This is a genomic window from Kitasatospora sp. NPDC059973 (assembly GCF_042737525.1).
Taxonomy (GTDB): domain Bacteria; phylum Actinomycetota; class Actinomycetes; order Streptomycetales; family Streptomycetaceae; genus Kitasatospora.
On the sequence record NZ_JBHWUI010000019.1, the window covers coordinates 1 to 56,131 of the forward strand.

51 protein-coding genes, 2 pseudogenes and 1 riboswitch (1 of these 54 cut by a window edge) are annotated in these 56,131 nt (G+C 73.8%); of the genes and pseudogenes, 35 read left to right on the forward strand and 18 right to left on the reverse strand.

Annotated features, from left to right (window positions below; translation table 11 throughout):
* Window positions 1–178 precede the first annotated feature (178 nt).
* Window positions 179–535 (forward strand): glyoxalase, encoded by a 357-nt coding sequence (locus ACFWA9_RS08050; protein WP_380384439.1) that lies wholly within the window; start codon window positions 179–181, stop codon window positions 533–535.
* A 286-nt stretch (window positions 536–821) separates the two neighbouring features.
* Entirely contained in the window at window positions 822–1,622 is an 801-nt protein-coding gene (locus ACFWA9_RS08055; protein WP_380384441.1) for an SGNH/GDSL hydrolase family protein, read from the forward strand.
* 157 nt (window positions 1,623–1,779) lie between these two features.
* On the opposite strand, the gene ACFWA9_RS08060 is transcribed toward ACFWA9_RS08055, so the two are convergent.
* The 3 genes from ACFWA9_RS08060 to ACFWA9_RS08070 form a co-directional block, all read right to left on the reverse strand.
* Entirely contained in the window at window positions 1,780–2,658 is an 879-nt protein-coding gene (locus ACFWA9_RS08060) for a nitroreductase/quinone reductase family protein (RefSeq protein ID WP_352291132.1), read from the reverse strand.
* 321 nt (window positions 2,659–2,979) lie between these two features.
* Window positions 2,980–4,128, reverse strand: a complete 1,149-nt coding sequence (locus ACFWA9_RS08065; protein ID WP_380384443.1) for a polysaccharide deacetylase family protein — start codon at window positions 4,126–4,128, stop codon at window positions 2,980–2,982.
* Window positions 4,129–4,341: 213 nt separating this feature from the next.
* Entirely contained in the window at window positions 4,342–6,171 is a 1,830-nt protein-coding gene (locus tag ACFWA9_RS08070; protein ID WP_380384445.1) for an AMP-dependent synthetase/ligase, read from the reverse strand.
* Window positions 6,172–6,767: 596 nt separating this feature from the next.
* Here ACFWA9_RS08070 and ACFWA9_RS08075 point away from each other — a divergent pair.
* From ACFWA9_RS08075 to ACFWA9_RS08100, 6 genes are all read left to right on the forward strand, one after another.
* The gene (locus tag ACFWA9_RS08075) at window positions 6,768–9,692 is read left to right on the forward strand and encodes a nitrate- and nitrite sensing domain-containing protein (RefSeq protein WP_380384448.1); all 2,925 of its coding nucleotides are present in this window, start codon (window positions 6,768–6,770) and stop codon (window positions 9,690–9,692) included.
* Window positions 9,689–10,108, forward strand: a complete 420-nt coding sequence (locus tag ACFWA9_RS08080) for a roadblock/LC7 domain-containing protein (protein WP_329490565.1) — start codon at window positions 9,689–9,691, stop codon at window positions 10,106–10,108. The genes ACFWA9_RS08075 and ACFWA9_RS08080 overlap by 4 nt, the downstream gene beginning before the upstream one ends.
* Before the next feature lie 8 nt (window positions 10,109–10,116).
* Window positions 10,117–10,584 (forward strand): DUF742 domain-containing protein, encoded by a 468-nt coding sequence (locus ACFWA9_RS08085; protein ID WP_380384452.1) that lies wholly within the window; start codon window positions 10,117–10,119, stop codon window positions 10,582–10,584.
* A 70-nt stretch (window positions 10,585–10,654) separates the two neighbouring features.
* Complete coding sequence (locus ACFWA9_RS08090) at window positions 10,655–11,203, forward strand: ATP/GTP-binding protein (RefSeq protein WP_352291158.1); 549 nt, start codon at window positions 10,655–10,657, stop codon at window positions 11,201–11,203.
* Window positions 11,204–11,861: 658 nt separating this feature from the next.
* Complete coding sequence (locus ACFWA9_RS08095) at window positions 11,862–11,990, forward strand: hypothetical protein (RefSeq protein ID WP_329490566.1); 129 nt, start codon at window positions 11,862–11,864, stop codon at window positions 11,988–11,990.
* Between the two features lie 82 nt (window positions 11,991–12,072).
* Window positions 12,073–12,894, forward strand: coding sequence for a winged helix-turn-helix domain-containing protein (locus ACFWA9_RS08100; RefSeq protein WP_380384455.1), 822 nt, complete (start codon window positions 12,073–12,075; stop codon window positions 12,892–12,894).
* A gap of 76 nt (window positions 12,895–12,970) precedes the next feature.
* Here ACFWA9_RS08100 and ACFWA9_RS08105 read toward each other — a convergent pair whose 3' ends face one another.
* Window positions 12,971–13,753 (reverse strand): IclR family transcriptional regulator, encoded by a 783-nt coding sequence (locus ACFWA9_RS08105; RefSeq protein ID WP_352291138.1) that lies wholly within the window; start codon window positions 13,751–13,753, stop codon window positions 12,971–12,973.
* A 555-nt stretch (window positions 13,754–14,308) separates the two neighbouring features.
* Here ACFWA9_RS08105 and ACFWA9_RS08110 point away from each other — a divergent pair.
* From ACFWA9_RS08110 to ACFWA9_RS08135, 6 genes are all read left to right on the forward strand, one after another.
* Window positions 14,309–15,391: an ABC transporter substrate-binding protein gene (locus ACFWA9_RS08110; RefSeq protein ID WP_380384459.1), complete on the forward strand. Its 1,083-nt coding sequence runs from the start codon at window positions 14,309–14,311 to the stop codon at window positions 15,389–15,391.
* 167 nt (window positions 15,392–15,558) lie between these two features.
* Entirely contained in the window at window positions 15,559–16,587 is a 1,029-nt protein-coding gene (locus ACFWA9_RS08115; RefSeq protein ID WP_380384554.1) for an ABC transporter substrate-binding protein, read from the forward strand.
* A 116-nt stretch (window positions 16,588–16,703) separates the two neighbouring features.
* On the forward strand, window positions 16,704–17,510 hold the full coding sequence (locus tag ACFWA9_RS08120) for an ABC transporter permease (RefSeq protein WP_329492337.1): 807 nt from the start codon (window positions 16,704–16,706) through the stop codon (window positions 17,508–17,510).
* A complete protein-coding gene (locus ACFWA9_RS08125; RefSeq protein WP_380384462.1) occupies window positions 17,507–18,286 on the forward strand; it encodes an ABC transporter ATP-binding protein in 780 nt (259 codons plus the stop codon). The genes ACFWA9_RS08120 and ACFWA9_RS08125 overlap by 4 nt, the downstream gene beginning before the upstream one ends.
* A 56-nt stretch (window positions 18,287–18,342) precedes the next feature.
* Complete coding sequence (locus tag ACFWA9_RS08130) at window positions 18,343–19,248, forward strand: ABC transporter substrate-binding protein (protein ID WP_352291142.1); 906 nt, start codon at window positions 18,343–18,345, stop codon at window positions 19,246–19,248.
* 4 nt (window positions 19,249–19,252) lie between these two features.
* Window positions 19,253–20,329, forward strand: coding sequence for an LLM class flavin-dependent oxidoreductase (locus tag ACFWA9_RS08135; RefSeq protein WP_329490573.1), 1,077 nt, complete (start codon window positions 19,253–19,255; stop codon window positions 20,327–20,329).
* A gap of 249 nt (window positions 20,330–20,578) precedes the next feature.
* On the opposite strand, the gene ACFWA9_RS08140 is transcribed toward ACFWA9_RS08135, so the two are convergent.
* Window positions 20,579–21,568 carry an aldo/keto reductase gene (locus ACFWA9_RS08140; protein ID WP_329490574.1) on the reverse strand — a complete coding sequence of 330 codons (990 nt, stop codon included), beginning with the start codon at window positions 21,566–21,568 and terminating at the stop codon, window positions 20,579–20,581.
* A 418-nt stretch (window positions 21,569–21,986) separates the two neighbouring features.
* On the opposite strand from ACFWA9_RS08140, the gene ACFWA9_RS08145 reads away from it, so the two are divergent.
* The 5 genes and pseudogenes from ACFWA9_RS08145 to ACFWA9_RS08165 all read left to right on the forward strand — a co-directional run bounded on the left by ACFWA9_RS08145 (window position 21,987) and on the right by ACFWA9_RS08165 (window position 25,508).
* A complete protein-coding gene (locus tag ACFWA9_RS08145; protein WP_380384466.1) occupies window positions 21,987–23,006 on the forward strand; it encodes an LLM class flavin-dependent oxidoreductase in 1,020 nt (339 codons plus the stop codon).
* Window positions 23,007–23,132: 126 nt separating this feature from the next.
* Window positions 23,133–23,360: pseudogene (locus ACFWA9_RS08150) on the forward strand (TetR family transcriptional regulator C-terminal domain-containing protein); the annotation flags it as partial.
* A 113-nt stretch (window positions 23,361–23,473) separates the two neighbouring features.
* Window positions 23,474–24,124, forward strand: coding sequence for a DUF4865 family protein (locus ACFWA9_RS08155; RefSeq protein ID WP_380384468.1), 651 nt, complete (start codon window positions 23,474–23,476; stop codon window positions 24,122–24,124).
* An 11-nt stretch (window positions 24,125–24,135) separates the two neighbouring features.
* Window positions 24,136–24,552 carry a carboxymuconolactone decarboxylase family protein gene (locus ACFWA9_RS08160; RefSeq protein ID WP_380384471.1) on the forward strand — a complete coding sequence of 139 codons (417 nt, stop codon included), beginning with the start codon at window positions 24,136–24,138 and terminating at the stop codon, window positions 24,550–24,552.
* The gene (locus tag ACFWA9_RS08165; protein WP_380384473.1) at window positions 24,549–25,508 is read left to right on the forward strand and encodes a phosphotriesterase; all 960 of its coding nucleotides are present in this window, start codon (window positions 24,549–24,551) and stop codon (window positions 25,506–25,508) included. The genes ACFWA9_RS08160 and ACFWA9_RS08165 overlap by 4 nt, the downstream gene beginning before the upstream one ends.
* A 708-nt stretch (window positions 25,509–26,216) precedes the next feature.
* Here ACFWA9_RS08165 and ACFWA9_RS08170 read toward each other — a convergent pair.
* The 3 genes from ACFWA9_RS08170 to ACFWA9_RS08180 all read right to left on the reverse strand — a co-directional run bounded on the left by ACFWA9_RS08170 (window position 26,217) and on the right by ACFWA9_RS08180 (window position 28,685).
* Window positions 26,217–26,609 (reverse strand): hypothetical protein, encoded by a 393-nt coding sequence (locus ACFWA9_RS08170; protein WP_380384476.1) that lies wholly within the window; start codon window positions 26,607–26,609, stop codon window positions 26,217–26,219.
* A 41-nt stretch (window positions 26,610–26,650) separates the two neighbouring features.
* Window positions 26,651–27,760, reverse strand: a complete 1,110-nt coding sequence (locus tag ACFWA9_RS08175; RefSeq protein ID WP_380384479.1) for an FHA domain-containing protein — start codon at window positions 27,758–27,760, stop codon at window positions 26,651–26,653.
* Between the two features lie 160 nt (window positions 27,761–27,920).
* Entirely contained in the window at window positions 27,921–28,685 is a 765-nt protein-coding gene (locus tag ACFWA9_RS08180) for an SDR family NAD(P)-dependent oxidoreductase (protein ID WP_380384482.1), read from the reverse strand.
* A 407-nt stretch (window positions 28,686–29,092) separates the two neighbouring features.
* Here ACFWA9_RS08180 and ACFWA9_RS08185 point away from each other — a divergent pair, with 407 nt between their 5' ends.
* Both ACFWA9_RS08185 and ACFWA9_RS08190 read left to right on the forward strand, forming a co-directional pair.
* Entirely contained in the window at window positions 29,093–29,713 is a 621-nt protein-coding gene (locus ACFWA9_RS08185; protein WP_329490582.1) for a TetR family transcriptional regulator, read from the forward strand.
* 264 nt (window positions 29,714–29,977) lie between these two features.
* On the forward strand, window positions 29,978–31,120 hold the full coding sequence (locus tag ACFWA9_RS08190) for an alpha/beta hydrolase-fold protein (protein ID WP_352291151.1): 1,143 nt from the start codon (window positions 29,978–29,980) through the stop codon (window positions 31,118–31,120).
* Between the two features lie 69 nt (window positions 31,121–31,189).
* Here the strand turns inward: ACFWA9_RS08190 and ACFWA9_RS08195 are convergent, their stop codons facing one another.
* Window positions 31,190–31,519 (reverse strand): hypothetical protein, encoded by a 330-nt coding sequence (locus tag ACFWA9_RS08195; protein WP_329490584.1) that lies wholly within the window; start codon window positions 31,517–31,519, stop codon window positions 31,190–31,192.
* Between the two features lie 445 nt (window positions 31,520–31,964).
* Window positions 31,965–32,088, forward strand: a riboswitch (cyclic di-AMP (ydaO/yuaA leader).
* Between the two features lie 4 nt (window positions 32,089–32,092).
* Between ACFWA9_RS08195 and ACFWA9_RS08200 the strand changes: the two genes are divergently transcribed.
* Window positions 32,093–33,364, forward strand: coding sequence for a hypothetical protein (locus tag ACFWA9_RS08200; protein ID WP_380384487.1), 1,272 nt, complete (start codon window positions 32,093–32,095; stop codon window positions 33,362–33,364).
* A 121-nt stretch (window positions 33,365–33,485) separates the two neighbouring features.
* On the opposite strand, the gene ACFWA9_RS08205 is transcribed toward ACFWA9_RS08200, so the two are convergent.
* Window positions 33,486–34,064 carry a hypothetical protein gene (locus ACFWA9_RS08205; RefSeq protein WP_380384490.1) on the reverse strand — a complete coding sequence of 193 codons (579 nt, stop codon included), beginning with the start codon at window positions 34,062–34,064 and terminating at the stop codon, window positions 33,486–33,488.
* A 185-nt stretch (window positions 34,065–34,249) separates the two neighbouring features.
* On the reverse strand, window positions 34,250–35,047 hold the full coding sequence (locus tag ACFWA9_RS08210) for an IclR family transcriptional regulator (protein ID WP_380384493.1): 798 nt from the start codon (window positions 35,045–35,047) through the stop codon (window positions 34,250–34,252).
* 202 nt (window positions 35,048–35,249) lie between these two features.
* Here ACFWA9_RS08210 and aceB point away from each other — a divergent pair, with 202 nt between their 5' ends.
* Together aceB and ACFWA9_RS08220 are read left to right on the forward strand one after the other, a co-directional pair.
* Complete coding sequence (gene aceB, locus ACFWA9_RS08215; protein ID WP_352295105.1) at window positions 35,250–36,902, forward strand: malate synthase A; 1,653 nt, start codon at window positions 35,250–35,252, stop codon at window positions 36,900–36,902.
* Between the two features lie 145 nt (window positions 36,903–37,047).
* On the forward strand, window positions 37,048–37,434 hold the full coding sequence (locus tag ACFWA9_RS08220; RefSeq protein WP_380384496.1) for a gamma-glutamylcyclotransferase: 387 nt from the start codon (window positions 37,048–37,050) through the stop codon (window positions 37,432–37,434).
* 227 nt (window positions 37,435–37,661) lie between these two features.
* On the opposite strand, the gene ACFWA9_RS08225 is transcribed toward ACFWA9_RS08220, so the two are convergent.
* From ACFWA9_RS08225 to ACFWA9_RS08255, 7 genes are all read right to left on the reverse strand, one after another.
* Window positions 37,662–39,047: an 8-oxoguanine deaminase gene (locus ACFWA9_RS08225; protein WP_329490591.1), complete on the reverse strand. Its 1,386-nt coding sequence runs from the start codon at window positions 39,045–39,047 to the stop codon at window positions 37,662–37,664.
* Between the two features lie 69 nt (window positions 39,048–39,116).
* Window positions 39,117–40,580 (reverse strand): nucleobase:cation symporter-2 family protein, encoded by a 1,464-nt coding sequence (locus ACFWA9_RS08230; RefSeq protein ID WP_380384500.1) that lies wholly within the window; start codon window positions 40,578–40,580, stop codon window positions 39,117–39,119.
* 265 nt (window positions 40,581–40,845) lie between these two features.
* A complete protein-coding gene (gene pucL / locus ACFWA9_RS08235) occupies window positions 40,846–41,760 on the reverse strand; it encodes a factor-independent urate hydroxylase (RefSeq protein ID WP_329490592.1) in 915 nt (304 codons plus the stop codon).
* 26 nt (window positions 41,761–41,786) lie between these two features.
* A complete protein-coding gene (uraH, locus tag ACFWA9_RS08240; protein WP_329490593.1) occupies window positions 41,787–42,122 on the reverse strand; it encodes a hydroxyisourate hydrolase in 336 nt (111 codons plus the stop codon).
* A 76-nt stretch (window positions 42,123–42,198) separates the two neighbouring features.
* A complete protein-coding gene (gene uraD, locus ACFWA9_RS08245) occupies window positions 42,199–42,702 on the reverse strand; it encodes a 2-oxo-4-hydroxy-4-carboxy-5-ureidoimidazoline decarboxylase (protein ID WP_352295111.1) in 504 nt (167 codons plus the stop codon).
* A 225-nt stretch (window positions 42,703–42,927) separates the two neighbouring features.
* Window positions 42,928–43,308 carry a helix-turn-helix domain-containing protein gene (locus ACFWA9_RS08250; protein WP_380384505.1) on the reverse strand — a complete coding sequence of 127 codons (381 nt, stop codon included), beginning with the start codon at window positions 43,306–43,308 and terminating at the stop codon, window positions 42,928–42,930.
* Window positions 43,305–43,550, reverse strand: a complete 246-nt coding sequence (locus ACFWA9_RS08255; RefSeq protein WP_380384557.1) for a thiamine-binding protein — start codon at window positions 43,548–43,550, stop codon at window positions 43,305–43,307. The genes ACFWA9_RS08250 and ACFWA9_RS08255 overlap by 4 nt, the downstream gene beginning before the upstream one ends.
* A 237-nt stretch (window positions 43,551–43,787) precedes the next feature.
* Between ACFWA9_RS08255 and ACFWA9_RS08260 the strand changes: the two genes are divergently transcribed.
* From ACFWA9_RS08260 to ACFWA9_RS08310, 11 genes and pseudogenes are all read left to right on the forward strand, one after another.
* On the forward strand, window positions 43,788–44,630 hold the full coding sequence (locus ACFWA9_RS08260) for a TIM barrel protein (RefSeq protein WP_329490597.1): 843 nt from the start codon (window positions 43,788–43,790) through the stop codon (window positions 44,628–44,630).
* A gap of 58 nt (window positions 44,631–44,688) precedes the next feature.
* Entirely contained in the window at window positions 44,689–45,576 is an 888-nt protein-coding gene (locus ACFWA9_RS08265; protein WP_329490598.1) for a 2-hydroxy-3-oxopropionate reductase, read from the forward strand.
* A gap of 349 nt (window positions 45,577–45,925) precedes the next feature.
* Window positions 45,926–47,068: a glycerate kinase gene (locus tag ACFWA9_RS08270; protein ID WP_380384509.1), complete on the forward strand. Its 1,143-nt coding sequence runs from the start codon at window positions 45,926–45,928 to the stop codon at window positions 47,066–47,068.
* A gap of 114 nt (window positions 47,069–47,182) precedes the next feature.
* On the forward strand, window positions 47,183–48,562 hold the full coding sequence (gene allB / locus ACFWA9_RS08275; protein ID WP_352295114.1) for an allantoinase AllB: 1,380 nt from the start codon (window positions 47,183–47,185) through the stop codon (window positions 48,560–48,562).
* Window positions 48,559–49,611: pseudogene (gene alc, locus ACFWA9_RS08280) on the forward strand (allantoicase); the annotation flags it as partial. The gene allB and the pseudogene alc, both read left to right, overlap by 4 nt.
* A 267-nt stretch (window positions 49,612–49,878) precedes the next feature.
* A complete protein-coding gene (locus tag ACFWA9_RS08285) occupies window positions 49,879–51,339 on the forward strand; it encodes a catalase (protein WP_352295118.1) in 1,461 nt (486 codons plus the stop codon).
* A gap of 265 nt (window positions 51,340–51,604) precedes the next feature.
* Window positions 51,605–52,384 (forward strand): IclR family transcriptional regulator C-terminal domain-containing protein, encoded by a 780-nt coding sequence (locus ACFWA9_RS08290; protein WP_329490603.1) that lies wholly within the window; start codon window positions 51,605–51,607, stop codon window positions 52,382–52,384.
* Between the two features lie 204 nt (window positions 52,385–52,588).
* Window positions 52,589–53,503 carry a metal-dependent hydrolase gene (locus ACFWA9_RS08295; protein WP_380384513.1) on the forward strand — a complete coding sequence of 305 codons (915 nt, stop codon included), beginning with the start codon at window positions 52,589–52,591 and terminating at the stop codon, window positions 53,501–53,503.
* Window positions 53,504–53,522: 19 nt separating this feature from the next.
* Window positions 53,523–54,611 (forward strand): PDR/VanB family oxidoreductase, encoded by a 1,089-nt coding sequence (locus tag ACFWA9_RS08300; RefSeq protein WP_380384516.1) that lies wholly within the window; start codon window positions 53,523–53,525, stop codon window positions 54,609–54,611.
* A 14-nt stretch (window positions 54,612–54,625) separates the two neighbouring features.
* Window positions 54,626–55,510, forward strand: a complete 885-nt coding sequence (locus ACFWA9_RS08305; protein WP_380384519.1) for a M24 family metallopeptidase — start codon at window positions 54,626–54,628, stop codon at window positions 55,508–55,510.
* Window positions 55,507–56,131: the start of an SDR family oxidoreductase gene (locus ACFWA9_RS08310; protein WP_380384522.1), read on the forward strand. Its footprint extends 1,097 nt past the window's final position; 625 of the gene's 1,722 nt are visible here — the first part of the coding sequence; its start codon is at window positions 55,507–55,509; its stop codon lies off the right edge, out of view. Before ACFWA9_RS08305 ends, ACFWA9_RS08310 begins: the two co-directional genes overlap by 4 nt.

Consider the following 56,131-nt stretch of genomic DNA (forward strand, 5'->3'; position numbering starts at 1 on the left):
CGTCGCCAGCTTCTGTTGTTAAAATCAGTCCGGGCCCCGGCGCGGGCCCGCGCCCCGGCCCCGGTGCCGGAGCCGCCCCCGCCGACGTCCCCGCCCCCGACGTCCCCGCCCCCGACGCCCCCCCGCCCCGCCTCTCCCACCCCCGGCCGTCGTGCGAGCGGGGGGTGACCGAGTGACGGTGCCGCACCCGGCAGGGCTCTTCCACCACGTCGAGCTCTGGGTGGACGACCTCGCCGCCGCCGAGGCGCAGTGGTCCCCGGTGCTGCTCTCCCTCGGCTGCGAGCCGTTCCAGCAGTGGCCCCGGGGCCGCAGCTGGCGTCTGGGCGCCGCCTACCTGGTGATCGAGCAGTCGACCGCGCTGCTCCCCGGCGGTCATCAGCGCCTGCGCGCCGGGCTCAACCACCTCGCCGTGCACGGCTCGCGCGCGGCGGTGGCCGCCGCCCTCGCGGCCGGGTGGACGGTCCGGGTGGACACCGGCGAGGCGGTGCACCTGATCAACGGTCAGGGCTTCGAGCTGGAGATCGTCTGCGCCTAGCGGCGGGCCTCGGTGTCCGCTCCCGCGCGGCGTCCGGCGGCCGTCCGCCCCGGATTCCCGGCGTCGGCACCGGGGGGTGAGTGCGCGACGGCCTCGTGACCGTCCCTCGATCGGGGCACCCCGACACCGGCGCCGCCGGGGCCTGACCAGCGCACTTGCCGTATCCCGCCGCCGAGTTCACTCCACCGTCGTCAGACTGCCCGTCATTTGCCTTGGCATGACCACTTACCGAGCACCCTACTGCCTGGTATCACAGATGTGACTCACGTCACCCCCTGGAGGTGTCATGCTACGCCCCACCCGTGCCATGTCCATGGCCGCCCTCGCGGCTCTCCTCACGATGACCACCCTCTTCACCGCCTCGTCCGCCCACGCGGCCGGCGTGAACTACGCCGCCCTCGGCGACTCCTACGCCTCCGGCCTCGGCTCCGGCAGTTACACGAGCGAGAGCGGCAGCTGCAAGCGCAGCACCAACGCCTACGCCTACCTCTGGAAGAACGCGCACGCGCCGTCGTCCTTCTCCTTCGTCGCCTGTTCCGGTGCCAGAACCGGTGACGTCCTCAACAACCAGCTCTCGGTCCTGAACTCCGGCACGACGCTCGTCAGCATCAGCGTCGGCGGCAACGACGCGGGCTTCGCCAGCACCATGCAGACCTGCGTGCTGGACTCGGAGAGCGCCTGCCTCAACGCCGTCGCCGCCGCGAAGACCTACGCCAACAACACCCTGCCCGGCCAGCTCGACCAGGTCTACGCGGCCATCCACGCCAAGGCGCCCAACGCCCGCGTGGTGGTGCTGGGCTACCCGCACCTCTACAAGGTCGGCGGCAGCTGCATCTTCGGCATCGGCGACACCAAGCGCGCCGCCATCAACAGCGCGGCGGACGTCCTCGACGGTGTCATCGCCAAGCGGGCGGCCGACGCCGGCTTCGCGTTCGGTGACGTCCGGAGCGCCTTCACCGGGCACGAGATCTGCGCTTCCGGCACCACCTGGCTGAACAGCACGACCCTGCCCATCGAGGAGAGCTACCACCCGAAGGCCGCCGGGCAGTCGGGCGGCTACCTCCCGGTGTTCTCCGCGCAGGTCTAGCCGGCGCGGCACCCGGGTGCCGGCCGGTCCCGCCCACCTCCGGGGCGGGACCGGCCGGCGCCTCGCTCAGCGCACCGGCTCAGCGCACCGGCTCAGCGCACCGGCTCAACCCACCGGCTCAACCCACCGGCTCAACCCACCGGCTCACCGCCCCGGCTCAGCGCCCCGGTGGGAAAGGGATGCCGGCGAGCACCGGCAGCAGCTCCCGCTCCTCGTGGTCCAGGTGCGCCTCCAGCTCGGCCGACATCCGGGCCAGCTCCGCCCGGAACCGCTCGGGTTCGGCCACCCCGATCCCGGCGAGCAGCTTCACCAGCCCGTCCTTGATCCGGCCGACCGAACGGTGCTCCTCGCCCAGCCGGGCGAGCGTCTCCCGCAGGTGCGGGTGGCTCCGCGCCAGCGCGGGGAAGATCGCGGCGTCCTCCCCGGTGTGGTGGTGGGTCAGCCCCGCGCAGAGCGCCAGGCAGTGCTGCCGGATCTGCAGCCCGAGGCCCGGCGGCCGGCCGTCACCGGCGGGCCCGGCCGCGAAGTGGGCCTCCGTCTCGGCCCGGACGTGCCGCAGCTGGGCACGCAGCCAGGTGTGCACCTCCAGCAGTTTTCCCGCCAGGTCGGCCACCTCGCGCGGCTCGGCCCCGGACCGTTCCAGTGCCACCACCGGCAGCACCCGTGCGGTGTGCGCCTGGTAGTCGCCGTACCCGGGGGCCGCCCGGACCACCGCCTCGAAGAGTCGGTCCCGCCGGGCGCCCTCGGCCGGCACCGCGACGGCCTCGAACGCCTCGGCGCCGAGCTCCACCCGGACCACGGGGTGGGCGAGCAGATTGCGGTACCACTGGGGGTGGTCCGGCGCCCCGGCCGCCGAGGCGACGACCAGCAGCAGACCGTCCGCGCGGACGTACCCGAGCGGCACGGTGTGGTCCTGTCCGGTCCGTGCGCCGGTGGTGGTGAGCAGCAGCAGGTCGCCGCCCTCGAAGGGGCCGCCGACCTCGCCGCCGTTGGTTCGGAATTCCTCGATGATCGCTTGGTTGAATGACATGGGCATACGCCTGTGGAGTCTCCGGTGCATGGGGAGTGGAGGCCACGGCGCCGCATCGCACGAGCGCAACGGACCGAAGCGGGCGTGCGGGCAGCGCCGCAGCCGCTCGGGTCAGATCAGGGAAGCGGAGTGAGAACTCATCGCGCATCGTCCCTCGGTCGAGGTGCCCGCCCGGTCGCCGGCCGGCCCAGTTCTCTTTGGCCGACACCGCGCTGCACGCCCCCCATTACAGTCACCCGCCCACCCCGTGTCAACGAGCTCGATCAGGATCGAGGGCGGTGCGCGCCGCCGCTCTTCCCTCGGGGGAGCGGCGACGCGGGTCGGGGGCTACCGCAGGTAGGAGGCCAGGCCGGCCGGCTTCAGGCCGGCGGTGTCGGCGGCGGCGAGGGCGCGCTGGAGGTCCCCGGCGAGGGTGTCGGTCCAGTGCATCAGGACGACGTCGCCGGGGGACAGGGTGCCCTCGTGCCAGATGTTGGAGGCACCCCAGCTGAAGTCGGCGTCGGCGGTCAGCAGGTGCTGGATGCCGCAGTTGGCGGCGGCCTGCAGGGTGTCGGCGTTCCAGGCGAAGAACGGCGGGCGGAAGACGGTCGGGGCGGTGCCGAAGGTGCGGACCTGGGCGTCGCGGGCGTCGCAGATCTCGACCTGCTGCTCGGCCGGGCTGAGCGTGGTCAGATCCGGGTGGGAGACGCTGTGGTCCTGGATGGAGGAGCCGGGCACGGCGGTGACGCGGCGGAAGAAGTCGGGGTCGGTGGCGGCCGGCATGGGCAGCGGGAACGCGGTGATCGGCAGCTGGTGGTCGGCGATGAACCGCTCCGCCTCGGGGGTGCGCTGCCAGCCGTCGTCCACGGTGAAGAAGACGACCCGGTCGCTGGTCGGCACCGAGCCGGCGGCGGTGGCCGGAGCGGGGGCCGGACCGTCCACCCGGACGTCGTCGACGGCGAACGGACCCTGCTGGTACCAGCCGTGGACGTACAGCCGGACGGTGCGCGCGTCGGGACCGGTGGTGAACCGGGTGGTCAGCTTCTGCCAGCCGCCGTTGGTGGTCGCCGTCCAGGCGGGGGCGACATCGCGCCCGGTGCCGGTGACGCCGAGGTGGACGAAGGCGCCGCGGACCCAGGCCGAGGCGGTGTACGTGGTGCCGGGCCGGACGGAGACGGTCTGCGCGCACTCGCCATTGGAGTCGTCGTTCGCCGGGGTGACGGCGAGGGCGGAGCCGCCGGAGTGCGGGGCGGTGGTGGTGGCGGACGCCTCGGCGGGGCCGCCGGTGCAGCGCCAGCCGGGGACGCTGCCCCAGTCGGCGAGCGAGGAGGCGGGGATCTCGAAGCCCGGGTTGGTGGCCAGGTTGACGGCGGGCGCCGCGGCCCCGACCGGTCCGGCGGAATCGGCCGAGGTAGAGGTCGAGGCCGACGCCGGGGCCGCGAGACCGCAGACGGCGAGCAGCGTGCAGGCGGCGAGCGCCGACAGGCGTGAGGACATGGACACGTGAGGACTCCTGCGTGGGGGCAGTGGAGGACACGCCCGTGGGGAGGGCGTGTGGAACGGGGTGGAGCGCTCCCCGAGGGGCGGGAGCCGTGGGCGTGCCGCACTCAGACCGAGGCAAAACAATGGACTGGACCACTCGGATCGTCAAGGGAGTGACGTGCCGTGAGCCCGCTGTCCTCCGTACCGCAAAAAGGACGAGACGGACCGTCAGGAGCTGTACAGCTCGTCGATGTCCGGCCGGTAGTACTCCGTGATCGCCGCTCGGCGCAGCTTCAGCGAGGGCGTCATCAGGCCCTGGTCGACGCCGAACTCGCGCGGCAGCAGCCGGAACGCGCGGATCGACTCGGCGCGGGAGACGGCGGTGTTCGCCGCGGCCACCGCCCGCTGGATCTCCGCGTGCAACTGCTCGTCGGAGAGCACCGCCCACGGGTCCAACTGCTCCCGGCCGTGCGACTTCAGCCAGTGCGCCAGGGCGGCCGGGTCGAGCGTGATCAGCGCGGCCACGTACGGGCGGTCGTCGCCGACCACCAGGCACTGCGAGACCAGCGGATGCGCCTGCACCCGCTCCTCCAGCGTGGCCGGGGCGAGGTTCTTGCCACTGCTGGTGACGATCAGGTCCTTCTTGCGCCCGGTGAGGGTGAGGTAGCCGTCCTCGTCCAGCCGGCCGAGGTCGCCGGTGCCGAACCAGCCGTCGTACAGCGACTCCTCGGTGCAGCTCGGGTGGTTGAGGTAGCCGCCGAAGACGCCGGAGCCGCGCACCCACACCTCGCCGTCGTCGGCGATGGCCACCGAGGCCCCCGGGACGGGGCGGCCGACCGTGCCGAGCTTCTGCCGGCCGGCCGGGTTGGCGGTGATCGCGGCAGAGGTCTCGGTGAGGCCGTAACCCTCGTACAGGCTGAGGCCGATGCCGGTGAAGAAGAGGGCGAGCTCCCGGTTGAGGGCCGAGCCGCCGCACATCACGCCGCGCACCCGGCCGCCGAGCACGGCCCGCAGTCGCGGGTAGACGGTCCGCTCGTACGCCAGGTGGCGCAGCCGCAGCCGGGGGCCCGGTCCGGGGCCGTGGCCGAGCGCGCGCTGCTCGCGGGCGGTGGCCCACTCGACGGCCACCAGCCGGGCCTGCTCGAAGAGTTCGCCCCGCCCGGCCTCCTCGGCCGCCCGCCGGGCCTGCTGGAACACCTTCTCGAAGACGTAGGGGACGAGGTGCAGGAAGGTCGGCCGGTACGCGGCGAGCGCGGGCAGCAGGGCCTCGGTGGAGACCTCGGGGATGTGCCCGATCCGGAAGCCGCCGCGGATCGCCGCGATCTGCACCATCCGGCCGTAGACGTGCGCCAGCGGGAGGAAGAGCAGGGTCGACGGCTGGCCGCCGCCGGTGTCCGCGAAGACCTCGGCCCAGCCGTCCAGCAGGGCATCGGCCGCCGAGGCCAGGTTGGCGTGGGTGAGCATGCAGCCCTTGGGGCGGCCGGTCGTCCCGGAGGTGTAGACGATGGTGGCGACGTTCTCGGCCGCGACGCCGAGCCGCTGGCGGTGGACGAGCGAGTCGGGCACCCCGCGGCCGTCCTCGGTGATCGAGTCGACGCAGCCCCGGTCCAACTGCCAGATGCCGGTGAGGTCGGGGAGCGCGTCGCAGACCGCGCCGACCGTCATGGCGTGGTCCTCGTCCTCGACCAGGCAGGCCACCGCCTGGGTCTCGGCGAGGATCCAGCGGACCTGCTCGGGCGCCGCGGTCGGGTAGATCGGGACGGTGATCGCGCCGATCGACCAGAGCGCGTAGTCGAACAGCGTCCACTCATAGCGGGTGCGGGACATCAGCGCGACCCGGTCGCCGTACCGGACGCCCCGGGTCAGCAGGCCCTTGGCGAGCGCCAGCACCTCGTCCCGGAAGGCGGTCGCGGTGACCTCGTGCCACTGCGGGTCGCCGTCCGTCCGGCGGGCCAGCTGAACCAGGCCGGACATGCGTTCGGCGGTGTCGTAGAGCGAGTCGGCCAGCCCGCCGGTGGCCGGTGGTCCGGTCGGTGCGGGGGAGCTGAACTCGCGCACATTGCCCCCGATCCCGTTGTGGCCCCTGCCTGCCGGGCCCGTACGGGCGTCCGGATCGGCGGCGCGCTGAACGGTCGGGCAGGTGGAGCGAAACTATCGGATTGCTCTGTCACTGCCCAGGGGTGTGACCGTGACGCGACGAGATCGGCACCGGCCCGTAGGGAAAGTGCCGCGGCGGGGGATGGCCGGGGGTGGGCGGCCGAGGGGTGAATCCGGGATGACAGGGATCATTCGGACATCATCGGGCCGGGGGTCGGGAGAGGGCGGGTTCGACCCTCGAACGAGTGGTCAGGGCGTAGTAGGCTCTCGCAGACCTGCGGCCGAGGCCTCGCCGACCGGCCTGGTCCGACCGCCGGAAACCAGGACAAAAGCCCTGGTTGACAGCCGTGAGCCACCCTGGTCCACAGCCCCTGAGAGCGACCCCGAACGACAGCCCCACCCGAAGGCCCCATTCGAAGGCCTCGCCCGAGGTCGCGCACCACCCCGCACCACCCCCGCCGTACCGTCACCGTCACCGCCACCGCCAGCCCGCCTCTGCCGACCGCCCCTTCGAACCGCTCCCCGTCCGCGCCTGGCACTTCCCGACCGAGGACTCCATGCGTCTGCGCAGCAGCTCGATCCGCGCGAAGATCATCGCGCTGCTCCTGGTGCCCATCGTCGCGCTCACCGCCCTGTGGGTGTACGCGACGCTCGCCACCACCGGTGACGTCTGGAGCCAGTTGGCGGTCAGCAGTACGTACAAGGAGTTCGGCAAGCCGGTCGACCAGTACGCGTACGACCTGCAGAACGAGCGCCGCGCCGCCGTCCAGCGGCTGGCCGACCCGAGCTCGCGGGCCGCCCGGGACGCCTTCGAGCAGGCCCAGGCCGTCACCGACCGGGACCTCGTGACGCTGCGGCTGAAGAAGACCGACGACGGGGGCAAGCTCGACGCGGCGCAGCGCGGCCGGTACCTGCAGATCCTCGCGGCCGCCGACCAGCTGACCCCGCTCCGCAGCCAGATCAACCGCTCCTCGCTCAACTGGGAGTTCGCGCTCGGGCAGTACAGCGACCTCGTCAAGCCCACCTTCGGCTTCCGGTCCGCCTTCGTCGCCCGCCAGAGCGGCCAGCTGCCGCGCCAGGGGACGATCCTGATCGAGCTGGCCCGGGCCCGCGAGTACCTCTCCCAGGAGGACGCGGCGATGGAGGGCCTGAGGACCGCCTCCGGTCGGCCCACCGCCGAGCAGTACCAGGTCGCGATCGACGCCCTGCACAACCAGCAGGCGCTGTTCACCGTCTACATCGCCGAGCTCGACCCGGCCGACCAGAGCGACTACATCGCGCTGCGCGGCGGCGAGGCCTGGGCGGCGCTGTCCCGCGCCGAGGCCGACTTCGTGGGCGCGGGCGGGCCGGAGCGGGTGGTCCAGGCGATCAACGGCGACTCCTGGCGGGAGACCGCCGACCGGGCGCTGGGGGACCTCGCCGCCATCAACACCCGGCTGGCGGGGGCGATCGGCGATCGGGAGCGCTCGTACGCGATCGGGCTGCTCTGGCGCGGCGGCATCGCCGGTGCGATCGGCCTGGTCGCGGTGGTGCTGTCGGTGATGATCTCCTACCGAATAGGCCGGGGCCTGGCCCGCGAGCTGATCGGCCTGCGCAACGCCGCCAACGAGCTGGCCGGCACCCGGCTGCCCTCGGTGATGCTGCGGCTGCGCAAGGGCGAGGCGGTGGACGTCGCGACCGAGGCGCCGGAGCTGCAGTTCGGCTCGGCCGAGATCGGCCAGGTCGGGCGGGCGATCAACGCCGTCCAGCGGGCCGCCGTCGAGGCCGCCGTCGAACAGGCGGACCTGCGGCGCGGCGTCTCCGCGGTCTTCGTCAACCTGGCCCGTCGCAGCCAGGTGCTGCTGCACCGCCAGCTGACGCTGCTGGACACCATGGAGCGCCGCACCGAGGACCCGGCGGAGCTGGAGGACCTCTTCAAGGTCGACCACCTCACCACCCGCATGCGCCGCCACGCCGAGGGCCTGATCATCCTGGCGGGCGGCTCCCCGGGCCGGGCCTGGCGCAAGCCGGTGCGGATGGTGGACGTCGTCCGTGCCGCCGTCGGCGAGGTCGAGGACTACGCGCGGGTGATCGTCCGGCCGTTCCCCGGCACCGGACTGCTCGGCAGCGCGGTCGCGGACGTCACCCACCTGATCGCCGAGCTGGTCGAGAACGCCGCGGTGTACTCCCCGCCGAGCACCCAGGTGACCGTCCAGGGCGAGGTGGTGGCCCACGGCTTCGCGCTGGAGATCGACGACCGGGGGCTCGGGCTGAGCGAACTCGCGCTCGCCGAGATCAACGAGCGCCTCGCGGTGGAGCAGGAGTTCGACCTCGCGGACACCGACCGCCTGGGCCTCTTCGTGGTCAGCCGGCTGGCCCGCCGGCACGGCATCCGGGTCCACCTGCGGCCGTCGCCGTACGGCGGGACGACCGCGGTGGTGCTGATCCCGCGCGAGCTGCTGGCGGAGGCGTCGGACGGGCCGCCGGCCGGGGCGGCTCCCGGCCGGCGTGCGGTGCCGGCCGGGCAGGGCGAGCGCGATCTGGTCGTGGTGCCGCCGCCGGGCGGCGCGGGTACGGCGGGCGGTGCGAGCGACGCGGCCGACGGCGGGCCGGGGCCGGAGGCCCGCCGGGCCGTCGGGACCGCGTCCGACCAGGGCGGACGGCACCGGGGGAGCGGCGGCCCGCGGCCGTCGGCGCCCGACACCACCCGTACCCCGGGCGGTCTGCCGCGGCGGGCGCGGAACAGGACCGGGCCGACGCTGGTCACGGCTTCGCCGGACGAGGCGGTCCGGGGCCCGGGCCGTCACCGCCGGGAGGGCCTGGCCGCGCCGGAGGGCGCCGAGGCCGGACCGCAGGACGCCGGTACCGCCGGTGTGCCGGACCGCACGCCGGTGGGGCAGCAGCCGCCGGCCGCCGTCCCCTCCGCCAGGCTGTCCTCGGTCGGTCGGCCCCCGGTCGGGCTGCCCGAGGCCGGGCGATCCATGGCAGCGCAGCCCCCGGCGGAGCAGCCCTCCGCCGGGCGGGCGGCCGACGGTCCTCCCGCCGGCGGGCCCGGTCCGCTGCCGCGCCGCGTCCGGCAGGCCAGCCTCGCGCCCCAGCTCCGGGAGCGCGCCGTCCAGGAGCCCGAGCGGTCGGCCGCCGAGACCGCCCGCGAGCGCTCGCCGGAGGAGGCGCGGGCGACGTTCGCCTCCTTCCAGCGCGGCTTCACCCGGGGCCGCGGTTCGGCCGCCTCCGTCCCGCCCGCCCGGCCGGACGCCGTGCCCGCGTGGCAGCCGCCGGACCCGAACCGGCGCGCGATCGCACCGGCCCCGGCCCCGGCGGCCCTGCCCGCCCCGCCGCCCGGCGACCGGGCCCCGCTCGCCCGCTGGGTACCGGGCGCGTCGCCCGCCCCGCGCCCCGCACAGACAGCACCCTCGACACCCGCGGTACCGGCACCACCTGCAGCACCCGCAGTGAAGGCACCACCCGCACCACCCGCTCCAGCGGAAGGAAGAGATTCATGACCACTTCGACGCAGTCGTCCGGGGACCTCAACTGGCTTCTCGACGATCTCGTGGGGCGCGTCGCGGCCCTGCGGCACGCGGTGATCCTGTCCAGTGACGGGCTGGCCACCGGGGCCTCCCGCGACCTCGACCGCGAGGACGCCGAGCACCTGGCCGCCGTCGCGGCCGGCTTCCACAGCCTGGCCAAGGGCGCCGGCGGGCACTTCAAGGTCGGCGGCGTCCGCCAGACCATGGTCGAGCTGGACGAGGCATTCCTCTTCATCACCGCGGCCGGCGACGGCAGTTGCCTGGCGGTGCTGAGCGAGGCCGAGGCCGACATCGGCCAGATCGCCTACGAGATGGCCCTGCTGGTCAAGCGGGTCGGCGAGCACATGGCCGCCGAGCCGCGCACCGAAGCCGCCCCGCCGGGGAGATGAGCGGCCCGATGGCGGAGGAGGAGCCCGAGCTGGAACAGGACGCCCCGGCCGGGGACGAGTCCGGGGTCGACCTGTTCCAGCCGCGCACCCCGGTCGACGACCGGTGGTTCGACGACGAGGCCGGTCCGGTGGTGAGGCTGTACTCGATGACCCGGGGCCGTACCCGCCCGGTCGAGGACGGCCTGTTCGACCTGATCTCGCTGATCACCGTCGCCGAACCCGGGCCCCGGGCCGGGGCGGTGCCCGCGCTGGTGCTCGACCCGGAGCACCAGACCATCCTGACCTGGTGCCGCCGCGAGCCGCTGTCCGTCGCCGAGCTCGGCTCCTACACCGACCTGCCGGTCAGTGTGGTCCGCGTGCTGCTCGGCGACCTCTACGACGCCGAGCTGATCAGCGTCACCCGACCCGTTCCGCTCGCCGAGCTGCCGGACGAGCGCCTGCTGCGAGACGTGATCAATGGACTCCGTGCGCTCTGACCACCACGAGAACGCCGCCGCCGGTGCCACGGCCGACGACCCGCCCTGGCGGGGTGGTCCGGCGGTCGCGGTGAAGATCCTGGTCGCGGGCGGCTTCGGCGCGGGCAAGACCACGCTGGTCGGCTCGGTCAGTGAGATCCGCCCGCTGCGCACCGAGGAGGAGCTGAGCGAACTCGGCCGCCCGGTGGACGACACCGCGGGGGTGGAGGCCAAGCGGACCACCACCGTGGCGATGGACTTCGGCCGGATCGACCTGCGCGCCGGGCTGGCGCTCTACCTGTTCGGCACCCCCGGGCAGGACCGGTTCTGGTTCGTCTGGGACGAGTTGGCGCGCGGTGCGCTCGGTGCGGTGGTGCTCGCCGACACCCGCCGACTGGCGGACTGCTTCCCCTCGGTGGACTTCTTCGAGCAGCGCGGCATCCCCTTCGTGGTGGCCGTCAACTGCTTCGACGGCACCGAGCTGTTCGCCGCCGAGGAGGTCCGGGACGCGCTCGACCTGGACCCGGGGATCCCGGTGCTGCTCTGCGACGCCCGCCGGCGCGAGGACGGCAAGGACGTGCTGGTCGCCCTGGTCGAGCACGTCGGCGCACAGCGAAGGGGCGGCGCGGGCCGGGCCTGACCGGTGCTCTGCCGATCGGGCCCGGCGCAGACGCCGGGGAGCCCGGGCGGCCGCCGGCGGCCGCCCGGAGCCGTCGTCTCATTCGGACGTCCGCATGCCGGACGTCCGCCGGTCGGAAGGTTGCCTAGACCGGGTCCGGCGTGGAAGGCTCTGGACGAAGGCCGCCCGGCCCTGCGGTTCGGGATGCCTCGGAGCACACCGGAACGCCGCGGGAAGACCGGCGGCGCACCACGACGCACCGCTCACGCGACCGCGTCCAGGACCAGGGGGAGGGCAGTACCGTGACCGTCGACCACCGCCGTGCCGCGGCCGCGCCGGCCCCGGTCACGCCGGCCCTGACGATCCGCCGGTACATCGACCACGCGCTGATCTGCAGCGCCTGCTGTCGGTGACGGACCGGCCGGCCTCCCGGTAGCCCGACGGGCCTCGCGGCCCACCCGGTCGTGAAGCGCACCTCTGACGCTTCGTCAATCCCTAGGCCCGGCCGCACCGGACGCCGGTCCGGCCGTGCCGCCGTTTCCCATGCCCGCTCTCGCGGAGACCACCAGTGAACCTCGCCCGCCCCATCACCACCCCTGCTGCCGCCGTGCCCGTCGGCGTGCCGGGAGCGTCGCACCGCGTGCGGTGCAACGGTCCGTTCACATGGTTGAATGGGCGCATGAGCAACGTCGTGGACAGCAGCCGAGGTCACCTCGACCTTGAGCCGTTCTGGCCGTCCCGGCAGCCGCACCTGTTCGACCAGACGTGTCCGGGCTCGCCCAGCGCGTCCCGGCCCGCCGTCCGCTGACCTCGGTTCAGCCCCCGGCAGTACACCCGGTCGACGCGCAGACGACTCCACCCCGTCCGTCACGCGCGAAATGAGCGGCACCATGTCTTCCTCCTCCACGGCCACCCTTCCCCTTCCCGCCGCGACCCCGCACCTGCGCGCGGTCCGCTCCGTCCCGTCGAGCGCCGAACGATGGCACGGCGCCACGATCCCGCCGCACCCCGCCGCCCCCCAGCACCAGCCGGGGCAGCACCACCAGGTCGGCCAGGCGCCGTCGCACTTCGTGCCGCCCGCCCCGGCCGCGGCCCCGGCGCCGCAGGGCGGCCAGGTCGCGCAGGCCCTGCTCGCCGCGCTGCCGGAGGGGGCCACCGTCGTCGCCGCGCTCCCGCAGGGGGCGCTGCCGCAGGCCCTGCTGGCCCAGTACGGCGCGCAGTTCGGCGCCTCGGCCGGCCACCCGATGGTCGGCTACCTGGTGCTGGTGCCCGCCGAGGGCGGCGCGCCGCTCGGCGGCGGGGCCGCCGCGGTCGGCCCCGGTCAGCACGTTCAGGGCGCCCCGCTCCTCGCCGCGCAGGCGCCGGACCCGACCCAGCCCCGCGCTCAGGTCCAGCCGCAGGCCGCCCGCCCGGTCCGGCCCGCCGGTCACGGCATCTCGGTCGACACCGAGCGGCGCAACGCCTACGTCGACGGGCGGTTGCTCGACCTCACCTACCTGGAGTTCGAGCTGCTGGCGCACCTGACCGAGCACCCGCAGCGGGTGCACACCCGTGACCACCTGGTCTCCGCCGTCTGGGGCTACGGCCACGTGGGCGACGGCCGCACGGTGGACGTGCACGTGGCGCGCCTGCGCCGCAAGCTCGGCGCGGCCTACCGCGACAGCATCGTCACGGTCCGCCGGGTCGGCTACAAGTACACCCCGGTGGCGTGACCCGCTGCTGAATCCCGTCGTCACGGGCCGGGCGTTCCTACGAACGCCCGGCCCGTGACGCATGCATGACGGTCCGTCAGGCCCGCTGGTCGGGCGGCAGTAGCAGGACGGCCAGTGCGGCGGCGCAGGTCCGCGCGTGCCCCAGGAACCAGTCCAGCCGGTCGTCGGTCAGGTGCGCCGGAGTCGAGCGGACGGCCAGGGCGAAGCGGGCCTGCCCGGCGCCGTCCAGCACCGGGACGGCCACGGTGCGGACCCCGGCCGCCGACTCGCCGTCGTTGAGCGCGTAGCCGGCGGCCCGTACCTTCGCCAACTCCTCGTCCAGCCGAGCGGGTTCGGTGATGGTCCGGTCGGTGAACGGCAGCAGCGGGCCGATCGTCGAAGGCTGCGGCTCGCCGGGGCGCGGCCAGCCCAGCAGGACCTTGCCCAGCGCCGTCGAGTGCAGCGGGCGCCGCAGTCCGAGCCCGGTGTCCGGGCGCACGGAGGCGCCGACCAGGATGACCGCGTGCGGGCCGCTGCGGATCGCGAGGTCCGCGGTGGCCCCGGTGCGCTTGGCGAGCAGGTCCAGTTCGGGTGCGGCCAGGTGCAGCCCCCGCTGGTGGAAGCTGAGTTGGCCGAGTTCGGCGACCGCCGGGCCGAGCCGGTACCGGGCGGTCTGCTCGTCCTGCTCCAGGAAGCCGGCGCTGACCAGGGTGCGGGCCAGCCGGTGCGCGGTGGAGACCGAGAGGTCCATCCGGCGGGCCAGGTCCGAGGCGCTCAGGTCGGGGCCGTTGTCGTGGAAGCAGTGCAGGAGCCCGAGGGCCCGCTGGACGGCCTGTGCACCGGCCGGCGGGCTCTGGACGGCGGTGGCGGCCTCGGCCATGGCACCTCGCGTTCGGTCCGGCGCCCCGGCGGGTCCACCGGGGTCGGTTCCAGACTATGGCAGCCGCTGCTGCGGAATTGTGTCGGCGGCATTGCAATGGGATGGCGTTGATGAACAAGTGATCCCACGATGTGGCAAAAGCTTGCTTCGCGCTCCCTCGGCGTGGAACGCTCGGCACATCGCCCCGGACGGCCCCGTCCGGAGCCCGAGTTGTCACCCGGACCACCCAACCGGCAGGAAGGAGCAGCGCCGTGACGACCCACCGGTGCTCCGCCCCCTGCACCTGTTGTCGCTGACCCGCCGTAGCCCCCGAGCCGGTCGAAACGCCGCACCGCGCCCCGTGTCCTCCCAGGTCGGTGCCCTCCCGCACCGCCATGGGCCCGTCGCCCGGCCGCGCCACGGCCGGACCGCCCGCCCGCTCCCCACCCGGTTCCCCGGTCGGCCCCCGTGCAGCCCGCTGCTCAGCCCTCCGCTCAACCCTCTCCCTCCGACCGACCACGCCCGGTGCCGCGCCCCGCCGCTGCCCGTATCCGCCCAGCCAGAGGACCCGCCACCGTGCCCAGCCACGCCCGCTCCACCGCCGATGCCGCCCCCTCCGACGCCGCACCCGCCGCGGCGGCCGGTGGCGCAGCCGACGCCCCGGACACGCTCTGGTTCACCCGCTGCCCCGTCCCCACCGCCACCGGCATCGCCGCCGACCAGGGCCGCTTCGCCCGGGAGTTCGCCGCCGACGGCATCGCCGTCCGCTCGCTCCAGGACGCCCCGCCGGAGGTGGCCGCCGACCACCACTACACCCACGCCCTCACCGGCCTGTTCCGCGAAGGCGGCAACGTGCCCGCGCTCTGGGCCCGTTCGCGCGGCGAGCGGACCCGGCTGATCGGTCTCACCTGGATCGAGGAGCGTCAGGTCGTCCTGGTCCGGGCCGGCAGCGGTATCGGCTCGCCCGGGCAGCTGCGCGGGCTGCGACTGGCCGTCCCACGCCATGGGATCGGCATCGACTTCTGGCGGGCGATGGCCCTGGCCGGCCTGCACGGAGCCCTCGCCACGGCCGGACTCACCCTGGACGACGCAGAGTTGGTCGACGTCCCGGCCGCGCCGGGCGGTGGGCAGTGGGCCGCCGAACTGGCCGCGCTGCGCGACGGCGTGGTGGACGCGGTGTACGTCAAGGGCGCGCTGGCCGTCGAGGCGGCCCGCCGGTTCGGCGCCGAGGTCGCGATCGAGCTGGACGCCGCGCCGGACCGCCGCAGCCGGGTCAACAACGGCACACCGCGCCCGGTCACCGTCCACCAGCGACTGCTGGACGAGCGTCCGGACCTGGTCGCCCGCTTCCTGACCGTCCTCCTGGAGGCCGCCGACTGGGCCGCCGGGAACCCCGCCGAGGTGGCCCGGATCCTGCGGGCCGAGACCGGCGCCGGCGCCGAGGGCGTCGCCGGGGCCTACGCGGCGGGCGGTCACCGCACCCTGCACCTCGACCTCTCGCAGGAGCGCCTCGGCCTGTTGGAGCAGCAGGAGCGCTTCCTGCGCCACCAGGGCTTCCTCGCCGCCCCCGTCGACGTCGCCGCCTGGGCGGACCCCGAGCCGCTGCGCGCCGCCCGCGCCCTGCTCGCCGCCCGCCGCGCCGCGGCCGGGCCGGCCTGACGCCGCTCACCCCCCACGCCGCCGCCCCCCACGCCGCCGCCCCCACGCCGCCGCCCCGCCCGCGTCGCCGCTCTGTCCGCGTCTCCGTCCTGCCCCCCGTCGCCGTCCTGCCCCCTGCCGCTGTCCTGCCCTCCGCCGCGCCCGCCGGCCTGCCGATTCCCCTGGAGCTGACCGTGAAGACCCGCCGCCTCGCCCTCGCCGCCACCGCGTTGCTCACCACCACCGCCCTGGCCGCCTGCGGTTCGTCCGCCGGTGGCGCCAAGGCCTCCGCCGACGGGGGAGGCAAGGCCGAGGTGGTGCTGCGCCTGCCGGACCCGGGCAACAGCGGCTTCCTCGCCCTGGGCAAGAAGGACGGCTCCCTCGACCGGGCCCTCGCCGCCGTCCACGCCAAGGTCGCCTGGACGGGGAGCGCCGGCCCGTTCGCCCCCGCCGCCCAGGCGCTCTCCGCCGACCAGCTCGACGTCGCGCTGGGGTCGATCACCTCGGCCGTCGCCGCACTGGCGCAGAAGCCAGGCTTCAAGCTGTTCGCCCAGACGGCGCCGGACGGCGTGGGCGAGGGCATCCTGGTGAAGAACGACTCGCCCATCAAGACCGTCCAGGACCTGGCCGGCCGGAAGGTCGCGGTGAGCCAGGGTGGCACCAGCGAGTACCTGTTGCTCAAGGCCCTGGAGAAGAGCGGCGTGCCGGCCGACCGGGTCGAACGCGTCTACCTGCGCGCCGACCAGACCTCGGGCGTCTTCAACTCCGGCCAGGTGGACGCCTGGGCGACCTGGAACACCTTCTCCACCCCGTCGATCGCCAACTCCGGCGCGCACTTCCTGGTCAACGGCAAGGAGGTCGGCTCCGACAACTACGCGGTCTGGGCGGTGCGCAACGGCTTCGCCGAGAAGCACCCGGAGGTGGTCAAGGCCTTCTACGCCTACCTGCACGAGGGCGGCCTGAAGGAGAAGGCGGACCCGGCGGGCTACCTCAACGTGTTCACCGACTCCGGGCCGACCGCCGTCACCCCCGCCGAGAAGGAGATCGCGGTCGCCGTCACCCGGCAGAGCGCCACCGCCGATGTCATCACCGAGGCCGACACCGCCCGTTTCGCCACGGTGGCGGCGTTCTTCGCCGACCAGAAGGTCACCAAGCAGCTGGTCGACGTCAAGCCGTACCTGATCGACATCGCCACCCTCGCGGACGGTGCCAAGTGAGCACCGTGACCGACGCGCCCGCCGCCACCCGGGACGCCACCGGGGACGCCATCGGGGACGCTGCCGCCGGGCACGCCACCGCCGACGACGGCACCGTCGCGGCCCTCGAAGCCGGTCTGGTCGCCCCGCGCACCCGGCTGCCCGCGCCCCGCCCCCGCGCCGTCGCGCTGATCCTGCGCACCATCGGCCCGCTCGCCCTGCTCGGCGGCTGGGCGCTGGCCTCCGCCACGGGGGCGCTCACCCAGGACGTGCTCGCCTCGCCCGCCCAGGTCGCCGACGCGGTCGGCGAGCTCTGGGGCAACGGCCAGCTCACCGACGCGCTCACCGTCTCGCTCACCCGGGCCGGGCTCGGCCTGGTCTTCGGGGCCGGCGCTGGGCTGGTGCTCGGTGTCGTCACCGGGTTCTTCCGGCTGGGCGAGGAGCTGCTGGACTCCGCGGTGCAGGTCCTGCGCACGGTGCCGTTCCTCGCCCTGGTCCCGCTCTTCATGGTCTGGTTCGGCATCACCGAGACGGCGAAGATCGCCCTGATCGGGGTCGCGACCAGCTTCCCGATGTACGTCTCCACCTCCGGGGGCGTGCGCAACACCGACCGCAAGCTGATCGAGGCGATGCGCAGCTTCGGCCTCGGCCGCTGGGCGATCGTCCGCACCGTGGTGCTGCCCGGTGCGCTGCCCTCGCTGCTCTCCGGGCTGCGGCTGTCGATGACGCTCAGTGTGATCGCGCTGATCGCCGCCGAGGAGATCAACTCCACCGAGGGCATCGGCTATCTGATGGCCCAGGCGCAGAACTTCTCGCGCACCGACGTCCTCGCCGTCTGCATCCTGATCTACGGGCTGCTCGGCCTCACCGCGGACGGTGTGGTCCGCCTCCTGGAGCGCTTCCTGATGCCCTGGCGCAAGGCCACCCAAGGAGCGGGCCGATGAGCACCCCGACCACCACCGCCACCACCGCGGCCCCGGCCGCCACGGTGTCCCCGACCGCCGGCGCTGTCGCGGCCGAGGACGGCGCCCCCGCCGTCCACCTGCGCGGCCTGCGCCGGGTCTTCGGCACCCGGGCCGTCCTCGACGGGGTGGACCTCTCCATCGCCCGGGGCGAGTTCGTCGCCCTGCTCGGCGCCAGCGGAACCGGCAAGACCACCCTGCTGCGGATCCTCGGCGCCCTGGACAGGGCCGACGCCGGTACGGTGCTCGTTCCGCCGGTCCGCACGGTGGTCTTCCAGGAGCCCCGCCTGGTGCCGTCCAAGCGGGTGCTCGCCAACGTCACCGTCGGGCTGCCGCGCGGCGCCGCGACCCGGGAGACCGCCCTGCGGGCACTCGCCGAGGTCGGGCTGGAGAAGCACGCCGACGCCTGGCCGGCCACCCTCTCCGGCGGTGAGGCGCAGCGGGCGGCGCTCGCCCGGGCGCTCGTCCGGGAGCCGCAACTCCTGCTCCTGGACGAGCCGTTCGCCGCCCTGGACGCCCTCACCCGGCTACGGATGCAGGACCTGGTCGGTGACCTCGTCCGCCGCCACCGCCCGGCCGTCCTGCTGGTCACCCATGACGTGGAGGAGGCCGTCCGGCTCGCCGACCGGGTCGCCGTCCTGCGGGACGGCAGGCTGGTCCGCGACGAGCGGGTCGCCGTCGAGCGCCCCCGGGACCCGGCCGACCCGGCCTTCGCCGAGCTGCGCCGCCGCCTGCTCGCCGACCTCGGCGTCCACTGACCCCGCGCTCCGCATTCCCCACCCCCCAAGTCCCCGCCAGTACACCGGAGATCACCATGGCCATCACCCTCGGCGTCCACGCCAGCAACCCCTCGCTCTACTACCTCTCCCGGCTGGACCACCTGGCCGAGGAGCTGGCCCCGCTCGGTGAGACCGGCGTCTTCCACCACTACGCCGACGGCACCCGTACGGGCGCCCTGCTGGCCGACGGCACCATCGACTTCGGCGGCACCGGCTCCACCCCGCCGGTCACCGCCCAGGCCGCCGGACACGACCTGGTGTACGCGGCGGTCTCCGCTCCCCGCCCCGACCACGGTGCGCTGCTGGTGCTCGCCGACGGCCCGGTGGCCTCCGTCGCCGACCTCAGGGGCGGCACCGTCGTGCTGGCCGTCGGCTCCTGGCAGACGCACCTGCTGGCCAAGGCGCTGCACGCCGAGGGCCTCTCCTACGCGACCGACATCACCCCGGTCCGCCCGGCCGCCGACGAGGACCAGGCCCAGCGGCTGCGCGACGGCGAGATCCTCGGCTGGATCGCCCAGGGCGCTGAACTGGCCGCCGCCCGCCGGAGCGGGCGGTTCCGCGAGCTGATCCGCACCGGTGACGTCATCACCGACCGCTCGGTGTTCTTCACCCGCCGGGACTTCGCCACCGAGCGCCCCGAGGTGGTGGCGGCGATCGCGGCCGCGCTGCGCCGGGCCGATGCCTGGGTGGCCGCCCACCCGGCCGAGGCGGCCGCGATCGCCGCCGCCGACCTGGGCGGGGCGGTGGAGGACTGGGAGCAGGCGCTGACCGCCCTGCCGTGGCGGCTGGAGCCCGCCACCGCCGGGTTCGTCGCCGAGCAGCAGGAGGCCGCGGACATCTTCCACGGCGTCGGCTTCATCGACCGCGCGCTGACCGTCGCCGACGCCCATCTGCCCGCGCTGGAGGCCCCGGTGGCCGCCGCACTCGCCAAGGCGGTCTGACCCGATGGCCTCCGAAGTCCTCTGGTACATCATCCCGCGCGAGGGCCACTACCCCTGGGAGCCGGCCGGCCGACGCCCGGTCGACCTCCGCTACCTCCAGCAACTCGCGGGCAGCGTCGAGCGCCTGGGCTACACCGGCGCGCTGCTGGCGACCGACCTCTACGACGTCTGGGACCTCGGCAACGCGCTGGCCGCCGCCACCACCCCCGCGTTCAAGCCGTTGCTGGCCGTCCACCCCGGGCTCATCTCGCCCACCCTGCTGGCGAAGATGGCGCTCAGCTTCGACCACCTGCACGGCGGCCGGCTCCGGTTCAACGTCGTGAACGGCTCCACCGCGCAGCTGCGCGAGTACGGCCTGGACGTCGAACACGACGACCGGTACCGGCTGAGTGCCGAGTACTGGTCGATCGTCCGGCGCCTCACCTCCGGTGAAGTCTTCGACCACAAAGGCGAGTTCTACGACCTGAAGAACGCCGGCGCGAGCCTGCGCGAACTCGCTCCCGTCCAGCCGGGCGGCATCCCGCTCTGGTTCGGCGGCAGTTCGGCGGCCGGCATCGAGATGGCCGCCGAGCACGTGGACGTCTACCTGACCTGGGGCGAACCGCCCCAGCAGCTCCGGGAGAAGCTGGACCTGGTCCGCGAGCGCGCCGCCGCGTACGGGCGCACCCTGCGGATCGGCCTGCGGCTGCACCTGATCGTCCGCGACACCGAGGACGAGGCCTGGGCCGCCGCCGACCGGCTGCTCGACGTCACCAGCGAGGCCACCTACGCCCGGCAGCTCGGCGGGGCGACCGGTGAGGACGGGGTCGGCTGGCAGCGCCAGTTCCGCCAGCACGGGGGCCGAGTACCGGCGCGGGCAAGGGAGTTGGAGAGCCACCCGAACCTGTGGCCCGGGATGAGCCTGTTCCGCCCCGGCCCCGGTACGGCGGTGGTCGGTTCGACCGCCCAGGTGGTCGAGCGTCTCCAGGAGTTCGAGTCGCTCGGTGTGGACACCTTCATCCTCTCCGGCAACCCGCTGCTCGAAGAGGCGCACCGGGTCGCCGAGACGGTGCTACCCGCGCTCGGCGTGGGCCGCCGCTAGCGGAGGGGCGAAGGTGCCCGGCAGGACGGGGAACGGCACCGGCGAGGTCAGTGCCAGCTGTCGGGCGAAGCGCGCGAGAGTGCGCAGGAGGAGCGTCCGCACGGGGACTCCAGGGTCTCGAAGGACGTGTGCGGACGGTACAACGCCCGAAGTCCCGGCAGGTCACGTGGTGTCGCCCGAGGAAGCTCGGGGCGGCACTGTACGGACTGCCGGGACTTCGGGACTGCCGGATCAGGCGGCTGAAACGGCTCAGCGGCTGAGCGCGTCGATCTCCGCGAGGTCCTCGGCGGTCAGCGGGCCGCCGTTCAGCGCGTCGATGTTCTGGTCGAGCTGGGCGACGCTGCTCGCGCCGATGATCACCGATGCCACCCGGTCGTCGCGGAGCACCCAGGACAGCGCCAGCTGGGCGAGGGTCTGCCCGCGCCGCTCGGCGACCTTGTTCAGTGAACGCAGCTGCTCCAGCTTCGGGCCGGTCAGCGCCTCCTTGTTCAGGAACCGCCCGACCGACATCCGCGACCCGGCGGGCACCTCACCGGAGAGGTAGCGGTCCGTCAGCAGCCCCTGGGCGAGCGGGGAGTAGGCGATCAGGCTGGTCCGGGTGTCGCCGACCGCGTCCAGCACCCCCTCCTCCACGGAGCGGTCGAGGATCGAGTACGCGGACTGGTTCAGCAGGACCGGGGTGCCCAGCTCGCGCAGGATCGCGACGGCCTCCCGGTGCTGCTCGGCCGGGTAGTTGGAGATCCCCGCGTACAGGGCCTTCCCCGAGCGGACGGCCGAGTCCAGCGCGCCCATCGTCTCTTCGAGCGGGGTGTCGGGGTCGTGGCGGTGCGAGTAGAAGACGTCCACGTAGTCCAGGCCCATCCGGCCCAGCGACTGGTCCAGGCTGGCCAGCAGGTACTTGCGGCTGCCGCCGTCGCCGTACGGGCCGGGCCACATGTCCCAGCCCGCCTTGCTGGCGATGAACATCTCGTCCCGGTACGGGCGGAAGTCCTGCGCGAACAGGTAGCCGAAGTTGCGCTCGGCGCTGCCGTACGGCGGGCCGTAGTTGTTCGCCAGGTCGAAGTGGGTGACGCCCCGGTCGAAGGCGCGGCGCAGCACCGCTCGCTGCACCTCCAGCGGCTGGGCGTCACCGAAGTTGTGCCACAGGCCGAGCGAGACGGCGGGCAGCTGGACGCCACTGCGGCCGGCCCGGCGGTAGGTCATCGAGGCATAGCGGTCATCCGCGGCGAGGTACGTCATGCCGGACATCCTGCCAGGACCGTCGCCCCGATCAAGCTCTTGCCCCGCCCCTGACCGGTGCATATGCTCGCGGTGGATCGTATGGGTGCGAGGCGAAGGGGAGCCGGTATGACCATCTGCGCAGCTCTCCCGCGCTGTTGTCGCCCCGTCCGCGGCACGCGCTGACGCCGCCGCCGCCGCCCAAGCTCCTCTCCCGCCGCCGCTCCCGACCCGCCGCCGTTCCCGTGTGAGCGCGATCGGCCCCTGGACGCGGGGCCGCCGGGGCCCGGGCGCGCCGCACCGCCGCCCCCCCCCCCCGGGATCCCCGTTCCTCCCGGATGCCCGTTTCCCTCCGGACCCCCGGACCTCCCCGGTGGATCCCCGCCGAGCGCCGGCGCACCCCGCCGAGCGACACCGAACGCCCTACAAGGAGACCGCCATGCGGTTCACCGTCTCGTCCCTCGTCTCCAACGGACCCGACCCCGTCACCGGAGTGCGGCGCACGACCTACGAGAAGCTGCACAACGTCATCGACCAGGCCGTCACCGCCGAACGGCTCGGCTTCGACGGCTACGGCGTGGGGGAGCGGCACGGCGAACCGTTCCTCTCCCCGGCGCCCCCCGTGCTGCTCAGCGCCATCGCCGCCCGCACCTCCACGATCCGGCTCTTCACCACCGTCACGGTGCTCAGCATCCTGGACCCGGTCCGGGTCGCGGAGGACTACGCGGTGCTCGACCAACTCTCCGGCGGCCGCCTCGAACTGATCATCGGGAAGGGCAACGACCCGCGCCACTTCGACCTGTTCGGGCTGCCGGAGGACCGCCAGTGGGACGCGCTGGCCGAGAACTACGCACTGCTGCACCGGCTCTGGCGGGAGGAGAAGGTCAGCTGGGAGGGGAGCACCCGCCCGCCGCTCAGGGAGGTCACCACCTCGCCGCGTCCGTACCAGGACCCGATCCCGGTCTGGCACGGCAGCGCGACCAGCGAACAGTCCACCGACCTCGCCGCCCGCTTCGGGGACCCGCTGTTCTCCGCCAACTCCTTCCATCCGCTGGCCAAGTACAAGGCGCTGGTCGACCACTACCGCGAGCGCTGGGAGCACTACGGCCGCGACCCCAAGGACGCCCGGGTCGGGACGAGCTTCGGCGGCCTGTTCGTCGCCAGGCGCTCGCAGGACGCGATCGAGGGCTTCCGCCCGTACTGGGACGCCCTGCTCGGCTCGGCGGCCGGCCGGCACAACAACTCGCCGTTCGAGTCGCTGGAGGACGCGCTGGAGCGCGGCTCGGCGCTGGTCGGCAGCCCGCAGCAGGTGATCGAGAAGATCCACCGCTATCACGAGGCGTTCGGCAACGAGGTGGTGGGCATCGGCGTGGACGCCCTCACCGAGGACGTCCAGCACGAGCAGCTGGAGCTGTTCGCCGCCGAGGTCGCCCCGGTGATCCGCCGCGAGCTGCCCTGACCGGCGACCCCGCGCGCACCACCGTCACCCGGTGAGGCTCTCGCTTCCCGGGGCTCCGGCAGCGGCCGTCGCGGTTCTGTACCTACTGGTATGTACATTGGACGTACCAGTAGGTACAGTCGCCGCATGGCCACGGCAACCCAGGACGTCATCGCCGACCCGCGGCCGCGCGCCCCGGTCGAGGCGACCTTCGACCGGCCGTGCGACCGGCTCGCCGAGGTGATCGCCGAGGGACAGGCCGCCGGTGAGCTCGCTCCCGGCGCCGACCCGGCCGACACCGCCGCGGCCGTGGTCGCCGTCGTCCAGCGCGGCTACGTGCTCGCCCGCGCCGCCGGTACGGCCGAGCCGTTCGACCGGGCCGTCCGGGGCGCCCTCGGGCTGCTCGCCGCGTACCGCACCGGCCAAGACCGCCTGCCGGCCGAGGTGAGCCGCCCCGCCCTGCCCGAAGCCCCCACCAGGAGCCCGACGTGCACGCCATGCAGTACGAGATCACCCTCCCCGCCGACTACGACATGGGGATCATCGACCGGCGGGTCGCCGAGAAGGGCCACCTGCTCGACGCCTACCCCGGCCTCGGCCTCAAGGCGTACCTGGTGCGCGAGCGCGGCCGCGACGACTCGCCCGTCCACCAGTACGCCCCGTTCTACCTCTGGCGGACCGCCGAGGGCATGAACAGCTTCCTCTGGGGCCCGGGCTTCCGGGGCCTGAGTGCCGACTTCGGCCGTCCGGCCGTCCGGCACTGGCTCGGCGCCGGTCTGCGCCACGGAGGTCCGCGCCACGAAGGTCCACGCCACGAAGGTCCGCGCCGGGACGGACCGCCGCGCGGCGGTCTGCTGCGCGGCGACGCGGACGGGTCCGCCGGCTTCGCCAGCCGCCACCTCGAACCACTCCCGGACGGCGCCGACCCGGCCGAGGCCGTCGAGGCCGCCCTCGCGTCCCTGCCCGACCACCCGGCGCTGCACACGGCGGCCGTCGCCGTCGACCCCGACCGCTGGGAACTGCTGCGCATCGCGCTCTGGAGCGGCCCGGTCCCGGAGGACGCCCCGGGCACCCGCTACCGGGTGCTGCACCTGTCGACCCCCGAACTCGACCGGCTGCCCGCCGGCCGCCACTGGTGAAAGGACCCCCCGTGAACCCCGCCGACCTCGTCCCCGCCCCGCTCGACCGCGCCGCCGGCTACGCGCTCCTGGACGAACTCGCCGGGCCGCAGACCCAGGCCGCCACCCTGAACGGCCTGGACGCGCTGGCGCCCGGCTTCGCCGACTGGATCGTCACCAGCCTCTTCGGCGGCACCTACCAGCGGCCCGGACTGGCGCTGCGCGACCGCCAGGTGGCCAACCTGGCCGCGCTCACCGCCCTCGGCGGGGTGGAGCCGCAGCTCGCCGACCACGTCCGCAACAGCCTGCGGGTCGGGCTGAGCAGAGAGGAGATCACCGAGGTGCTGGTCCACCTCGCGCCCTACGTCGGCGTGCCCAAGGCCCTGGCCGCCCTGCGGGTGGCGAAGACCGCCTTCGCCGAGGCGGAGACCGGGGGCCGGGCCGCGTGAGTGCTCCTGTCGACAGTGCCGCCGAGGTTGCCGCCGGCGCCGGGGGCGGCGCCGTCCGCACCGTTCTGGGTGACCTCGACCCGGCCGAGTTCGGCGTCTGTGACGCCCACGACCACCTGTTCCTGCGCAGCCCCCGGCTGCCCGGCGAGGAACTCGACGACCCGGCGGCCGCCGAGCGGGTGCTGCGCGACTTCGCGGCGGCCGGCGGCCGGGCGATGGTCCAGTGGACCCCGCACGGCATGGGCCGCGGCGCCTTCGCGCTCCCCGGTCTCGCCCGCGCGACCGGCGTCCACCTGGTCGCGGCCACCGGCCTGCACCAGGACGTCCACTACGACCCGCAGTGGCTGGCCGAGCGCTACGAAGGGCTCGCCGAGCTGTTCACCGCCGAGCTGACCACCGGTCTGCGCGCCGCGCCCGCGGGCGTCCGGGCCGGACTGATCAAGGTGGCGGGCGACTACCACGGCCTCGGCCCGCACACCCGCCGGGTGATGGCGGCGGCGGCCGAGGCGCACCACGCCACCGGCGCGCCGATCGCCGTCCACCACGAACTCGGGACCGCCGCCTCGGACGTCCTCGACCTGCTCTGCGGGCAGCACGGCGTGCCGGCCCACCGGGTCATCCTCGGCCACCTCAACCGGCTGCCCGACCTGCGGCTGCACCGGCACCTCGCCGGCTCCGGCGCCTACCTGGCCCTGGACGGTCCCTCCCGGGCCCATCACGCCACCGACCACCACCTGTTCGACACCGTCGCCGCGCTGGTCGAGGCCGGCCACGCCGACCGGCTGCTCCTCGGCGGTGACACCACCACCCGCACCGCCCGGCACAGCCCCGGACCCACCCACCTGCTCACGGCCGTCGCTCCGCGCCTGGACCGCGAGTTCGGCCCGGACCTGGCCCGACGCCTCCTCGTCACCAACCCCGCCCAGGCCCTGACCGTCCGCTGGGCGGCCCACTGAGCGCTCCGCGCCGCCGGGCCGCGGTGGTGCACTGAGCGCTCTGCGCCGCCGGGCCGGAGTGGCTGCCACCTCGGCCCGGGCCGACCTGCCGGGCCGTGGTGGTGCGCGGTCCGAGCCGATGGCAGGTGCACCGGCTGTCCTGCGGGCTGCTCACCGACCCGCTGGGCCGTCTGCCCGACGGCGGCTCGCTCGGCCGGGGTTCGGTTGGGCTGGCCGGTGGGTCGGGCGAACCATTGCCGACGGCGGTCGGCTCCTGGGCCGTTCGCTGGTGGCCTCAGGCCGACGGGGCCCACTCGGCCGGGGTTCGGTTGGCCGGGGTTCGGTTGGGCTGCCCGGTGGGTCGGGCAGACCGATGCCGGTCGCGGCGAGGGCGTCGGCCGTCTCGGGGGCGTTCGTCGAGGGCTGGTGCTGCCGGGCGGGTGGGGGCCGGCGGGTTCGGCGCAGCCGTCTGGAGCACCGCGCCGTTCGTCTGGGCGGAGTGCGGTCCGCGTAGACCGGTCAGGGCTGCGGGGGAGTGCGCTGGTCGTCCCGGCGGCCGTGTGCTGCGGGCCAGGAAGTGCCGCGCTGGCGCGTATCCGGGGCCGGGGCCTGCTGCCGGGCGGGCGGGGAGCGGCTCGGCGGACCGGTACGGGCTGCGCCGTCCCCGGGCCGACCGCTGAGGACCGGGCGGTGCCGCGTTGGCGGGCGTCCGCCCGGCCGGGGGCCGGGTCAGCCGCCGAGTGCCCGGAGGATCGGCTGTCCCAGTGCGCCGAGCCAGCCCGCCAGGGCCGAGAGGGGCCCGAGCAGGCCGGTACCGGCGGCGACGAGTGCGCCGGCCGAGCCGAGCAGGCGGGTGATCCTGGTGAGCCGGCCCGCGACCGCCTCGCGGTCCGGCTCCGGTCGCGCGACCTCCGTGTCCAGCGCGTCGAGCTCGGTCCGGACCTCGGGGGCGACCGCGGGGGGCAGCTGCGCCCGCTCGGCGGCGGAGCGGAGTTCGTCGACCAGCGCGCGGACGTCCTGCCCGGCCGCCGTGAAGTGGCCCGTCTGGCCGCCCCGGACCGTCTGGTCACCGGCGACGTTGTTGATCACGCCGCCCTGCTGGTTGCCGATGTTGAAGACCATGGCGTCCCTCCGGGGAGTCGGTCCTTGGACGCTGGGGAGTCTCAGCGGGGCGGTGGCGCCTGGAGCCGCTGCGCTTCCGCCGACTCGAAGCGCCGCCGACGGGAGGTGGCCACGATGTGCAGGACGATTCCGACGAGGACCAGAACACTGCCGATCGCGGCCGCCCCGAAGCCGATGGCGCCCACCGGCATACCGCCGATCTCCGGGCCGAGGACGTTGGGCACGGTCAGGTCGGGGCTGTCGGTGTTGGCCGCGTCGTTGGTCTCGGCGATGAAGCGGATGATCGCCCAGCCGTAGACCGCGCCGCCGACCACGAAGAGCAGGAAGCCCGCCACCACCAGGTGCCGCGCCCTGGTCCGGGTGGCCGCGATCTCGCGGAAGAAGCTCTCCCGCCGGGCCTGCGTGACGTAGTTGTACTGGTCACCCGCGACGTTGCTGAGGTTGCCCGCCTGCTGCTGCCCCACCTCGAACCCGCGCTCCGCCCCGTACGGCGGTGCCGCCGGGCGGTCGGGCGGCCCGGGCGGTGGCGGGCGGCGGCCCGGCGGGGGCGGCCGCGCCGACGGGTACTGCGGCGGCGGAGGGTACTGGTGTGGTGGGTACTGCTGCTGCTGCTGCGCCGACGGCGGCACGAGCGGACCGCGCAGCCCGCGCGGCTGCTCCTGCGGTTGCCGGTACTCCTGGCGTTCCTGGTACTCCTGGCGGCCCTGGTGCTCCGACGGCTCCGGCTGGAGCGGCAGCGCGGCGGTCCGGGTGACATCGGCGGGCCGCTCCGCCGGGCTCTGCGCCGGGTCCCCCGTGCCGGGGCCGGGAAGGATGGCGGTGTCGGCCTCCCACGGGTCCTCGTAGTGCACCTCGAAGGGGCCGAAGTCCAGGACGTCCCCGGCGTGCAGCTCCTCCTGTCCGTGCACCGGGTGGCCGTTGAGCCGGGTGCCGTTGGTGGAGGCCAGGTCCTCGACGGTGGTGTGACCGGCCGACCGCTGCACCACGGCGTGGCGCCGGCTGACGCCGGGCTCGCCCACCCGGATCTGGCAGGTGGCGTCCCGGCCGACGAGCAGCGGCCGGTCGGTCAGTTCGAAGACCTCGCCCCGGAGCCGGCCGGGGGTGTCGACGACGAGACGGGGTAAGGCTTGTTCCCGCGACGGTGAGCTCATGGCACGGCCTCCTGCCGGGCGGGCTGCTGAACCACCGGCGGCGGCGACACGGTGCGGCGTCCGTCCGCCGGCTCGGGTGCCCTCACCTCCAGTAAAGGCCACCTCGGCGCCCCGGGACAGCCCCAGGGCCCCCCGGGTCGGCCCGCCGTCCGATCGGGGGTCACATGTGAGTGCCGCCGTCGATCCGGATCTCGGTGCCGGTGACGAAGGCGCCGTCGTCCGAGGCCAGCATGGCGATCACGCCGGCCACCGTCTCCGGCCCGGCGAAGCCCTGGCCGAGCGCGGGGGAGAGCTTGGCGAGCAGGCTGAAGTCGGCGTCGGCCGGCAGGCCCGGGTTGTTGGTCATGCCGCTGTCGATGCTGCCCGGGGCGACGCAGACCGCGCGCAGTCCCTGCTTGGCGTACTCCGAGGCGATCGCGTGGGTGAACGACTGGATGCCGCCCTTGGTCGCGGCGTACGCGGCCATGTAGGGGTGCGCGAAGGTCGCGGAGGTGGAGCTGAAGTTCACCACCACGCCCCGCCCACCGGCGAGCAGGGCCGGCAGCGCCTCGCGGGTCATCAGGAAGGTGCCGGTCAGGTTGACCGCGATCAGCGTGTTCCAGAACTCCAGGCTGGTCTCGTGGGTGTGCGAGGAGCGCAGGATGCCGGCCGCGTTGACCAGGACGTCGAGCCCGCCGAGTCCGGCCACCGCCTCGGCCACGCCCGCGCGGACGGCGGCCTCGTCCGAGATGTCCACGACCGAGGTCGTCAACCGGTCGGCGGTCCCGTCACCGGTCGCCCGGTCCAGGGTGACCCTCAGGCCGTCCTCGTTGACGTCGACCGCGACGACCCGCCCGCCCTCGGCGAGGATCCGGTGCACGGTGGCCTGGCCGATGCCCGAGCCGCCGCCGGTGATCAGGACGTTCCGTCCGCTGAAGCGCTCCATGGTGGTTCTCCGTTCGTTCGTGGTCTCGCGACCTCGATTGACACGGTACGCCGAAGTGGCACATCGTGCCAATAAGTCGTGACGGGCCAAAGTGGCACGACGTGCCATGCCGGTTCGGCTCGACGGTCATACCGCTGACCGCCCGGTGCGGAACGCCGCCGAGGCGCGCCCGCGCCACCACGGCACGCCGCGCCACCTGGGCGTGTCACGCCACTTTGACGCGACACGCCACCACGGCACGCCGCGCCATCCGTGCGTGTCACGCCGTCCTGGCACAACACGTCACCCCGACACGTCCCGCCACCTGGGCGTGCCGCGCCACTCCGGCGCGACACGCCTTCCTGGCGCAACACGCCATCCCGGCACGTCGCGCCACCGGGTGCGTCGGTCCGCGTACGCTGAGTGCCGTGATCGGACGCCCCACCCTGAACCAGCGCCGCCGTGACACCACCCGGCTGGAGATCGCCCGTACCGCCGCCGCGCTCTTCGCCGAGCGCGGGGCCGAGGCGACCACCGCCGAGGAGATCGCGCTCGCCTCCGGCATCTCGGTGCGCACCTTCTACCGCTACTTCTCCGTGAAGGAGGACGCCGTCGCCCCGCTGCTGGCGGCCGGCGGCCGGCGGTGGGTGCTGCTCTTCGCGGAGAGCTCGGCCGATCTGCCGGTCCGCGAGGCGCTGGAGCGTTCGGCGGTCGAGTCGCTGACGCCCACCGACACCCCGGGCGTGGAGGCCATGCACTGGACCCGCGACCTGCTGCGCGATCCCCGGCTCGACTCGGTCTGGCAGCGGGTGCACGCCGACTCGGAGGAGCGGCTGCGCGCGGTGCTCACCGCCCGCTGCCCCCGGGGCACCGACGAGCTGGAGATCCGGCTCGCGGCCGCCGCCGCGACCACCGCCATCCGGGTGGCCCTGGAGGAGTGGGCCTTCTCCGACGCCCCCGCCGCCGGGCCCGGTTCGCCCCAGGAACTGGGCGCCCGGTGCATGCGCGAACTGACCGCCGGCCTGCGCCTCTGGAGCAGCGTCAGCTGAGGCGACCTCAGCCCGGCCCACCCGCCACAGCGCCCGTCACTCCGCTCGTGCCAGCCCGCTCTCCCGCGGTCCCGGCACCGCCCCGGCCGCCATACCCGCTGGTCGGCGGGTCCACGGGGGCCCGGCGGACCGCTAGGGTTGTTGATCGCGCCTCGGCGGTGGCTTCCGTGGTGGACGGGGGAACCGGGGCGGCCGTTCCGGTTGTCCTGACAGTTGTCCTGACAACGGGGGCGGGGGAGTTCGAGGCGTGGGAGCAAGTAGGACATGGGTCTGACGAGCCACAAGGTGCTGGCGCTGACCGTATTGATCGCCGTCGTGATGATGGCCGGCACGGTCTGGCTGTGGCCGAGACTGTCGAAGACGACCTGGCAGGCGGTGCTCGGCCGGATCGGCGCGCTGCTCGCCACCCAGCTCACCGTGCTCGCCGCGCTGGGCCTGGTGGCCAACAACTACTTCGCCTTCTACAGCAGTTGGGACGATCTGCTCGGCACCGGCGACAACGGCCCGGTCGTCATCCAGAACAAGGCGGACGCCTCCGGGCGCCTCCAGGTGGAGACCATCGGGCACGCGTCGGTCCAGGGCGGCGGGGCGCTCGGTCGCGACCCCAAGCAGTCCGGCGAGATCCGCGAGGTCCGGATCGACGGCGCCGGCACCCGGCTCTCCACCGACGGGTACGTCTACCTGCCGCCGCAGTACTTCCAGCCGGAGTACGCGCAGAAGCAGTTCCCGGCGGTGATCGTGAGCACCGGCTTCCCCGGGATCGCGAAGAACCTGGTGACCCGGCTGAACTACCCGGGCGCGGCGCTCAAGCTGCTCCAGGAGGGTCGGATGCAGCCGACCGTGATGGTGCTGATGCGCCCCTCGCCCGCACTCCCGCAGGACACCGAGTGCGAGGACATCCCGGGCGGCGCGCAGTCGGAGACGTACTTCACCAAGGACGTCCCGGCCGCGATCCAGGCGACCTACCGGGTCTCCTCGGACCCGCAGGCCTGGGGCTTCATGGGCAACTCGACCGGCGGCTACTGCGCCCTCAAGCTCGCCATGCGGCACCCGGAGGTCTTCCCGACCGCCGTCTCGCTCTCCGGCTACTACCAGGCCGCCGACGACCCGACCACCGGCGACCTCTTCCGGGGCAGCCAGCAGCGTCGCAACGAGGCGGACCTGATGTGGCGGCTGAAGAACCTGCCGCAGCCCGAGGTGTCCGTCCTGCTGGCCGGGACCAGGGAGGGCGACGGCGACTACCGCCGGGACACCGAGGCCTTCGTGGCGGCCGCGCACGCGCCCATGAAGGTCTCCTACAGCATGATGAAGACCGGCGGCCACAACTTCGAGACCTGGAGCAGGCTGCTGCCGTCCTCGCTGGAGTGGCTCTCCCAGCACCTCAAGGTGCCGAGCCACACGGTCTGACCACCGCCGGGCCCGCCCGCCCGGCCAGCACGCCCGGATACCAGCGCGCCCGGCGGCCCCGGACCGGTCTCAGGCCACCGGCTCCAGCGTCCCGGTGTGCAGCTCGCCGACCCGGCCGCCCTCGCCCTCGTACGTCCAGAACGCGCGCACCGTCAGCCTGCCGAGGTCCATCACGTGGCTGACGGTGATGCCGCTCTGCTCGGTCCAGCTGACGAAGTACAGCTCCGGCCCGATCTCGGCGATGTGCAGCGCGACGTCCTCCCACTGGCCCGCCGACTCGCCGAGGCCCTCCCAGCGCAGCCGCTTGCCGTCGGGCGAGTAGGCGTTGCGGAAGGCCGCGCCGTTGTCGACCTGGAAGAGGTAGGTACGGCCGGCGAAGGCGGGCAGGGGCGCGGTCATGGCGGAGCGGGTCCTCGTCTCTCGTCTGTGCGGTACGGCTGGACTCCCAACCTATCCGACCGGCCGACCTTCGCGGCGGACATGCGGGCACCCGGCCACGGAGCGGACACCGGGCCGGCGCCGCGCCCACCCCGGCCGGACCTCCGCCACCCGCTCGCCGGCCCGCCGCCGACCCCCTCGGCCGCCCCGGCCGCCGTCCCGCCCCCGCCCCAGGCCCCGCCCCGCCCCGCCTCCAACTGATCAACTTCCCCGGTGACTTGATCCACTCCGGACGGCTCCCACTGTGAGCTGCGCGACAACACCCCCTGTCGGCTTGTCGACATTCGAGCGGCCTGCCTAGCATGCACGAGTCCGTCTTCGCGGACCCCGCCGTCGGGACGCCGAGTCCTGTCCACCCGCCGGTCGGCAGTCGAGCACCGCAGCGGACGGGAGCGGGGGACCCAGGTCAGTGCCCGGCCCACGCGCCCGCGCGTGCGGACCGAGGCTAGGGGTGAAGCCGCTCCCACAGGCGGCCGGGCAACCTCAGCCCGAACCCGACAGCTCACCTCGCAGGCGTCTACAGAGGACACCGCCATGCAGAAGCCTGCCCGGCGCGCGACGCCGCGCCACGCCCGCCCCTCCCACCGAGGCTGCAAGGCCGCCTTCGCCGCCACCGGAGCGCTCGCCATCAGCGGCGCCGGCCTGCTCGGCGTCCCGGCGCTCACCGGCGCCCAGGCGGCCACCGCGCCGACCGTCACCCAGGACCGGCTCGCCCCGGCCACCATGGTCGCGGGCAAGGCCACCACGGCCGCGCTGACCGTCCACTCCTCGTCCTGCTTCACGGCCAGGACCGTCGGGGTCGGCGTCCGCGACGCGGCCGGGCGCAACCTCGACTTCCCCGGCAACGTCTCCAACGCGCAGATCTGCCCCAGCGGCCTGTCGATCACCACCGGTGCCCGCACCCTGCCCGCCGGGACGTACACCCAGTTCGGCTTCTGGCAGGACCTCGGCGGTGCCTGGCACAACCTGCCCTCGCGCCAGCTCGCGGTCTCCGACGCGACCGTCGCGCCCACCCCGAGCCCGACCGCCACCCCCAAGCCCACCCCGACGCCGACGTCGACGCCCACCCCGACGCCCACCGCGACCGCCACCCCGTCGACCCCGGCCACCGGCGCCCCGGTCGCCGGGAAGTCGCTGACCTGGTCGGACGAGTTCAACGGCCCGATCGCCTACGGTTCGCGCTGGACGGGCGACAAGAGCAGCGCCTACCACTACGGCAACCACAACCCGGACGACAACAAGCTCGACTGGTTGAACAAGAACAACGTCTCGGTGGCCGGCGGCGTTGCCACCTTCACCGCCAAGCCGGGCGCCAACACGCTGGAGAACGGCAAGAAGTCCTGGGACACCGGGCTGCTCACCACCGAGTACTCCAGCGAGGGCTTCCAGGTGAAGACCGGCGACTACGCCGAGACCCGGGTCAAGCTCCCCGCCGGTACGGGCGCCTGGCCGGCCCTGTGGACCTGGAAGAACGGCAACGGGGAGATCGACTCCTTCGAGTACCACCCCGACAACCCGAACCTGCTGGAGCTGACCAACCACGTCAACCCGGGCCACCTGTACTACACCGACGCCAAGGCGATCGCGAAGGACGGCTGGGTCACCATCGGCACCCACTACGGCGCCACCTCGGTCGACTGGTACGTCAACGGCACGAAGGTGTTCTCGGACGGCAAGGGCGTCGGCGCCAACTGGTCCGCGTACCTGATCCTCAACCTGTCCCTGAGCGCCGGGCAGTACCACGCCGCGCCGCAGGGTACGGCCCCGATCACCTTCGCCGCGGACTACGTCCGGGTCTACCGCTAGGCCCCGTCCCGCCGGGGGCCCGCCGGGCGTGATCGCCGGGCCGGGCCCGGGGCGGAACGACCCGGGCCGTACCGTGCTGGGCCGTCCTGGCCCAGCACGGTACGGCCCGGGCCGGCCCGGTTCAGCTCCGGGCGGTCTGCACCACCGGGATCTCGAACGGCTGCTTGTTGTTCGCCTCGTTCCGGTCGTCGTCGCTGCGCACCGCGACCCAGCCTCCGGTCAGAGTGCCGGGTGCCGGGAGGTCGGCCGCCAGCCGTACCGGGATCAGCGCCGTGGCGCTCCGGAACTTCGGCAGCCCGGCCGGGAAGACACAGCGCACCCGGTGGCCGTTCTGGAACACGGAGCAGTCTTCCGGGAAGAACGGGCCCTCGGGGGTCACACCCTCCGGCAGGGTGATCACCACGGTGAACGGCGAGGCCGTCCGGTCCGGGCCGAGATTGCCGATGAAGGCGTGCACCGTGGTGGTGCCGCCGGGCGCGGCGGCGTCCGGGTCGATCCGGACCACCTGGAGGTCGGAGTCGGACGGGGCCGGTGCCGCGGCGGGCACCTTGGCCGGCGCCGTGGCCCCGGCGCCGGCCGCCGGGTCCGGCTCGGCCACCGGGCAGGTGGCCCACGCGGGCCCGGCGGCCAGCGCCGTCACCGCGCACCCCACCGTCAGTGCCCTGCCGAGGAAACTGCGAACGGACCTTCTGTGCGACATCGTCGCTCACCCTGCCCTCTGCGTTCCGGCGGCCGGCACCGTCGCGGGCCGCGTCCGCACCAGCGTGACCGACCCGCCCGCCGCCGCCGGGACGCCCCGCCCTCGGGCCGCTCGAACGGGCGAACCCCCGTTGGGGGAGCCGGGTGGTCCGACGACCCGTACGGACGAACTCCGGTGACGGCGGGTCAGGGGGCGAGGACCTGCCCCAGCCGGGCCGCGATCTGGTGCATCACGGGGACGAGCGAGGCCGCGCCGGCCTGCTCCTCCAGCGCCCGGATCCGGGCCACCGGGCCGGAGACGGAGAGCGCCGTCGGTGTCGGCGCGCCGGGTACCGCGAGCGCGATGCAGCGCACCCCGATCTCCTGCTCCTGGTCGTCCACCACGTAGCCGCGCTCACGCGCCTGCGCCAACTGGACCAGCAGCTCCTGCGGGTCGGTCACGGTGTAGGAGGTGTGCGCCGGCAGCGGGTTCGGGCCGAGCACGGCCCGCGCCTCCTCCTCGGGCAACTGGGCCAGCAGCGCCTTGCCGACGCCCGTGCAGTGCGGCTGCACCCGGCGGCCGACCTCGGTGAACATCCGCATCGAGCGCCGCGACTGCACCTGCCCGACGTACACCACCTCGCCGCCCTCCAGCACGGCCAGGTTCGCCGTCTCGCCGGTGGCCTCCATCAGTTCGGCCAGGTAGGGGCGGGCCCAGCTGCCGAGCAGTCGCCCGGCCGTCTCGCCGAGCCGGATCAGTCGGGGGCCCAGGGTGTAGCGGCGCGCGGTGTCCTGGCGGACATAGCCCTGCTGCACGAGGGTACGAACCAGGCGGTGGATGGTGGGCATCGGCAGCCCGGAGGAGGTGGAGAGCTCACTGAGCGTCGCCACGCCGCCGGAGTCGGCCAGCGCCTCCAGCAGCAGGAAGGCGCGCTCGACGGACTGCACGCCGCCGCTCGCGCGGTCCGGACCCGTCGTCGATGCTGTGTCGGGGGTCGCAACCACCGGCGTTCCCTTCGCTGTCGGGGGAGGAGTAGAGTCCCAGCGATCACCTCAACAAACCGTTGAAATTCTGTATCGCGGAAACTAGTCTCCACCTTACAGAATCGAACCCTCCGACAGGTGGGGTTTCCCCTCGGTTCAGATCAAGGACGTTCCCACCGGAACTGCCTTCGCCATGCTCAACCGTCTTAGGAGTGTCCTGCTCATGGCTACAGATCAGGGACCCGCCGGCGCCTCCCCCGCCGCTCCGGTCGTCACTGTCGCCGGTCCGCGAGTCCACCGGGCCGAGGAGGTGCTCACTCCGGAGGCGGTCGCCTTCGTCGTCGGCCTCCACCGCGCGTTCGAGGACCGCCGGCAGGAGCTCCTGGTGCGCCGCAGGACCCGCCGTGCCGAGATCGCCGAGGCCGGCACCCTGGACTTCCTCCCCGAGACGGCCGCCGTGCGGGCGGGCGACTGGACGGTGGCCGAGGCCCCCCGCGCCCTCCAGGACCGCCGGGTCGAGATCACCGGCCCCACCGACCGCAAGATGGTCATCAACGCCCTCAACTCCGGCGCCCGGGTCTGGCTGGCGGACTTCGAGGACGCCACCTCGCCGACCTGGGAGAACGTGGTCGGCGGCCAGATCAACCTGATCGACGCCTTCGAGGGCCGGATCGACTTCACCTCCTCGGCCGGCAAGGCCTACACCCTCAGGCCGGCCGCCGAGCTGGCCACCGTCGTGGTCCGCCCGCGCGGCTGGCACCTGGACGAGAACCACCTGCTGGTCGACGGCCGGCCGGTCGCCGGGGCCTTCCTCGACTTCGGCCTCTACTTCTTCCACAACGCGGCGCGGCTGCTCGCGCGCGGCGCGGAGGACCCGAACTCCGGCCCCTACTTCTACCTCCCGAAGACGGAGAGCCACCTGGAGGCCCGGCTCTGGAACGACGTCTTCACCCACGCCCAGGCGGCGCTCGGCATCCCGCACGGCACCGTCCGGGCCACCGTGCTGATCGAGACCATCACCGCGGCGTTCGAGATGGAGGAGATCCTCTACGAGCTGCGGGACCACGCCGCCGGGCTCAACGCCGGCCGCTGGGACTACCTGTTCTCGATCGTCAAGAACTTCCGCGACGCCGGCGAGCACTACATCCTGCCGGACCGCAACTCCGTCACCATGGCCTCCCCGTTCATGGCCGCCTACACCCGGCTGCTGGTGCAGACCTGCCACCGGCGCGGCGCGCACGCGATCGGCGGGATGGCCGCCTTCATCCCCAGCCGCCGCGACCCCGAGGTCAACGCGGCCGCGCTGGAGAAGGTCAGGGCCGACAAGGACCGCGAGGCCGGCCACGGCTTCGACGGCTCCTGGGTCGCCCACCCGGACCTCGTCCCGGTCGCCCGTGCCTGCTTCGACGCCGTCCTCGGCGAGCGCCCGAACCAGAAGGACGACCCGGGCCCGGCCGAGCCCGTCACGGCCGCCCAGCTGCTCGACATCGCCGGCGCCGGCGGCCACTGCACCCACGCCGGCCTGCACAACGCCGTCCAGGTCGGGGTCCGCTACATCGAGGCGTGGCTGCGCGGCCTCGGTGCCGTCGCCATCTTCAACATGATGGAGGACGCCGCCACCGCCGAGATCTCCCGCTCGCAGATCTGGCAGTGGATCCACAACGGCGTGGTGCTCTCCGACACGGGCGAGAAGGCCACCGCCGACCTGGTGCGCCGTCTGGTGGCCGAGGAGCTCGCCGCGCTCCGGGCCGAGCTGGGCGACGAGGCCTACGCCGGTGGGCGCTGGCGCGAGGCCGCCAAGCTCTTCGAACAGGTCGCCCTGGCCGAGGAGTTCGCGGACTTCCTGACCCTGCCCGCGCTGCCCCTGCTGGGCTGAGTCCAATCTATCCGCGCGTGCGCCCGCTGCCGCCTGCCGGCTTGTAGCAGTCGCCGCGCCCCATTGCTCCGTTCCGTACGGCGACGAATCCAGCTGTCCTCATCGTCGCCGTGCGGAACGGCCGTTTCCGGAGGCATCGATCCCTGTGGCACGCATCTTCTTCAACGGCCAGGCCATGGTCGGCGGCCCCTTCCACCCCTCGGTGGCCGACGCGCTGGTCGGCCCGGTCCGCACCGCGCCGGGCTACCGCTTCTTCTCCATCCGGGACGTCTGCCCCGGACTGCTCGCCGACCCGTCCGTCGACACCGCCATCGAGGGCGAGCTGTACGACATCACCCTCGAACACCTGCGTGACGTGATCCTCCCCGGCGAGCCCCGTGAACTCGAACTCGGCGTCATCACGCTGGCCGACGGCTCGCCCTGCCTCTCCATGCTGCTCGCCCGCGGCGAGGCCGACCGCGGCGTCCACCGCGAGATCACCCGCTACGGCGGCTGGCGCCGCTACCTCGCCACCCTGGGCCGCACGGCCTGACACCCCCACCACGCCCGGAGGGCCTGCGCTGACCGGCGCAGGCCCTCCGTCGTGTCCGGGCCCCGATCGGGCCGGCCCGCCGACGCGGAGGGGCCGCCTCCGCCCGGGCACGCCACAGCCCCGGACCCTCGCCGTGGGTCCGGGGCTGGGGTCCGTGCGCCGTCCTGAGCGGTGGCGCACGGAGTCCGGGTGACGCACCGTCCCTGGGCGGCCCGGAGTTCAGGGGGTTACACGGGGCGGGCGGCGAGCTCCTTGGCGGCGCGGGCGCAGGCCTGCGCGATCCGGTCCTCGTTCACCGTGGTCAGCTGCCCCTTCTCCACGACGGCGTTGCCGTTGACGAAGAGGGCGGCCAGCGGCGGCAGGGCGCCGAGGGTGAGCGCGGCGACCGGGTCGGCGATCGAGGAGTGCATGATGCCGTCGATCTTCCACAGCGCGAGGTCGGCCAGCTTGCCGGCCTCGATCGAGCCGATCTCGTTCTGCCGGCCGAGCACCCGGGCGCCGCCCATGGTGCCGAGGCGCAGCGCCTGGCGGCCGGTGAGCGCGGTCGGGTAGCCGTGCAGGCGGTTGATCAGCAGCGCGTTGCGCAGCTCGGTGCCCAGCTCGCCGGACTCGTTGGAGGCGGTGCCGTCCACTCCCAGGCCGACCGGGACGCCGGCCTTCAGCATGTCGGGGACGCGGGCGATGCCGGCGGCGAGGCGGGCGTTGGAGGACGGGCAGTGCGCGACACCGGTGCCGGTCTCGGCGAACTTGGCGATGTCCGAGTCGTTCATGTGGACGCAGTGCGCCATCCAGACGTCCTCGCCGAGCCAGCCCACCGACTCGAAGTAGTCGGTCGGGCCCATCCCGAACAGCTCCTTGCAGAACGCCTCCTCCTCGGCGGTCTCGGAGCCGTGGGTGTGCAGCCGGACGCCCTTGCGGCGGGCCAGCAGGGCGGCCTCGCGCATCAGCTCGGTGGAGACCGAGAAGGGCGAGCAGGGCGCGATGGCGATCTGCAGCATCGCGTCGGAGGAGGCGTCGTGGTACTTGTCCACGGCCGCCTCGGAGGCGATCAGGATCTCCTCGGTGTTCTCGACCGCGTGGTCCGGCGGCAGGCCGCCGTCCTTCTTGCTGCGGTCCATGGAGCCGCGCAGCGCGGTGAAGCGCATGCCGAGCTCCTGGACGGCCTCGATCTCGGCGCCGAGGATGTCGCCGCCGTCCTTCGGGAAGACGTAGTGGTGGTCGGCGGCGGTGGTGCAGCCGGACTTGAGCAGTGCGGCGGCCGAGCCCTGGGCGGCGGCGTGCACGAGCTTGTCGTCGATCCGGGCCCAGGTCGGGTAGAGGGCGACCAGCCAGTCGAAGAGGATGTTGTCCTGGGCGAGCCCGCGGGTGATCCACTGGTAGAAGTGGTGATGGGTGTTGACCAGGCCGGGGGTGACGAGGTGGCCCTCGCCGTTGATCCGGCGTACCACGTTGTCCAGCCACTGCGGGGCGGGGCCGTCGCCGACCGACTCGATCCTGTTGCCGAGGACGACCACGTGGCCGCGGGCGTACTCGGTGTCGTTGGCGTCGACCGTCGCGATCGCGACGTTCTCGATCACGATCCGCTGGTCGGCGGGTGGGGGCTGGACTGCCATGGTGTTACTCCTATGGGGGAGGGTTGACGAGGAGCGCGCGATGAGCGGCACGCGCCCCCCGTCAACCGGTCAGGACGGTGTCGCCGTCGGCACCGTCGTGGCGGGGTTCCCGTCGGCCGGCGACCGGCGGGCGACCCCGACGTGGTGGAAGAGCAGGTTGAGCAGGACGGCCATCACGCTGCCGGCCGATATCCCGGAGTGCAGCAGGGTGCGGACGGCCTCCGGGAAAGCGTCGTAGAAGGTCGGTACCGCGATCGGTATGATCCCGACCCCGAGCGCGACCGACACCAGGATGGTGTTCGAGCTGGACTCCATGCCGGCCTCCGCGAGGGTGCGGATGCCGCTCGCCGCGACCGTGCCGAAGAGCACGATCCCGGCGCCGCCCAGGACGGGCTGCGGCACCAGCGAGACGACCGACCCGAGCACCGGGAAGAGCCCGAGCAGGATCAGGATCCCGCCGCCGGCCGCGACCACGAAGCGGCTGCGGATCTTCGTCAGCGCCACCAGCCCGATGTTCTGGGCGAAGGCACTGGCGGCGAAGCCGTTGAAGACCGGGCTCAGCGCGGTGGCCAGGCCGTCCGCCCGCAGGCCGGCGGCGAGGGTGGCCTCGTCGGCCTGACGGTCGACGATCTTGCCGAGCGCCAGCATGTCGGCGGTGGACTCGGTCATCGAGACCACCATGACGATGCAGAGCGAGACGATCGCGGCCGCGTCGAACACGGGGGCGCCGAAGTGAAACGGGGAGGGGAGCGCGAAGACCTTCGCGTCCTGGACCGCGCCGAAGTCGGCCAGGCCCAGCGGGAAGGCGAGCAGGGTGCCGAACGCCAGCCCGACGAGCAGCGAGAGCTGCTGCCAGAAGCCGCGCAGCAGCCGGTTGCAGAGCACCACCGCGAGGAGGGTGATCGCGGCGAGGCCGATGGCCCGCATGGAACCGAATCCCGGGGCGCCCGGCGATCCGCCGCGCGCCCAGTTCACCGCCACCGGCAGCAGGGACACCCCGATGAGGGTGATCACGGTGCCCTGGACGACCGGTGGGAAGAACCTGATCAGCTTGCAGAAGTACGGCGCCGCGAGGAAGCACAGGAGCCCCGCGACGATCACCGCTCCGAAGATCACCGGGAGGGCGTCCTTCGGTCCGTGCTCCTTGGCTATGGCGATCATGGGCGCGACGCCCGCGAACGAGACGCCGTTCACGAACGGGAGCCGCGCGCCGATCTTCCAGATGCCGAGGGTCTGCAGGAGGGTGGCCAGTCCGGCGGTGAACAGGCTGGCCGAGATGAGCAGGGCGAGTTCGGTGGGGGAGAGCCCCACGCCGGCGCCGACGATGAGTGGAGGAGCGACGACTCCCGCGTACATCGCGGCGACGTGCTGCAGACCGGTGGAGACCAGCTTCACCGTCGGCAGCATCTCGTCCACGGGGTGGACTCCCGGCCCGGAAGGGGTGTCGGGGAGGTGGGTTGACACACCGTCCGGACCGGGTGGTCTTTCCGGGGTGGAACCGCCGTCTGTGGTGCGGGTGGAACGGAGTGCCATGTCGAGCCCCTCTTGTGCCCTGGCTCTCGGCGCGCCCGCGGCGCTGGAGATCCCCCGAGGGCGGGACGGCGGAGCAAGGATCCCTCGGGACGCTTCTCCAGCACCCCGGGCCGGCCGCCGTGAGGCGGGCACGATCTCCGGTGGGTGGGGGGTGGAGAAACTGCTGGTGCAGGAGTTGCGGGTACTGCGAACCGTCCGGTGCCGGCCGGCCGTGGGAGGCCGGGGGGTGCGGTGGTGCCGGACGGGGTCCATGGGTGGGGAGCGGTCAGGCGACCGGGATCACCGGAACGACGCCCTCGCGGTGCACGGTGCCCTCGATCAGGCCGTACATCCGGTCGGCGGCGTAGTAGACCTCGTTGTCGTTCTTGAGGCCGAACGGCTCCAGGTCGACCAGGAAGTGGTGCTTGTTGGGCAGCTCCAGGCGGACCTCGTCCACCTCGGCGCGGTTGTTCAGGACCCGGGTGCCCATCGAGTGCAGGGTCTGCTGCAGCGAGTAGGAGTAGGTCTCGGCGAAGGCCTCCAGGAGGTGGCGCCGCACATGGGTGTAGGAGCGGTTCCAGTTGGGCTGGGGCTCCTCGTCCCGGCCGTCGAAGCCGTACTTCCAGCGGGCCGTCACCTGGGTGGCGAGGATCCGGTCGTACGCCTCCTGGAGGGTGGTGTACTTGTCCTTGATGTAGCCCCAGAACTCCGAGTTGGTGGAGTTCATCACCACGAGGTCCTTGAGGCCCGAGATCACCTGGACGGTCTCACCGTCGTAGACGACCTCGCAGGTGCGGGTCTCGCCGCCGTTGCGGACGAACGAGTGGCCGACCTCCTCCGAGCCGATGAAGCGCGCGGAGTTGTCCGGGGTCTTGATCCGGTCCCAGGTGTACTCCTCGATCCGGATCCGGGCCCGGTGGATCGGCTCGTTGTTGTCCACGAAGTGCTTCGCCAGCGTGATGCCGAACTGCTCCGCGGACTCGATCCCGTACTCCTTCGCGAAGGCGAAGACGGTGTTCTTGGTGGTGTCGGTGGGCAGGCAGTTGGCGTTGGAGCCGGTGAGGTGGACGTCGTCGAGGTCGCCGGAGAGGGCGACCGAGACGTTCAGGTCCTTGATCTCGTGACGGGTGCTGTCACGGTAGACGCGGACGATGCGGTTCTCCGCCTTGCCGTACTGGTTCTGACCGAGCACGTGGGCCATGACAGGCTCCCAATCAATCAAGCGGTCTAGCTTCCGCGGTAGACCGAGTATCCGAACGGGTTCAGCAGCAGCGGCACGTGGTAGTGGTGCTGCGCGGGCGCGACCGTGAAGACGATCGCGACCTCGGGGAAGAACGGCGGCTCCGCGGAGGTGCGCGCGTAGTACGCGGCGGTGTCGAAGAGCAGCCGGACGACCGAGCCCGCCTCCGCGGCCGGCAGGTCCTTGGCCCGGCCGTCGGAGTCCGTGGCGGAGGTGCCGAGCACCTTCCAGCCACCCTCGGTGTGCAGTGCGAGCTCGACCGGGACACCCTCGGCCGGGCGGCCGAGGCTGGTGTCGAGCACGTGGGTGGAGATGCCAGTCATGGGTGAAGTGACCTTACTGATGGCAGATGTGACGGTACGTCGATACGTGGATACGTCGAAAGTAGCTGACGACGGGTCAGTTCTCGTCGAGCAGCCGGTTGATCCGAATGTCGTTGATCTTGCGCAGCTCGCCCCGGACGATCTCCGCCTCGGTGGCGGCGTCGTTCGGGAAGCGCTCCCGCAGGGCGGCGAGCATGGTGTCCGCGGTGCGGCCGGTGGCGCAGATCAGGAACACATGGCCGAACTTGGCCTCGTAGGCGGTGTTGGCCCGGTGCAGTTCGTCGAGGAGTGCGGTGTCCACTCCCCGGATGCCGGCCTGTTCGCGCTCGGAGGTGGCGTCACCCGCCTTGGGCGTGCCGATCCGGGCGTGGCCGGCCATCGCGTCGTGCAGGTCGGCGGCCGTCAGTGCGGCCATGGCCGTCGCGTTGGCGTCGAGCAGGGCCGCGCGGTCCGGCCAGGGCCGGGCCGATGCCACGGCGTCGGCCCAGGTGGGGCTGGAGCAGACCTCCAGCAGGAGCTCTCTCAGCTCGGCGGCGTCGGCCGCCGCCAGGGCGTCAAGGGCGTGGGGGTGGTTGGTCACGGGTGGACCTCCTGAAGAGTGGTGCCACCCGCACAAGCTAGATCCACCCAACCGGGCCGTCAACACTTTGTTGAACGGTTGGTGGTTACGTTTTGAACCGGTCCCGGTTGCCGGGCCGTTTCGTGTGCGATGAGACAAGTGTGCCCCGCCGGGGGCTGATGAAGACTGGCCGGGCCGGCGGGGCACACCCGCTCGGCCGACGCGGCCGACCGGGGCGTCGCACGCTCAGCCGGACTTCGTGCCGTCCTGGCGGTTGAGGTAGTTGTACACGGTGAAGCGGCTCACGCCGAGCGCCGAGGCGACCGTCTCCACCCCGTGGCGGACGGTGAAGGCGCCCCGCTCCTCCAGCAGGGCGACCACGCGCTGCTTCTCCCAGCGGTCCAGCTCGGCCAGCGGCCGGCCGTCGAACTGGCGGGCCATCTCGGTCAGCAGCCGGTCCAGCGCACTGCTCAGGTGGGGCAGCCGGACGGCCAGGGCCGGGGTGCCCTCCCACTCCAGCAGGACGTCCTCGGTCTTCGCCTCCGCCAGTGGCACGGGCGTCGCGCCGACGGCCTCCAGCAGCGGCTTTATCGCGGCGGCGAGGGGGTGGTCCACGTGCTCGGTCACGGCGTACCGCCCTCCTCGCCCAGCACGCTGACCTGGACCGAGATCCGGGTCGCGCCGGCGTCCAGGGTCTCCCGGAGCAGCTTGGTCACGGCGGCCAGGATCTGGTCGGCCTCGCCCTCCGCGCCGGTTCCGAAGGGGCCGACCGCGACGGCCAGGCCGGCTTCGTCGACCACCTTCCGGGCCGCCACGGCGTGCTCCGGGAACGTGTCCAGTTCGAACGGTTCTGTCGTGAACTCCACCATCAATCGCACCCGCTCACTGTAGCGAGCGGGAGCGCGGCCGGTCATCGGGCGGTCGGCCGCCGGGGGGCGGCTGGTCGATCGAACAGCGCGGGCCCGGTGCGGGGGATCGGTTTCGGCCTCTTCAACAAATTGTTGCGACGGTCTTGACACTCGCTCGGCGCGGCGGACATGCTTCCACCAAGCAGAATCCCTCTTCCGGATCGTGGAAGTTGCGGATAGACGGAAGAGAGATGAGAGGTGATTGACGTGACTGCCGCCTCCGCGCACAGCTTCACCGTCAACCTGTCGATCCTGTTCGGCGAGCTCCCGCTCCTGGAGCGCCCGGCCGCTGCCGCCGCCGCCGGCTTCACCGCCGCCGAGCTGTGGTGGCCGTTCGGCGAGGAGCACGCCCCGTCCGAGGCCGAGCTGGACGCGCTCCGCAAGGCCTTCGGCGACGCCGGCGTGCGGCTGACCGGTCTCAACTTCCTGGACGACCTCAGCAAGGGCGCCCGCGGCACCGTCTCGGTCCCGGCCGAGAAGGAGCGCTTCCGGGCCAACGTGCCGGTCGCCGCCGGGCTGGCCGCCTCGCTCGGCACCACGGCGCTCAACGCGCTCTACGGCAACCGGATCGAGGGCGTGGACCCGGCCGAGCAGGACGCGCTCGCGCTGGAGAACCTCGTCGTCGCCGCCCGGGCCGCCCACGAGATCGGCGCCGTCCTGCTGATCGAGGCGCTGAACAAGCCCGAGTCCCCGGACTACCCGCTGGTCTCCGCGGCCGCCGCGGTCGAGGTGGTCGACAAGGTCAACGCCGCGACCGGCCTGGGCAACGCCAAGTTCCTCTGCGACCTCTACCACCTGGCCATGAACGGCGAGGACCTGGCGGCCGTGATCGACACCTACGCCGACCGCTTCGGCCACGTGCAGATCGCCGACAACCCCGGCCGCAACGAGCCGGGCACCGGCGGGCTGGACTTCGAGGACCTCTTCGCCCGGCTGACCGCCGCCGGCTACACCGGCCGGATCGGCCTGGAGTACCGCCCGGCGGGCGGCGTCAGCGCCGACAGCTTCGAGTGGCTCCCGCGCGAGCACCGGGCCGGCTAGCGCACCGCGCTCCGGCAGCCACCGCACCCCACCCCACCACGGAAAAAGGAACGACGCGATGAGCCGCAAGATCGCCTTCATCGGCCTCGGCATCATGGGCAGCCCGATGGCCGCCAACCTCGTCAAGGCCGGCCACCACGTCACCGGCTACAACCTCACCCAGCCGCAGATCGACGCGCTGGTCGCGGTCGGCGGCCACGGTGCGAGCAGCATCGCGGACGCGGTGAAGGACGCCGAGGTCGTCATCACCATGGTCCCGGCCGACCCGCACGTCGAGCAGGCCGTCCTGGGGGAGGGCGGGGTGCTGGAGAACGTGCGGCCCGGCACGCTCGTCATCGACATGTCGAGCATCACCCCGCAGACCTCGATCAAGGTCGAGGCCGCCGCCAAGGAGAAGGGCGTCCGCACCCTGGACGCGCCGGTCTCCGGCGGCGAGGCCGGGGCCGTCGAGGCGGTGCTGTCGATCATGGTCGGCGGTGCGGCCGAGGACTTCGCCGAGGCGAAGCCGCTGTTCGACGTGCTGGGCACCACGGTCGTCCACGTCGGCCCGGCCGGCGCCGGCCAGACCGTCAAGGCCGCCAACCAGCTGATCGTCGCCGTCAACATCCAGGTGCTGGCCGAGGCCGTGGTGTTCCTGGAGAACGCCGGCGTCGACCTCGCGGCCGCGCTGGACGTGCTCGGCGGCGGCCTGGCCGGCTCCACGGTGCTGAACCGCAAGAAGGCGAACATGCTGAACCGCGAGTTCGCGCCGGGCTTCCGGATCGACCTGCACCACAAGGACATGGGCATCGTCACCGACGCCGCCCGTGCCGTGGGTGCCGCGCTGCCGGTCGGTGCGGTGGTGGCCCAGCTGGTCGCCTCCGCCCGTGCCAACGGCGACGGTTCGCTGGACCACTCGGCGCTGCTGCGCGGCGTCGAGCGGCTCTCCGGCCGCGAGCTCGCGTGACGCTCGCGGGACCGGCGGTACCCCCGCGGTACCTCTGAGACTCCTCCTGGTGGCGTGTACCTCACCGGTCGTGCCCGCGCCACCAGGAGGCCAGACCCGATCGGCAGGCGGGCCGGGGCTCATCCGCCTCCTGCCGATCGACCAAACCGGCGGCGCGCACTCCCTGTCGGGGGCACTTCGGTCGTGCCCGCGCGCCGCCCGGCCCCCTCCCTCGCCGAGGGGAGCCCCTCGTACGTCGGAAGCGGGACGAGGGGAACGGCGGGGAGGGGGCCGCACCCCGCGTCCCGGCCTCCCGGGGCACATGCTTGACGAACCAGCGCCAGAACCGTCCGGAAGTGAGGCCCGCACCATGCCCGCCACCCCCACCCAGGGCCATGTGGTCGTAGCTCCCGACAAGTTCAAGGGCACCCTGGAGGGCGCCGAGGTCGCCGCCCGGATCGCCGCCGGCATCCGCCGTGCCGCGCCCGGGGTCGAGGTCCGCGAACTGCCCGTCGCCGACGGCGGCGAGGGCACCCTGGCCGCCGCACTGGCCGCCGGGTTCAGCAGGATCCCGGCCAAGGTGGCCGGCCCCACCGGCCTGCCGGTGGACGCCGCGCTCGCCGTCCGGGGCGAGACCGCCGTGGTCGAGCTGGCGCAGTCCTCCGGGCTCGCCAGGCTCCCCGGCGGCCGGACCGCCCCGCTCGCGGCCGGCTCCTACGGGGTCGGCCAGCTGATCGGCCGGGCGGTGAGCCTGGGGGCCAAGCGGATCGTGCTCGGCCTGGGCGGCAGCGCCTGCACCGACGGCGGCGCGGGCATGGTCCAGGCGCTCGGCGCCGGGCTGCGGGACGCCGACGGCGCCGACCTGCCGCCGGGCGGCGCCGCACTGCGCAAGCTGGCCCGGCTCGACCTCGGACCGCTGGCCGACGTGCTCACCGGCGTCGAGGTCGTGGTGGCCTGCGACGTGGACAACCCGCTGCTCGGCCCGCGCGGCGCGACCGCCGTCTACGGGCCGCAGAAGGGCGCCGACGGCGACGACCTGGTCGTACTGGAGGAGGGGCTGACCCGCTTCGCCGACGTGGTCGGCGAAGCGGTCGGCCGCGACGTCCGGGAGGCCCCCGGCGCCGGGGCCGCGGGCGGGGTGGGCTTCGCCGCCCTCGCCCTGCTCGGCGCCACCATGCGACCCGGCATCGAGTTGATGCTCGAACTGCTGGGTTTCGACGAGGCCGTGCGTGGGGCACGCCTCGTCGTGACCGGCGAGGGCTGCCTGGACGCTCAGACGCTCCACGGCAAGGCGCCCGCCGGAGTTGCCGCGGCGGCCACCCGGGCGGGGGTTCGGGTGGCCGCCGTGGCCGGACGGCTGGAGCTGTCGGAGCGCGAGTGGCGGGCGGCCGGCTTCACCGCGGCCTACGCGCTCACGGACCTGGCGGAACAGCCGGGGGACAGCATGACCCGGGCCGGGGAGCTGGCCGAGGTCGCGGGGGAGCGCCTCGCGAGGGCGCTGCTGCGCGGCTGAGCGGGCCGTCCGGCTCTCGTACCTTCCTACATTGACGTTTTGTTGAAGGCGGCCCTAGGCTCCGGGCATTCCTTCGGCACACCCCACTCGTACCCAGGTTTTCGGAGGTCCCCCATGCCCCCCAGCGAGGCGTCCTTCAGCGAGACGGCGGTGATCCGCTCCCGCCGGGTCGTGCTGCCGGACGGCGAACGTCCCGCTGACGTGCTGATCCGCAACGGCACGATCGAGCGGATCGCCGGGCACGGCGCGCTCACGGCCGGCGACGGCGGACTCACCGACCTCGGCGACACCGCCCTGCTTCCCGGTCTGGTCGACACCCACGTGCACGTCAACGAGCCCGGCCGGACCGAGTGGGAGGGGTTCGCCACCGCCACCCGGGCCGCCGCCGCCGGCGGGGTCACCACGATCATCGACATGCCGCTCAACTCCATCCCGCCCACCACCACGGTGGACGGCCTGGAGGCCAAGCGGAAGACCGCCGAGGGCCAGGCCTGGGTCGACCTCGGGTTCTGGGGCGGGGCCGTCCCCGGCAACGTGCCGGACCTCGAACCGCTGCACCGCGCGGGCGTGTTCGGCTTCAAGAGCTTCCTGGCGCCGTCCGGCGTGGACGAGTTCCCGCACGTCGAGCAGGCCGACCTGGAGGCCGCGCTGGCCGAGCAGGCCCGGATCGGCGCGCTGGCCATCATCCACGCCGAGGACCCGGCCGTGCTCGCCGCCGCCCCGCAGCAACCCGGCGTCCACTACCGCGACTTCCTCGCCTCCCGGCCCGCCGACGCGGAGACCGCGGCCGTCGCCCGGCTGCTCGACACCGCCCGCCGGACCGGCGCCCGGGTGCACATCCTGCACGTCTCCTCCGCCGCGGTGCTGCCGCTGCTGCGGCAGGCCCGCGCGGACGGCGTCCGGGTGACCGCCGAGACCTGCCCGCACTACCTCACGCTGGCCGCCGAGGAGGTGCCGGACGGCGACACCGCGTTCAAGTGCTGTCCGCCGATCCGCGACGAGGCCAACCGCGACGCGCTCTGGGCCGCGCTGGCCGCCGGCGAGTTCATCGCGATCGTCTCCGACCACTCGCCGTCCACCCCGGACCTCAAGCTGCTGCCCGAGTTCGGCGGCAGCGGCGACTTCGCGGCGGCCTGGGGCGGCATCGCCTCCCTCCAGCTCGGCCTGCCGGCGATCTGGACCGAGGCCCGCCGCCGCGGCCACACGCTGTCCGACGTGGTCCGCTGGATGGCGAGCGGCCCGGCCGCCCTGGTCGGCCTCACCGGCACCAAGGGCGCCATCGCCGTCGGCCACGACGCCGACCTGGTGGCCTTCGACCCGGACGGCGCGTTCGCGGTGCACGCCGCCGAGCTGCACCACCGCAATCCCGTCACCCCCTACGCGGGCCGCACGCTGGCCGGCGCCGTCCGCACCACCTGGCTGCGCGGCCGGGTGGTCGACACCGCCGCCGAGCCCTTCGGCCGCCGGATCACCCGTCACCAGGAGACCCAGTGAGCACCGTCAACACCCCGAGCGCTCCGTTCACCGAGCTGGTCGACCTGGCCTCCCGGCGGCTCGGCGCGGGCGTCGTCGCCACCAACGAGGACACCTTCGCGGACGCGGAGAACCTGCTGGTCGCCAAGCCCGCGGCGTTCCGCGCGCACACCTTCGGCCACAAGGGCCAGATCATGGACGGCTGGGAGTCCAGGCGCCGCCGCGGCGCCGGCCCCGAGCAGCCGCACCCCACCGACGAGGACCACGACTGGGCGGTCGTCCGGCTCGGCGTCGGCGGAGTGATCCGCGGCCTCGTCGTGGACACCGCCCACTTCACCGGCAACTACCCGGAGAGCGCCTCGGTCGAGGCCGCCGCCGTTCCCGGGCACCCGTCGCCGGCGGAGCTCGCGGCCGCCGAGTGGGTCGAACTGCTGCCGCGCACCCCGCTCCGGGGCGACACCGCGCACGAGTTCGCGATAACCGACGGCACCCGCTACACCCACGTACGCCTCAACATCTTCCCGGACGGCGGGGTCGCCCGGCTGCGGGTGCACGGCGAGGTGCTGCCCGACCCGCGCGAGCTGGACGGCCTCACCTTCGACCTGGCCGCCCAGGAGTTCGGCGGCGTGGCCGAGGCGGCGTCCGACCGCTACTTCTCCTCCCCGCACAACCTGAACGCTCCCGGCCGCGCCACCGTCATGGGCGAGGGCTGGGAGACCCGGCGTCGGCGCGACAAGGCCAACGACTGGGTGCAGATCGCCCTGGCCGGGGGCGGCGAGGTCCTTGCCGCCGAGGTGGATACCACCCACTTCGTCGCCAACGCCCCCGGCTGGGCCGACCTGACCGGCTACGACGCCACCGACGGCGGGGACCCGGCCACCGACCCCGACGGCTGGTTCGAGATCCTGCCCCGCACCCGACTCCAGCCCGACACCCGGCACCGCCTGCGGCTCGACGTCGGCCGCCCGGCGACCCACGTCCGGATCAACGTGTACCCGGACGGCGGCCTCGCCCGGCTGCGCCTCACCGGCCGGCTGACCGAGGCCGGCCGCGCGGCCCTCGCCCTGCGCTGGTTCAACGCCGTTCCCGCCGCCGAGGCCGCCGCCGCGCTCACCGAGGCCGGTCTCACCGGCGCGGAGGCCGCCGACCTGGCCGCCGCCCGCCCGCTGGCGGACCGGGCCGCGGCCACCGCCGCCGTCGCCGCGCTGCGGCCGGGCGACGGCCCGGACGGCGAGCACTCCTCCCGCCGCCGCTCGGCCGTCTGGCGCCTGCTCGGCGTCTGAGACGCCGTCAACCTCCTCTCCACGCATGCCTTTGTCGACCCTGAAGGACCCTCCATGTCCAAGATCCTGACCACGGAGTCGGGCGCGCCCGTCGCCGACAACCAGAACTCGGCCTCGGCCGGCGAGTACGGCCCGCTGCTCATCCAGGACCAGCAGCTCCTGGAGAAGCTGGCCCGGTTCAACCGCGAGCGCATCCCGGAGCGCGTCGTGCACGCCCGGGGCTCCGGCGCCTACGGGTACTTCGAGGTCACCGACGAGGTGTCGCGGTACACCCGGGCGGCCTTCCTCTCCGAGGTCGGCAAGCGCACCGAACTGTTCCTGCGCTTCTCCACCGTGGCGGGCAACCTGGGCGCCAGCGACGCGGTGCGCGACCCGCGCGGCTTCGCGCTGAAGTTCTACACCGAGGAGGGCAACTACGACCTCGTCGGCAACAACACCCCGGTGTTCTTCATCAAGGACCCGATCAAGTTCCCGGACTTCATCCACTCGCAGAAGCGCGACCCGTACACGGGCGTCCAGGAGGCCGACAACGTCTGGGACTTCTGGGCCCACTCGCCGGCCTCCACCCACCAGATCACCTGGCTCTTCGGCGACCGCGGCATCCCGGCCTCGTACCGCCACATGAACGGCTACGGCTCGCACACCTACCAGTGGGTCAACGAGCAGGGCGACGCCTTCTGGGTGAAGTACCACTTCAAGACCAACCAGGGCATCCGCTCGCTGGACGGCGGCCAGTCCGCCGAGGTGCTCGGCGCCGACGCCGACAGCCACCAGCGCGACCTCCACCAGGCCATCGAGCGCGGCGTGTTCCCGAGCTGGACGCTGTACGTCCAGCTGATGCCGGTCGCCGAGGCCGCGGACTACCGCTTCAACCCCTTCGACCTGACCAAGGTGTGGCCGCACGCCGACTACCCGCTGGTCAAGGTCGGCCGCCTGGTGCTGAACAAGAACCCGGAGAACGTCTTCGCCGAGGTCGAGCAGTCGGCGTTCTCGCCGAACAACTTCGTGCCCGGCATCGGCCCGTCCCCGGACAAGATGCTCCAGGGCCGGCTGTTCGCCTACGCGGACGCCCAGCGCTACCGCCTCGGCGTCAACCACACGCTGCTCGCCGTCAACGCCCCCCGGGCGACCGAGGCGAACAACTACGGCCGCGACGGCTTCGCCGCCGTCAACAAGTCCGGCCGCGGCAAGAACTACGAGCCCAACTCGTACGACGGCCCGGCCCAGACCGACAACGCGCTCGCCGCGCCGGTCGCGCTGAACGGCCACACCGGCACCTACACCACGCCGGCGCACACCAAGGACGACGACTTCTTCCAGGCCGGTGAGCTCTACCGGCTGATGTCGGCCGGCGAGAAGACCCGCCTGATCGACAACATCGCGGGCTTCCTGGCGCAGGTGACGCGCGACGACATCGTCGAGAAGAACCTCGCCCACTTCCACGCGGCCGACGAGGAGTACGGCAGCCGCCTGGAGGCCGCCGTGGCCAAGCTCCGCGCCGGCGACGAGGGCTGACCGGGCGTCCCTCCGGTCCGCTGTGAACCACCCTCACCGGCCGCCGGGGCCCGCACCCCGGCGGCCGCACACCGAGCCTCTCCCCCCAGGGCAGTGGGGGAGGGGCCGTTGTGCTGTCCGCACAGAGCACCCGGCACCGGCGCCGGTCAAGTTCTTTACCGTACCTGCACGAATATCCGCGGAGCGGCACCGGCCGACGTCCCCGGGTGGTTAGGCTGGAGAACACCCGCGGGTAACTCCCTGGGGGACATCGGAAGGGGACGACATGTCGACACCAGCCCCGGGTCGCCACGCCATGCTGGACGAGGGCGTGCCCGGTCCGTTCACCTCCCTGCAGCACGCCCTCAGACTGCTGGAGGCCGTCGACCGGCACCCCGGCGGTGCCACCCTGGTCTCCCTCGCGCGGGAGACGTCCCTGGCCCTGCCGACCGTCCGCCGGCTGGCCGAGATCCTGGAGATCGAGGGCTACCTCCAGTGCCAGGACGGCGGTTGGGTGCTCGGCGGCACCTTCGCGCTGCTCGGGCAGTACAACCGGGAGCAGCTGGTCCGGGCCCGGCTGGACCGCAAACTCGCGGAGCTGCGGGACGAGTTGGGCGCGGCGGTGTACTTCACCCGGTACCACGACGGCGAGCTGTCGGTGGAGGCGGTGGCGGCCGCCGAGCACGCGCCGGCGGTGCAGGAGTGGGTGGACTTCCGGGCCACCGCGCACGCCAGCGCGATCGGCAAGTGCCTGCTCAGCCAGCTCGACCACGACGCCCGCCGGGACCACCTGTCCCGCCACCCGGTGGCCCGGCTCACCTCGCGGACGGTCGTCGACGCCGACCAGTTGATGCACCGGCTGGAGCGCCAGCCGGCCACCGTGCCGGTGCTGGACATCCAGGAGTACGCGCTCGGCACCGTCTGCGCCGCCGTGCCGGTGACGGCGGGGAGCACGGTCGGCTGTCTGGCCACCTCGATGCCGCTCGACAACGTGCACCGGCTCAAGGCGGCCGCCGAGCTGCTGGCCGCCCGGGCCGCACCGCTGATGCTCGCGATGGCGGTCTGACCCTCCGGGGCCGCCCCCGCCCACGAGCCCCGCCGGATCCCGGCGGGGCTCGCGTGTTTCCCGGGCCGCCGTCCGGTGCACATCACCTATTAGACTCGATGTCGATAAGGGCTGCCGAAACCCTTGTAGCAGGCGCTACCCGCGAGTAAGTTGCCTGGTGCCGCGCGAGCCGAGCCGCCCCGCCCCCAGGTCAGGAGGGCCTCCATGCCCCGCACCACCACACCCGTTCCCGCCGTCGCCGCCCCGGCCGCCCGGGTCCACGACAGCCTCGTCCTGGAGCCCCGGGACGTCCGCTTCGACTGGTCCGGGCTGCCGCTGCACTGGATCCCCGACGAGCCGATGGCCACCCACGTCATCAACGTCCTGCACCTGCTGCTCCCGGAGGGCGAGCGCTGGTTCGTCAAGGTGTTCAAGGAGGCGCTGCCGCTGATCCGGGACGACCGGCTGCGCGAGGAGGTGCTGGGCTTCATCGGCCAGGAGTCCATCCACGCCGAGGCCCACCAGGAGGTGCTGGACCACCTGCTCGGCCAGGGCCTCGACCCGCGTCCCTACGTCCGCCAGGTCACCTGGCTGTTCCAGCGCGTCCTCGGGGACAAGCCCGGCCTCCCGCCCGTCCGGCGGCGCGAGAACATCGTCGAGCGGGTCGCCTTCGTCGCCGCGATCGAGCACTTCACCGCCTTCCTCGGCGACTGGGCGCTCAACTCGCCCGGCCTGGACCGGGCGAAGGCCGACCCGACGATGCTGGACCTGCTGCGCTGGCACGGCGCCGAGGAGGTCGAGCACCGCAGCGTCGCCTACGACCTGATGGTCCACCTCGACCCCGGCTACGCCCGCCGGATCCGCGGCATGGCCGTCTCCGGGCCCCTGCTGGTCCACCTCTGGGTGCGCGGCGCCCGCTTCCTGTTGGCCGCCGACCCCACCCTGGACGGCCGGATCCGGCCCAGCTGGCGGGAGGCCCGGCGGCTCGCCCGGCGCGGCCTGCTGCCCGACCCGGTCCGCTCGCTCCGCTCCGGCCTGCGCTACCTGCGGCCCGGCTACCACCCCACCCAGGAGGGCTCCTCCAGCCAGGCCCTCGGCTACCTCGCCACCTCCCCGGCCGCCCGCGCCGCCGCCCACTGACGCCAGGAGAGTCGCCCGGATGGACCTGCACAACCCGCCCCCGGACCTCTACGGCCGCCCCCGCGCGGACCGGTTCATGCGAGGCCTGACCGCCTTCGGCGACCGCTACACCCCCGCGCTGGGCGGCCCGCTGCTGCGCCGCAGCCCCCGGCGCCCGTTCGGCCGCCCCACCCCGGCGCTGCAGCTGGTGGTGACCGCCCGTCGGACGATCGCCACCGACGTCGTCGAGCTGCTGCTCGGCGACCCCTCCGGCGGGGCGCTCCCGCCCTGGCAGCCCGGCGCGCACCTGCGCCTCGCGCTGCCCTCGGGCCGCGAGCGGCACTACTCGCTCTGCGGCGACCCGGGCGACCGGCGGGCCTACCGGATCGCGGTCCGCCGGCTGCCCGGGGGAGGCGGCGGGTCGGAGGAGATCCACCGCGAGCTGCACCCCGGCAGCCGGCTGACCGCCCGCCGCCCGCGCAACGGCTTCGCCTTCTGCGCCGAGCCGGCCGTCCTGCTGCTGGCCGGCGGCATCGGGATCACCCCGCTGCTGCCGATGGTCCACGAGGCCCGGCGGCACGGCCTGGACTGGCACCTCGTCCACGTCGGCCGCAGCGCCGACACCCTCCCCTACGCGGAGCTGCTGCGCGGCCTCGACCCGGGCCGGGTCCACCTGCGCACCGACGACGAGCACGGCGGGGTGCCCACCGGCGCCGAGCTGCTGGCCCACGCCCCGCGCGGCGCCGCCGTCTACTGCTGCGGCCCGGCCCCCATGCTGACCGCCGTCCAGCGCGCGCTGGACGGATCGCCGGCCCGGGCCCTGCACTTCGAGCGGTTCGGCGCCGCCCCGGTCACCGGCGGCGAGCCGTTCGCCGTCCAGCTCGGCCCGGACGGCCCGGTGCTCGACGTCCCCGCCGACCGGTCGGCCCTGGACGTGCTCCGGGAGGCCCGCCCGGACCTGCCGTACTCCTGCCACCAGGGCTTCTGCGGCACCTGCGAGGTCCGGCTGGTGGCCGGCGCCGCGGACCACCGCGACCGCCGCCTCACCCCCGAGCAGCGCGCCGCCGGCGCCCTGCTGCCCTGCGTCTCCCGGGCCGCCGGGGGCGAGACCCTCGTCCTGGACCTCTAGCACTGGAGCCCGCCGTGCCGCTTCGCCCCCCGGCCGTGCCCCGCACCCCGGCCTTCCCGTTCACCGACCACGACCTGGACCGCTTCCGCGAGGTCCAGCAACTCGCCTACCACTGCGCCGAACAGGTCGCCGCCTGGATCGAACCGGGGGTGACCGAGCGGCAGGCCACCGCCGAGCTGCGCCGGTGCCTGGTCGCCGCCGGCGTGCAGGACTTCTTCCACGTCCCCTTCGCCTGGTTCGGCGACCGTACCGCCTTCCGGCACTTCCGCACCCCGCTGCAGTTCTTCGCCGGCAACCGCCGGCTGGAGGACGGCATGCCGTACGTCCTGGACTGCGCGCCGATCGTGGACGGCTACACCGCCGACATCGGCTACGGCGGCAAGGTCGGCGAGAACCCGGTCTGGGACCGGCTGGCCGCCGACCTCCGGGTCTACCGCGAGCTGATCCTCACCGAGGTCCGCGCCCGCCGGCCGCTCGACGAGGTGTACGCGGCGGTGGACGCGCAGATCGCCGCGCACGGCTACGACAACCGCCACCGGGTCTACCCGGGCCGGGTGATCGGCCACCAGGTCACCCGGACCACCAGCCGCGGCCCGGCCGGGGTGAACGTCCTCGGCTTCGGGGTGCGTACACTCCAGACGCTCGGCCGCGAGCTGATCGGCGAGCGCCTCCAGGGCCGCTCCCCGCTCTGGGCGGACGGCCGGTCCTCCCGGCACGCGCCGACCCCGGGCCTGTGGGCGGTGGAGCCGCACATCGGGTTCCGCGCGGTGGGCATCAAGTTCGAGGAGCTGCTGGTGGTCACCGAGGACGACGCGTACTGGCTCGACGACGACCTGCCGCACGTGCGGCGCTGGACCGCTGCCCACGCCGAGGCGACCGCCCAGGAGGCGACCCGATGACCACCACCCGCCGCCGCACCGTCCACTCCGGCGGGCTGCCGCTCGCCGTCTTCGAGGACGGCGACCCCGACGCGCCCACCGTCCTGCTGGTGCACGGCTACCCGGACACCCACGTGGTCTGGGACGACATCGCCGCCGACCTCGCCCGCGACCACCACGTGGTCCGCTACGACGTGCGCGGCGCCGGCGAGTCCGGAGTGCCCGCCTCGCGCGAGGGCTACCGGCTGGAGCACCTGGCCGCCGACCTCTTCGCGGTCGCCGACGCGGTCAGCCCGGACCGCCCGGTGCACGTGGTCGCCCACGACTGGGGCTCGCTGCAGTCCTGGGAGGCCGTCACCTCGCCCGGCGCCGAGCGGCGGCTCGCCTCCTACACCACGATGTCCGGCCCCTGCCTGGACCACATCGGCCACTGGATGCGCGAGCGCTACCGCCGCCCCACCCCGCGCCACCTGCGGCAACTGCTCGCGCAGGGCGTGCACTCCTGGTACATCACGGCCTTCCACCTGCCCTACCTCGCCCCCGGCATCTGGCGGCTCGGCCTGGCCCGCGCCTGGCCCCGGGTGCTGCGCGACCTGGAGGCCGTCACCCCGCGGCCCGGCCACCCGCAGCCCACCCTGCGGC

Bases quoted from the DNA above. Each gene is read 5' to 3' on its own strand.
- ACFWA9_RS08055 (WP_380384441.1), top strand. From the start codon at position 822: ATGCTACGCCCCACCCGTGCCATGTCCATGGCCGCCCTCGCGGCTCTC.
- ACFWA9_RS08060 (WP_352291132.1), bottom strand. From the start codon at position 2,658: ATGCCCATGTCATTCAACCAAGCGATCATCGAGGAATTCCGAACCAAC.
- ACFWA9_RS08065 (WP_380384443.1), bottom strand. From the start codon at position 4,128: ATGTCCTCACGCCTGTCGGCGCTCGCCGCCTGCACGCTGCTCGCCGTC.
- ACFWA9_RS08075 (WP_380384448.1), top strand. From the start codon at position 6,768: ATGCGTCTGCGCAGCAGCTCGATCCGCGCGAAGATCATCGCGCTGCTC.
- ACFWA9_RS08080 (WP_329490565.1), top strand. From the start codon at position 9,689: ATGACCACTTCGACGCAGTCGTCCGGGGACCTCAACTGGCTTCTCGAC.
- ACFWA9_RS08085 (WP_380384452.1), top strand. From the start codon at position 10,117: ATGGCGGAGGAGGAGCCCGAGCTGGAACAGGACGCCCCGGCCGGGGAC.
- ACFWA9_RS08095 (WP_329490566.1), top strand. From the start codon at position 11,862: ATGAGCAACGTCGTGGACAGCAGCCGAGGTCACCTCGACCTTGAGCCG.
- ACFWA9_RS08100 (WP_380384455.1), top strand. From the start codon at position 12,073: ATGTCTTCCTCCTCCACGGCCACCCTTCCCCTTCCCGCCGCGACCCCG.
- ACFWA9_RS08105 (WP_352291138.1), bottom strand. From the start codon at position 13,753: ATGGCCGAGGCCGCCACCGCCGTCCAGAGCCCGCCGGCCGGTGCACAG.
- ACFWA9_RS08125 (WP_380384462.1), top strand. From the start codon at position 17,507: ATGAGCACCCCGACCACCACCGCCACCACCGCGGCCCCGGCCGCCACG.
- ACFWA9_RS08130 (WP_352291142.1), top strand. From the start codon at position 18,343: ATGGCCATCACCCTCGGCGTCCACGCCAGCAACCCCTCGCTCTACTAC.
- ACFWA9_RS08135 (WP_329490573.1), top strand. From the start codon at position 19,253: ATGGCCTCCGAAGTCCTCTGGTACATCATCCCGCGCGAGGGCCACTAC.
- ACFWA9_RS08140 (WP_329490574.1), bottom strand. From the start codon at position 21,568: ATGACGTACCTCGCCGCGGATGACCGCTATGCCTCGATGACCTACCGC.
- ACFWA9_RS08145 (WP_380384466.1), top strand. From the start codon at position 21,987: ATGCGGTTCACCGTCTCGTCCCTCGTCTCCAACGGACCCGACCCCGTC.
- ACFWA9_RS08170 (WP_380384476.1), bottom strand. From the start codon at position 26,609: ATGGTCTTCAACATCGGCAACCAGCAGGGCGGCGTGATCAACAACGTC.
- ACFWA9_RS08175 (WP_380384479.1), bottom strand. From the start codon at position 27,760: ATGAGCTCACCGTCGCGGGAACAAGCCTTACCCCGTCTCGTCGTCGAC.
- ACFWA9_RS08180 (WP_380384482.1), bottom strand. From the start codon at position 28,685: ATGGAGCGCTTCAGCGGACGGAACGTCCTGATCACCGGCGGCGGCTCG.
- ACFWA9_RS08190 (WP_352291151.1), top strand. From the start codon at position 29,978: ATGGGTCTGACGAGCCACAAGGTGCTGGCGCTGACCGTATTGATCGCC.
- ACFWA9_RS08195 (WP_329490584.1), bottom strand. From the start codon at position 31,519: ATGACCGCGCCCCTGCCCGCCTTCGCCGGCCGTACCTACCTCTTCCAG.
- ACFWA9_RS08200 (WP_380384487.1), top strand. From the start codon at position 32,093: ATGCAGAAGCCTGCCCGGCGCGCGACGCCGCGCCACGCCCGCCCCTCC.
- ACFWA9_RS08205 (WP_380384490.1), bottom strand. From the start codon at position 34,064: ATGTCGCACAGAAGGTCCGTTCGCAGTTTCCTCGGCAGGGCACTGACG.
- aceB (WP_352295105.1), top strand. From the start codon at position 35,250: ATGGCTACAGATCAGGGACCCGCCGGCGCCTCCCCCGCCGCTCCGGTC.
- ACFWA9_RS08225 (WP_329490591.1), bottom strand. From the start codon at position 39,047: ATGGCAGTCCAGCCCCCACCCGCCGACCAGCGGATCGTGATCGAGAAC.
- ACFWA9_RS08230 (WP_380384500.1), bottom strand. From the start codon at position 40,580: ATGGCACTCCGTTCCACCCGCACCACAGACGGCGGTTCCACCCCGGAA.
- pucL (WP_329490592.1), bottom strand. From the start codon at position 41,760: ATGGCCCACGTGCTCGGTCAGAACCAGTACGGCAAGGCGGAGAACCGC.
- uraH (WP_329490593.1), bottom strand. From the start codon at position 42,122: ATGACTGGCATCTCCACCCACGTGCTCGACACCAGCCTCGGCCGCCCG.
- ACFWA9_RS08255 (WP_380384557.1), bottom strand. From the start codon at position 43,550: ATGGTGGAGTTCACGACAGAACCGTTCGAACTGGACACGTTCCCGGAG.
- ACFWA9_RS08265 (WP_329490598.1), top strand. From the start codon at position 44,689: ATGAGCCGCAAGATCGCCTTCATCGGCCTCGGCATCATGGGCAGCCCG.
- ACFWA9_RS08270 (WP_380384509.1), top strand. From the start codon at position 45,926: ATGCCCGCCACCCCCACCCAGGGCCATGTGGTCGTAGCTCCCGACAAG.
- allB (WP_352295114.1), top strand. From the start codon at position 47,183: ATGCCCCCCAGCGAGGCGTCCTTCAGCGAGACGGCGGTGATCCGCTCC.
- ACFWA9_RS08285 (WP_352295118.1), top strand. From the start codon at position 49,879: ATGTCCAAGATCCTGACCACGGAGTCGGGCGCGCCCGTCGCCGACAAC.
- ACFWA9_RS08290 (WP_329490603.1), top strand. From the start codon at position 51,605: ATGTCGACACCAGCCCCGGGTCGCCACGCCATGCTGGACGAGGGCGTG.
- ACFWA9_RS08295 (WP_380384513.1), top strand. From the start codon at position 52,589: ATGCCCCGCACCACCACACCCGTTCCCGCCGTCGCCGCCCCGGCCGCC.
- ACFWA9_RS08300 (WP_380384516.1), top strand. From the start codon at position 53,523: ATGGACCTGCACAACCCGCCCCCGGACCTCTACGGCCGCCCCCGCGCG.